The organism is Chloroflexota bacterium (genome assembly GCA_014360825.1).
GTDB lineage: Bacteria > Chloroflexota > Anaerolineae > UBA2200 > JACIWT01 > JACIWT01.
On record JACIWT010000004.1, the window covers coordinates 57,672 to 115,342 of the forward strand.

The window sequence follows — 57,671 nt, forward strand, 5'->3', positions numbered from 1 at the left end:
CTTCTACGAATTGGACAACGGCGAAGTGTTGGCGGTTTTCACGCCGGCGGCGATACACCAGAGTTACCCAGACCGTGTGCATGGCGGCATCGCCACCGCGATCCTCGATGAAACCATCGGCCGCGCCATCATGATTCGACATAATGAAGAAGTGTGGGGCGTGACCATTGAGTTTACCACGCGGTATCGAAAGCCGATCCCCGTGGCTACGCAATTGCGCGCCGTGGGTCGGATCACAGTGGACGCCAGGCGGTTTTTCGAGGGCGCGGGCGAAATACTGCTGCCGGATGGGACTATCGCGGCCGAGGGATGGGGCAAATACCTCAAGTTGCCGCCCGGGAAGATAACGGCTTTCGATGCTCAGGAGCAGGAATGGCGGGTGACTTGCCTGCCCGATGACCCGGCAGAGGTTGATATTTAGCCACCCGTAAGGGCAAGTTGCCAACTTGTCCTACGAGCCAAGCGAGCGGTCCGGTAGGGACTTGACAAGCGTGGCCGTCGAATTTGATTCGACGGCGGGATTCTTGCGAAGGTTCCAAACCTTCGCAAGGTTCCAGGGTGATATAAAGCAGGGTGCAGGAGGCAGGATGCAAGATGCAGGAGGCAGGATGCAAGAGGCAGGAGGCAAGATGCAAGAGTGGATGGAACTTTTGAGTGGCGACCCATTGCCATGGCTGTTGGAGTCGGACCCTGAGAACCCGGGGGTGCGCTATTTCACCCTCACCGAGTTGCTCGACCGACCGGAGGATGACCCCGAGGTGCTGGATGCTCAACGGGCGGTGATGTCCACCGGCCCGGTGCCGCGCATTCTGGAGGCCCAGGAGCCCGAGGGCTACTGGATGAAGCCTGGCTCTGGCTACGGCCCCAAGTACCGCGGCACAGTGTGGTCGGTGATTATGTTGGCGCAACTGGGCGCCGGCGGCGATGACCCCCGCGTGCGCCGGGCCGCCGATTACCTTCTGAATCATGCCATCGCCTCCACCGGCGCGTTCTCCGTCAATGGCACACCCTCCGCTGCCATCCTCTGCCTGGGTGGGAATCTGGGTGCGGCGCTGTTGGACCTGGGCTGGTTGGGGGATGAGCGGCTGGATCGGGCCCTGGACTGGTTGGCCCGCGCCGTTACCGGCCAGGGCATCGCCCCGGCCGAGAAACAGGATGCGCCGCTGCGCTATTACAAATCGGGCACTTCTGGACCGGGCTTCCGTTGCACCGCCAACAACAATCTCCCCTGCGCCTGGGGCGCGGTCAAGGTGATGCTTGCCCTCGGCAAAGTCCCCGAGGCGGCTCGCACCCCAGTTATCCGGGCGGCCATCGAAACCGGCGTCGAATTCCTGTTCAGTCGCGACCCTGCCGTCGCCGACTATCCGATGGGCTGGGCCACTAAACCGAGCGGTAGTTGGTTTCAGTTCGGCTTTCCGGTGTTCTACGTTACCGACGTGTTGCAAAACCTGGAAGCACTGGCGGCACTCGGCCACGGCGCCGATCCGCGCCTGGCCGCAGCCGTGGACCTGGTGCTGAGCAAGCAGGACGAGGACGGCCGCTGGGCGATGAAGTACACCTATAATGGCAAGACCTGGGTGGACATCGAGCGGAAGGGCCAACCTAGCAAGTGGGTGACCCTGCGGGCCCTGCGGGTGCTCAGGCAGCGTGGGGTGGCGAGGGAGTAGGACAAGTTGCCAACTTGCCCCATCGCTGGGGAAGGGGATCAAACAACGATGAAACCCGAATACTGGATTGGGACTATGGCGTTCATCGGTGCTGTTATTGGCTACATCGAAGGAAAAGAGAATAACTTCACATAATACAGGTTCGGATCATGCGTTTGTGGTCTATTCATCCCCAATATCTGGACCGCCAGGGCTTATTGGCGCTTTGGAGGGAGTCGCTTCTGGCGCAGAAGGTATTAGCCGGTGAAACCAGCGGATACAGAAACCATCCCCAGTTGGAGAGATTCAGACGACACCCGGAGCCTATGTCCGCAATCGGCTTCTACCTGTATTGTGTGTACCAAGAGGCTGCCGGCAGGGGGTACCATTTTGCCGCCGACAAAATATCGGTTGTTCAGAGGGAAGTTGCGCCGATAGAAGTTTCTGATGGGCAGATCCGCTTTGAATTCGCGCTCCTAATGGATCGGCTGAGGACGAGGGACCCCGAGCGGTATCAAAAAGTCGCGGGGATCAGGGAGATCGAGCCCCATCCGATTTTCAGGGTGGTGAGTGGTGATGTGGAACTGTGGGAAAGACAAAAACCTCCCGTGGTTTCTGGGCCTGCGGGAGGGGGTCATAAAGATATCTGAGGAGGGACGGAAATGTTGGAGGAGTTCAAAAAGTTCGTTATGCGGGGGAACGTGTTGGATATGGCCGTGGGCATCATCATCGGCGGGGCTTTCGGCAAAATCGTCACTTCACTTGTGAACGACGTTTTGATGCCGCCCATCGGGCTGTTGCTGGGCAAGGTGGATTTCTCCAACCTGTTCATCAATCTGTCGGGCCGGCCCTACACCTCGCTGGCAGATGCGAAAGCGGCTGGAGCAGCCACTATCAACTACGGCGTATTCCTCAACACCGTGATCGATTTCATCGTCGTGGCCTTCGCCGTCTTCCTATTGATCCGACAGGTCAACCGATTGTGGCAGCCCGAGGCACCGCCAGCCGCGCCCACTACCAAAGAGTGCCCCTATTGCCTCTCCACCATCCCCATCCAAGCCACGCGCTGCGCGTATTGCACTTCGGAACTGAAGGCGGCAAAAACATAGTCTTGCGAGGGTTCCAAACCCTCGCAAGACTTAGGGCTCAGAGGATTAGATCAAACATGCACTTAGCAGGCCACTATTACCACGTCTACAACCGAGGCAGCAATCGAGGGCGTATTTTTGCCAACCCAGGCAATTACCTATTCTTGCTAAAACGCACCAAACTATTTCTAGCCGGCTACCCGCTGAGCATGATCGCATACTGTCTCATGCCCAACCATTACCATTTCTTATTGCGCCCAGAAGAAGACAACGTCCTCTCACCATTTATCCAACGCCTTTTCAGTAGCTACACCCAGGCATTTAACAAACAACAGAAACGTAGCGGCACGCTGTTCGAGGGACGCGCAAAAAGCGTCCTGGTGGATACTGAAGAATACATTCTTCACCTCTGTCGCTACATTCACTTGAACCCTGTTCAGGCTGGACTGGTTGCGCATCCAGGGGAGTGGCCCTACAGCAACTATCTTGAATGGGTCGAACGACGCGATGGTACTCTTGTGGACCGTGCATTTGTGCGGCAGTTTTTCCACACCGCAGCCGATTATGAGGCATTCGTGTTGAGCGAGATAAACCCACTACTGGAGCAAAAACTCCGCGCGTATTACCTGGATTGATGGGATAGCCTTGCGAAGGTTGGAAACCTTCTCTCTACAGCCTTGCTCTACAGCCTTGCGAGGGTTCCAAACCCTCGCAAGGCTTGTGTAATACTTCGCCAGGCTGGGGCTTAGGCTTTGACCACTTTCTTTAGAAAGCGGTACAGCGTCCCCGGCAGATCCCGGATCCCTTGCTTGAATTCCTCTCGCTCTTCGGGGCTGCTGCCCCTGCCCATAGCAAAGAGGCCGGACAGAAAGCCTCCGACGCCGAAAATAAGCGCGCCGATTGCTGCGCCAGACCGAAGGCCCGCTGAGCCGCCGAATATGGCCCCGATGAATCGGAATTGCTTGCCATCTACTGTGAAGGTGGTTGAATCTATCTTGACGGGCGCTAATGGAGGTACTGGCGATGGCTTAGAAGTCGCTCCTCCAGGGAGGGGGCCACACGCCATCAATAGCAAAAGGCTCAGGCAAACTACAGCACTATAACGGGAGCGCAGCGTTCTCATAGTTATATTTCCTTTTGCGCTCTGCTGCCTTCAGAACCGCAGCGACAGACAACTCAAGCCGCCATCCATCTTGCGGTACTCGGAGACATCCAGCACGATCACCGGATACCCCAGGTTGCGGATGAGCGTCTCCAACATAGGATAGCCGGCAGCTACCAATACGTGTTCGTTGACCCGCACGCAATTGGCCGCGTACTCCTCGCCTACTGGTACACGCACCAGTTCGTAGCCGTGGAATGCCGCTTGGTCTGCCAGAGTGTCCACGACCACCAGCCGGTTGTCGCCCAAGTACGCTAAGCCGCTTTTCAGGTGAAGTAGGCCCGGCAGCCTGCGGATGTCCACGCTGGTAGATGCATATCCGAGCTGCGCCAGCCACTCCGCCAACTGCTGCGCTCCCTCTTCGTTGGTGCGCTCCGATATGCCAATGAAGAAATGCCCCTCGGCGTCGCAGACGTCACCGCCGTCCAGCGTTCCAGGGGCTTGAATGGAGGCCAAGGTGGGGTAGAACCGGGTGAGGATCTCGCGCATGCCCGCCACTTCTCCCAGCCGGCTGGGTGCGCCTGGGCGGGTGAGCATAGCGCCACGTGGGGTCAGGATGGCGGTATCCTCCACGAAAGTGGAGTCGGGGTGGGATGGGTCGGGTGGCAAGCGAGTGAGGGCGAGACCGCACTGCTGCAAGGCGAAGCAATACCGCTCGTGTTGTTTGAGGGCCAACTCGTAGTCCGGCGGCCCTAGGCCGGCAGTGGTCAGACCGTCGGCAAAGTTAGGGGCGGGTGGGCGGACGATGGCGTGGGTGAAACGCATGGTCAGGCCGCTCGCCTTTCTGCCTCTCTCATCACCCTCTTCAGTCGTGATGCTTGCGAACTCCTCATCTCCGTCATCCTGCTTTCCAGGACCCGGAGGAAATCGTCCCGGTTGCTGGCGTTCACTGCCACAGCGGTGCTTTCCGCATGTTGTGGGACATCCTTGGGACGGCAGGTTTCCAGGTGCTCCAGCAGATAGGGGAATATGGCTTTTCGATATTCGTCCCTCGTGGAGGCGATGGCGGCAAGGATCTTGACCCCGTTGTCTCGCGTGATGACCGAGCCCTGTTCCATCAGGCGCTGGATTTCTCCGACGTGTGGGTATATCTCATCTGCACGGATCGCCGCGATGGTGGACAGAGCGATCATGCTCCCCCAAACCATGCGGTTGTTCTTGCTCTGCAATAGTCGCAGGAAATCGCCCACATAGTCTGCTATTAGCCCGGGTTCGAGATAGCCGATCTCGTACAGGACTTTCAGGCGGTCGCTCTGAATGTTCTGGTTCTCGTTCCACAGGTTACGAGCGATTTCCTGTATGCCCTGCCGATCCCTTTTCTCGGCCAGGTCTCTGGCCAGTTCCTGATTGGGAACTTCGTCGCGTCGGTTTTGAAAGTAGGCGATGCGGTTCAAAACGGACATAAGTACGCGCCTCCTTGGTCGGGCGGTGCTGTGGCCGCTGGCGAGCCGAGCGAGGTGAAGCCTTATGTTCCCCCGCAGTTGCACTGCGGGTTGCCCTGGTCAGCGCGGCAGTACAACTGCCGCTGAACGATGGGCAGTATAACTACCGCTGAACGATGAGGGTTGCCTTTTCACGGCATCTTATGTTCTCCCGCAGTTGCACTGCGGGTCGCCTTGTACCGCGCGGCAGTACAACTGCCGCTGAACGATGAGTACAACGGCTGCTGAACGATGAGCGCGATTTTCGGCATCGTTTGACCAGGGACGGGGCCTGGTGTAAAATGTATGGTACGATCTTGACAGCCCCTGCATTCGCTCATGCCTTAGCCTCTTGGAGGAGCACACATGGCCCTCCTGTGCCTGTCTTTTCTGGGGCCACTGGCGCTGTTCGACGAAGACCAGCTGCTGCCCCTGCCCGCAACGCAGAAATCGCAGTCGTTGCTGGCCTATTTGGTGATGCACTGCCACCGTACCCAACGCCGGGCCCGGCTAGCGGGTATGTTTTGGCCCGATGTGCCGGAGGCACGAGCACGCCGCAACCTCAATACCGCCCTCTGGCAAATCCGCCGCGTGTTGCCCTCTGGCGATTATCTCTTCACCAGCGCTCAGGAGGTGCAATTCAATTCCCGTAGCGCCTACTGGCTGGATGTGGCCGAATTTGAGTCGTTGCTTTCCTCACTGCCGCCGGGCGGAACCGAAAACCCTGCACAGTTGGTGCGCTTGCAGCAGGCTGTATCCCTCTACCGCGGGGATTTTCTCGCCGGATTCTACGACGATTGGGTGATAGAGGAACGCTACCGCCTGGAAGCGGCGTTCCTGGAAGCACTGGCACGCTTGGCGCTGGCCTGTCAGCGAGAGGGCAAATACGCCGACGCTCTGAATTACGCGCAACAATTGTTACATTATGACTCCCTGCGCGAAGACATCCATCGTCTGGTAATCTATCTGCATCTGACTCTGGGTGACACGGTGGCGGCGGTGCGCCAGTGCAATCGCTGCCTGACCCTGCTGAAAGCCGAACTGGGTGTGGAACCCAGCCCCGAGACGTTGGCTCTATGCCGTCCCCTGTTTCATGGCCCTTGGCCCACCGGCGAGGAGATGGACATCGGTCCGACTGTGCGCCCAAGCCCCCGGCAGGCATCGCTCCAAGTGCCACCTTTGGTGGGACGTGACCGCGAATTGGGCCTTCTCTTGGCAGCCTGGCAGGAGGCAGTCGCCGGACACGGTCGGACGATCCTGGTGAGTGGCGAGGCCGGTGTGGGGAAGACCCGTCTGGTCACCGAACTGGCCCAGTCCACCGGCTGGCGCGATAGCCTCGCGCTGTGGGGGTGTTGCTATGAATATCCGGGTTCGCTGCCTTATCAACCTTTGACCGAAGCGCTTGAGGCTGGCCTGCGGTTTGTGCCTCGCCTGCGCCTGGACACGCTATCCCCCTGGATGCTGGCCGAGGTATCCTGGCTCGTGCCCGCCTTACGCCAACGCTGCCCAGACCTTCCTCCACCCGCACCCCTTGCGCCCGCCCACGCCCAGGCCCGCCTATTTATCGCCCTCACCGACTTCCTCGCGGTGATGTCTGCCCAGATGCCCTTACTACTGGTACTGGAGGACCTGCATTGGGCTGGCGAACCGATGCTGGCCTTCTTCCATTACCTGGCCCGGCACCTGGGCGATAAACGCCTGTTGCTGGTGGGCACTTACCGACATGAGTACATAACCGCTGAACACCCTCTGGTCGGCATAGCGCGCGAACTGAGCCGCGAGAGATTGCTCTCCGACATCCGATTGGACCGCCTGTCCGCCGAGGCGGTAACTCATTTCATCGGCGCTCTCACCGACCTGGAGGATCGAGGTGTGTCTCTGGCCCAACATCTCTACCAGGCCACGGGTGGCAATCCCTTTTTCCTCATCGAGACATTGCGTGCCCTGGCGGAAAGTGGGAACCTGGATGCGGGAACGAAAATAGACGCGCTGACGCTACCCATTCCCCCGTCGGTGCGCGCCCTCATCTTGGATCGGGCTGCCCGAATCACCCCAGAGGCACGCGACCTGCTCAATTTGGCAGCCGTGGCCGGACGTGAGTTCGATCTGGACTTGCTGGAGGCAGCCTGGGGCAGGGGCGAGGAAGCAACCTTGCAGGCCCTGGATGACCTCTTGCGCTACCACCTCGTGCGCGAGAACCCAGGGCAACGCGATTATATTTTCGATCACGATCTCATCTGCGAGGTAGTATATCAGGCTTTGCATCACCATCGTCGGCGGCATCTGCACCGTTTGGTGGGTCACGCCCTACAGCAACTGGCCGACAAGTTACCGCGCCCGCCGGTGTCGGCCTTAGCCTATCACTTCTACCATGGCCGTGGCCACGACCCCACATTGGCTGCACGCTACGGCCTGGAGGCTGGCGACCAAGCTCTATCCCACTATGCTCGGCGCGAGGCTCTACACTGGTATCGCCAGAGCCGTACCCTCCTGGACGATGCTGGTCTGACGCCAGCCAGTGCGCCACCATTGGCCGAGATTTATACGCGCCTTTGTCTGGGCAAAGGAAACGTTTTGTTTCTCTTGGGTGAAAGGGAATCAGCGGAGGCCGCCTTGCAAGAGGGCCTGCGTTGGGCCAATGCCCTGGGCGATCGGGCAGCCCGCGCCGATCTCTTGTGCGCGCTGGGGCGCACTGCTCTTGAGGCGGGCGACTTCGTCGTGACCAAAGACTACTTCCGCCAGGCGGCAACACAGTACCAGGCTCTGCAGGATCGCACCGGCCTGGCCGAAGCCCTCCACCGCTTGGCACGCACAGCCTACGATGCCGGCGACGATCCCGCTGAGACCGAGACCCTTTCGCAGCAAGTCCTGGCCCTGAGCCAGGAGATCGACGACCTGAACCAGGGAGGGCTTGCTCGCTGGGCGTTGGGCCGCATCCATTACCGCCGTGCGCAGTTCGCCGCTGCCGACGCCTATTATGGCCGCGCCCTGGACTGTTTCCGCCAGGTGGGCAACCGAGAGGATGAGGGATGGACACATCTCCTATGGGGGCTAGTCTATGGGATGCGCTACGAACTGGCGGAGGCGGCCGCGCATTTCGAAGCCTCTGAGGCCATCTTCCGCGACTTAGAACAGCCCCTGGGCATCGGCGCCAGCCTGACCCAACGCGGGATGGTGTACCTGCGGCGCGGCGAACTGGATCAGGCGCAGGCGCTCTGGGGGCAGGCCCTGGATATCTTCCGGACCCTGGGCAGCCGGTGGGAGCAAGCGGCGGTCCTATGGCGCTTGGGGCTGTCCGCCTATCAGCGCGGCGCTCTGGACGAGGCGCTGACCCATCTGTCTGAAGGCGGGGCACTGGCCCAAGCCATTCGTCATCGCGAACTGTGCCTGTTGATCCACCTGACGGCGGGTGACGTCCACGCTGCAGCCGGAGATTGGCCGGCCGCCGAAGCAGCCTACAGCGATGCCCTGGCGCTCGGGCGTGCTACCGATGACCGGCGCTTCCTACCGCGCATCTGTTGTGGCCTGGCCGGGGTAGCCCTGGCCCGCGGCGATGCAGTAGGAGCCGGCCAATGGTTGCGGGAGGGACGCACCCTGGCCGCATCGGAGGACGTGGAGGCGCAGGGGATGCTGTTCCGGTTGGCAGGCGAAGTCGCCGCCGCCCAGGGATTATTAGAGGACGCCCTGGCTCTGCTGCGACGCAGTGTGGCCATCCTGTCCGGTCCCCCCGTCCCCTTTGAATTGGCCCGTAGCCAGCACGCCTTAGCCTGTCTGGAGACAAGGCATTTGTAGGGCAAGATGCCATCTTGCCCTACGTGCTGACCGGTGCGTGCGAATAAAACCCCAAGCCTTGAGATAGATTTTTGATAGGCCTCTGTTATGCTGCCACCAAACATTGGCAGCATTTTCGTTTCCGCTTACGATCCACGATAAAGGAGCCCATGATGAGCACTGTAGCCCCTTTGCCTGGCAACCACACGTTCGTCGTTCGTCTCTGGCGAGAGACAGGGGGCAACACCCCTCAATGGCGAGGATGGATCGAGCACATACAAAGCGGCCAGCGGCGTGCCTTCACCAAACTGACGGAGATGTTGGAGTTCATGGATAATTTTGTCGCGCTGGGGGAGGGAGAAAACAAGTAAAGCGATGCGTTGGCTAAGACTGGCATTTGAGCGGCGCAAGAAATATCAAATTACAAGAGGAGGTTTCCAGTGGAAGAACAAGAGTTTACAGAAGAAGAGTTCACTGCGGAACTTGTAGCAGCGGCCAAGGATTACATGGCCTTCAGAGAGCAGGAAGCGGCTGGGCTCCGGCCACTCACTGCAGATCAACTGCCCGCAGACCTCAAGGAAGCGATGGGCCTGGATATCTTTCCCGAGGACATCCAGAATGACATTCTGGCGCTCAGCCAGAAACTCGCCGACTATATGTTGAGCCTGGCAGAAGAATCAGGTGAAGAGGCCACACCTTGGGGACGCAGTTTCATCAATTGCGCCGCCGATATGCCGTCCAGGGCGATACACCGTGATGCGATGAGAAATGCCACAACGGTTTGGCGCTACTCCAAGGGCCCCTTGAAACCCGTTAGGCTGCCAGGATCACTTGCCGCCTACGGTGGAACATTGATTGGCGGAGCGGCTGGTCACATGTACGGATGTGTGAAGGGCTCCTTTAGGCGATAGTCTAACAGGGGATTGCTGAAGGGGTGGCTGTGCCAACTGACTCTTGCGCCGCTCAAATGTTGACCTCAGAGCCTCTGAAAATACCAATCGAGTGCTACTCGCACACGTTATAGAGGTGAGGAAATGAGTTCCGATCTGTTGCTTCTACAGGTCGTCGCTGTGGTTTTTGTCGTGGCCGCGAATCTGCTGTCGGAGATTGGACTTCCTTGGCTGCGGCGCTGCGTGTGGCCACGGGTACGCCAGCGGTTGATTTCCGAAGAGGAGCGAATCTCAGAGGAGGAGCAAGAACGGGTCGCGCCGGTGCACCTACCCTGGTACTGGATTGCGCCGGTCGAAACCGGTATTCTGGAGGTGGCGCTGGCCATGACTGCGGCGGCGATGGCATTGCCCGCCTTCGCTCAACCAGGAATCGGGACGCCCCCCTATGTGGTGTGGGGCTTTCAGATCGCCCTCCTGCTATCGGCTTCACTGGCTGCCCTCTCCACAGTATGGCTGTACCGGATCTACGTCAGACAATTGAGGAGCCCAACCACCGTAAGGGGAGCGGCAGATCCCGATGCACAGAATGGGGGCAACCCGTTGTCCGTTCGACAGTCTGGCCCATATTCCCTTTTGGCCTATGCGATGATTCTTCTGTTGATCAGCCTAGCCTTACTGCCTTTGATGGTTACGCTTTGAGACATCAGCAGGAAGCACATTCAAATTAAGGAGGTGGAGGATGGACCGCACCGCAGAATTGATAGCGAAAACAAGGCATCTCTTGCCCGATCTCGATGAGTTGGAAGAGGTCCTGGCAGAAGAGCCGGAGACGATCATCTCTCGCGCTTTTCCTGTCGCTGAGTCCGAATTGCGGGCCCGTGGGATGCTATCGCGCGGTATTGTGCCAATGGAGTTCAATGAACTTGACGTGGCCACGGAACGGGAAAGAATGCGGATCGTCGGTGCGGCTCGGCGTGCGGTGAGCAAAATCCGCGCCAGGGGCGAGGACGCCGTACTCGAACCAGATGAGGCAAACAGTTATGAGGCTATCGTCTGGATGGTGGGTCGGCCCGCGATCTTGATTCAAAACGGCCGCTTCTTCCCGCCGCCTCGCGGATGGGAGACCCTGGAAGAGGTACGGGCCAGCATAGAGAAGACGTGCCAGAGCGTAGGTCGCATCGAGGTGTCTGGGCATCCATTGTTGGATTGGATCGGTACGGGATTCCTCGTCGCCGAAGACGTGGTGATGACCAACCGCCATGTGGCAAAGGAATTCTGCCGTTTGGGGGAGAGCGGACACTGGGTATTTGAACTGGGGATGGAGTCACGCATTGATTACGTCGAAGAACTGGGCGCTCTCGAATCTGCAGAGTACGCTCTCACAGAAGTGATTGGCATCCACGAGGAGTTTGATCTGGCGCTGTTTAGGGCATCCCACCACTCGGTTCAAGGAGAGGGGCCACCGGAGCCGCTTACCATCGCCACAGAAGTGCCGGGCGCGAGGGAGGGCCGCAAAGTCTATGTGGTGGGCTATCCAGAGTGGGACGGCCGCCGGAATGATCCCGAGGTCATGCGCCGCATTTTCAACGACGTCTACGGCGTCAAGCGTCTTCAGCCTGGTGAGATGCGAGAGGTGTTCGGTGATCGCCCTCTGTTTTACCACGATTGTTCTACGCTGGGCGGCAATTCCGGCTCTTGTGTCGTGGATCTGGAGACCAATCAGGTTATCGGGCTTCACTTCAGTGGCCGCTATCTCGAAGCCAACAAGGCCGTGGCCCTGTGGGCGCTCCGCAATGATCCGCTGATCAGGCAGGCTAGTGTGCACTTCGACTGAAAGGGGGCGAGATGTCGCGCTTTGCTGTGGTGATCGGCATAGATGCCTATGCCAATCCGGCCTGGAACCTCACCGCTGCCGTGAGTGACGCCTTGCGTTTCACCGAATGGGCGCTGGGGCCAGGAGGTGTCGCGTTTGAGAACCTGCGTCTTCTCCTGAGCCCAACGCAGGCAAACGCGACCCACTTGCCTTACAAGGAGGCAACTTCGCGCCACATTGTGGAGACCATCCAGGAGTTCCAGGAAGGCTTAGCCCAGGGTGCCGATCGGCTGTATTTTTACTTCGCGGGCCACGGTCTATCGGCCCCCGACGTCAGTTATGGGGGGCCGCTGGAACCCGTCATGATCCCTGCTGACGTGGAATCCATCAGGATGGATTCCCGCCTCCTGATCGGCTTCTCGGATGTTTTCCCCCCTTTCGCCAACGTGGACCCAGCCGAGCAGTTCTTCTTCATTGATGCCTGCCGCGACTTTGAACTGGAGGACTTCAAGCCTGCCGTTGGCAGATCGGTGGGGCCCTGGATTCCCGGGCGCACCGAACCGGGTTCGCGCAGTGCCCAATACATCCTCTACGCGACTTCACCCGGTCACAGCGCGTACGAGGAAACGCGGGGCCGGGGCGTGTTCGCCACCGCCCTCCTCGATGGGCTCAAGGGGAAAGGCCCGGCCATCGTCTGGTCGCAGGCGAACACGTGTTACGAGGTCCGCTTTTCCAGTCTGGTGGCGTGTGTGAAATCACGGGTCCAGCAAGAGGTGGAGCGTCGCCGGCCGAGGGATTGGCAGCGGTATGTGCAAATCCCACAGCAGCAAATCCAAGGAGGTGCAGAGGATCCAGTCCTGGTCGCTTTCTCGGGGGAAGAGGTGAGCCGAGTCCCCATCCGTGTGCGCGTGCGACCGTCCGCCGCGCGGCAGAGTGGCGAGATTCAGGCACTTCAGTATTTCCAGGGACGCCAGCGGTTTGAGGTTATTGACCGGGTGCCGCCGCCCGTGCCTTTGCCCTGCCAATTTCAACTCCTGCCAGGGGACTACTCGCTTTTCGCGCAAGCAGAGGGGTATAAACCCAGGCGAGAGGCTTTCTCTTTCTACGAGCCGCAGGAAGTGGATTGGAAACTGGAGCCTGCGGCAGCGCCTACCTCTGAGCAGACTGTCGAGCCTAAGCCATGGAGTAGGTTGGTGATCTTTGTGCAGGATGAGAACGCGATTGTGGTGATTCGGGATGCGGACCGTCGGTTGATCTGGTCTGGCCCCGGCAGTTGGCACCAAGCCCTCCCCCCTGGCGTATATCAGGTCCAGTTGGTTCTGCCCGAGGGCACTGTCAGGCAAAAGACAGCGGAGGTGCTGCCCGACCAAACTACGATCGTGAGCATGGATTCGCCCCCTCCCCAAATCGGCTCTCACCAGATACGCATGCTGGACGAACTCGGTATCTCCGTCACCCACCCTTCCGAACACCTCGGCGATGTGGCCAAGCCAACTTTGGCCTCACTATTGAGTTTTGCTGCCTTCGCTGCCCTTTGGCCTTGGGAGGGGTTTGAGAGACTGAGAAACCTCGGCATCCAGCGCTTTGAGGGCATACCCGAAAGTGGCTCGGGATGCCTGGTCCTGATCGGTGTCGGAGGGGATCGGCCAGCGCCAGGCGTGAGCACAGCACAATTCCTCAGCGAGGGACAACTTGTGGCCCGTGGCTACCAAGGGCAGGTGATGGATCAGGGTGGTTTTGCGGTTCTCCCGGAGTTCAGCGTGGCAGGTCAGCGTCGCTTCCAGATTCAGCCGGGCCCGTTGACCCTGGAGTTGGATTTGCCTGGCTTCGCACCCACGCGTTATGCACTGGTCGGCTTGCTGGGCCGGATCACCGTGCTCGTCGCTGTGGCCGAAGAGGGTGGCGAGTTTGCAGTCCAACAGTACTTATTACCATTGCCCCAACCAACACCCGTGCCCGAATACCTGCTCGAGATGCCCTCCAATATCCGGCGCCTCGAGATCGCCCAGCGCTACTACGCCAATGGGCAGCAAATCCCTAACTACCAGGACCTAGACATATTGCTCTACGGCAAGTGGTTGGATCCACTTCTGGGCTGTCTTGCTGGCTATTCCCTCATCCGCACTGGTAACCAGCAGCGTTACATCGGCCATCCACTGCCAGGCCCTGGCCCTAACTACCCTGAACCATCTGCGTTGCGCAACATGCTCAGGTTCTTCAGCGGATTACCGGATAGTCATATCCTTGCTGGATTGTGCGAACCGGAGAGAAGGGGCGAACATTACGCTCACGCCCTGGAGCAAGGCTTGCCGGTGTTTGCCGAGGGATTTCGCATCCTGTACGAGTGGTACGCGCAGCAGGATGCTGAACTACCACCCCTCCTGGTCGAGCCTGGCAAGGGTCTGTTGCCTGTCTCTCCCTGGACTGCCTGGGTGTTCCACGAGGGCGGAGGGGAGTAAGGACATGCGCGCGTTAGTGATCCGCGAACCGTGGATAAACCTGATCCTGGAAGGGCGCAAGACCTGGGAGATCCGGGGCAGCAATTGTAACATACGAGAACGCATCGGCCTTGTTCGAAGCGGATCTAGGCTGGTGGTTGGGACGGTGGAGATCGTGAATGCCCGCGGGCCACTAGCGTTCGACGAGTTCAGAGCAAATGTTGCCAAGCACTGCATGCCACCCAGTGCATTCTACAACCTCCCTTACCGCGACAAATACGCTTGGATTCTCGCCGATCCAAAGGCGCTTGCGGAACCGTTTCCGTATGAGCATCCCAGAGGGGCGAGGATATGGGTTGAGATCCCCGATATTTAGTGGCGGGGGTTCCGGATCGTTACAGTGCGGCGTCATCTACAACCGGGTCGAGGGGCGCAGCGATGTCTCCGATCCCAATCCGGGAAACAACGTCGCCATCACGGGGACGTTAATTGGGTCCTGCGTCCGCCGCATCTATCTGCCAATAATGATGCGGCAGTTCACTCGGTAAACCTAAGCAGGGATACCCTCCCGCAGGTTCTGAAACCTGCGGGAGGGTGGGTGTTCTAAGGGCAAGGTGTGCCTCGCGCTTGCTTGTCTTTCGTAAAGATGGGTGTTACAATATAGACGCCCTGGTGACGTGGGGCCGATCACGATAGGCGACGAGCGGCAGGCGTACCCCTACGAATGAGATTTGTGCGTCTTTACAATGGCACAGGAGGTTATCCCATGGATACGCGCCGGGTTCGCATTACGCTCTCGCTCGTCGCCATGATACTGGCCATTGGGAGCGCCTGGCTGGCGGCAATGCCGGGCGCAGAGGCGGTCAGGGATGCGCCCGCTGCCGCTTCAGTCAAGGTGCTGGAGGGCCATGTCTATGAGATAGTCCCCGGCAGATTATATCTCTGCCATGGCCACGTCCATAGGTGGCACGGTGATGACTCTCAACTGGATACGATACACGTACGTTGGCCTCAACGGGACTCTGACCGACAACAACTTCTGGGATAGACGCCGTGCTCCCACCCCCATGCCCACCCATACTCCTGCCCCCACTGGCACACCCATACACCTCTATCTGCCGATCATCATCAAGGAACCGATTCGCTAACGTACGTGGGGTAAGACTTCCGCCTCCTCGACTATCATGCAGTGGGCATGGGGGGGAAATAGCATTTGACATAAATTGTGGGAGCCGTCTCCAGACGGCGACGTGATAATCGCAATCTGGAGATTGCTCCCACAGAGTGGGCTCTACTGCTGGTACTTGCGCCAGTTCTCCAGGTGTTCCTCGTAGGTTGAGGCGAAGGCGTGGGACCCGTCGCCCTTACTGAAGAAGAAGAGGTAGTCGGTGTCGGCAGGCTGGAGGACGGCTTGGATGGCAGCCAGGCCCGGACTGCAGATGGGTCCTGGCGGCAGCCCCGGGTGTAAGAAGGTGTTATACGGCGACTCTATGGTGTTCGCTTCCTCCTGCAGCATCGGTGCCCACCAGCGACCCGTCTTCTCATCGAAACCCTTAGCATACTGCACGGTGGGGTCCGCCTGGAGGTACATACCGGCCTTCAGCCGGTTGAAGTAAATGCTGGCGATGATGGGCCTCTCCTCGTCCAACACGGCCTCCCGCTCCACGATGGAGGCCAGCGTTATCACCTGATAGATGCTCATATTGCGGTCCAGGGCTTGCTGGCGCATCTGCAGGGTAAATCGCCGGTCGAAGTTGCGCAACATTGTCTCGATGATATCCCGCGCGGAAGCGTTGGCTGGGAACTCATAGGTATCGGGGAAGAGGAAACCCTCGAGTCCATCCGGAGCATCGGCGGGCCGGGCCAGGAAATCGTAGTCAAACTGGCCTTGGCGGACCAGGGTGATGAATTCCTCTTGTGAGACCAGCCCCTCGGAGGCTAAGAGATGCGCCACCTCCTCGGCCCGGAGACCCTCCTTGATCGTTACCACTTTGGATCGCAGGCGACCGTGCTGCAACTCCGCAGCCATCTCGGCCATGGTCATATTGGGCCGCAGCCGATAGTCCCCGGCCTCGATCTGGGCATCCACGCCCCAGTAGCGTAGTGCCAGGCGAAACAGTTGCGCGTCTTTGATCAGGCCCTTGCTCTCCAGCCGCTCGGCGATCGAAGTAACGGATTCGCCCGGTTGGATAGTGAACTCCACGGGCGTGGCATCGCTGCTCACGGGCGTCTCGATCTCCTGCTGGTGAAAACTCAGGTAGAGTCCCAGCAGTGTTTTCTCCAGCGAGGTGAGATCTACGGCCTCACCGGAAGCCGATGCGTTCGTGAGTTCGCGCCTCACAAACCACACGATGCCCAAGGCCATGGCCAAGATGAGCACCACGCCCAGGACAAAGGTCAGGATGTGTATGGTGCCTCGATATTCGCTGCTCAAGGGTCTCCTCCTCGCTCGGTAGTGGAACTCAAGCCCTTGGCGCCTCCCGCGTCAAGGAATTCCTGCAAGATCACTGCTGCGGCCACTGCATCCGCCCAATGGCGCACTTTCGGGGGTCTGTGAGCCGCCTCATGCATCAGTTGCTCGGCCCGGCGGGTGGTCAGTCGCTCATCCCAGAAAACGAGCGGCACCGAAACCGCTCTCTCCAGGGCGGCAGCGAAACGGGCCACCGCCTCCGCTTGGGGGCCGGCCGTCCCGTTCATATTACGCGGGTAGCCGACGACGATGACTCCCACGTCGTGCAGCGTCACCAACTCCTGGATGGCGGCGCTATCTTCTCTCTTGCTCCGCCGGTCTATGACCATCAGGGCGTGGGCCAACGTGCCTGTGGGGTCGCTCAGGGCCACGCCGATCCGCCGCTGACCCACGTCCAAAGCCATCACCCGCATGGACATTGCCCTCGCGCCGAGATGCTTCTCATTTCTCGCTCGCCACCTGTTCGATCCGAATGCGGGCATCCCACCAGGGCACCCACTTCCACCCGGTCGGGCTCACCTCAATCTGCGGTTCCGAGGCCAAAGTCAGGGTGCGTTTCAAGGCGGTTACGGCAGCCTCGATCCCTTTGCCCCGGATAGTGGCTTTGACTTTGCCTATGTCCAGCCGCGGTGCAGCCAGGCCGTTGGCCCGCAGGACGAATCTCACTCGCTCAGGTGTAGCATTCAAAATATCACCCCGCTGAAACTGGGTTTCATCCGGCAGGAGTTGATATCCCGACGGCAACTTGGTCTCCAGCAGCCGGGTGATGAGGGCTTCGGCGCTCTGCTGATCCACTGCCAGGCCGGTCACGCGCACCACTGCCCGCATGCCTAACGTTTCCGTAACGGCGTCCACCGCGTTGTCGAATTCCGCCGAGAGAACCGTCACCTGTAGGGATCCCGGCGGAATGAACTCATACCCCTTCAGTTCCGAGACCAGTTTGTTGTAGGCTTCTTCTTGCAGGCGTTTCACCAGTTGGGCTTGGAGCCGGCTTCTATCGTCGTTGGCGACCACGGACACACGTTTGACTGCCCCGCCCGTGGTGGGCGCCTCGTTCAGCACGTCCACCAAGAATTCCAGTTCTCCCTCTACCTTGTTGATGGTCAGTGCCCCCACATTTCCGGATGGGCCTGGCTCCATCGCCACGATTCCGACGCGGGCAGTGCCAAAAGAAGTGCCTTGGGTGGGTGGCAGGCCCACATCGGTGATGGTGTAGAAGCGCACGTTGGTGCCAGCAGTGGTGCAGACGATAGTGCCCTTAGTGACGGTGATAGCCTGGGGAGTCTTGTTGGTGAGGACGACGATGCCCTGGGCGCGGGTGTCTGGCACATCGCGCCGACCTGTCGTGGCGATCCGATCCTGCCCCTCGATCTCCACCGAGACCGTCCGTGCCGGTATCTCGGCGGTGCCGTAATTGATCTCCGAGAGGTCTTTCACTGCCACGATCTCCATCTCGCCTTCCACCGGAGTGGTAGCCGGCGTCAGGCGCACGGTCGCGCTGGGCACGGCGAGGGCGACCGCGGCAAGGAGGATGATGAACAAAGCCCCGCTCAGAGCCAGGCGCTGCCAGTTCGCAGCCTTGCGTCGCGGAGTCAGGACCTCCTCACGCTCCAAAGCCGCCGCTGCTCTTCTCTCCTCCGCGGGCAATTCCACTTTCTTGCGGCGACCGAGCAAGCGGCGCTCGAGGGCGCGGATGTCCAAAGACTGCCCTTTCTCCGGCGAGGGCGCTAACACAATCCCTGCTTCCCGCGCCAAGGTGCGGGTGGTGGCGTCCTCGACCACCAGCGCCAGACTGAGGGCCAGGTTGTCGGCGTAGCGCCGCAGCAGTTTCAGGTAGACCAAATTGCGCAGAGCCTCGTTCTCTGCGGGTACGACCAACAGAACCTCAGATGACTGCGCCTCCTCCAATTTGTTGCGGATGACGGCGATTGTATCGTTAGGTTCGACTTGGATGACTTGCTTCAAGAATGCTACTCCCCACGCGTCGGTACGAAAGTTGTCCTATCGCTTGACGAAGGAGCGTGCTCTCCGATGGATTGAATGCCGCCGACCGGGCCAATGCCCAGAGGATGACGTCCTCAGTCTGATCTGCCCGGTTCAGGACAGCAGGGACGTCCCGCGCCGATAGGATGCGAGGGATGGGGCACGGTTGGCAGATGCCCTTTTGACTCAGGGCATCGCGCAGCGCTGCCACTACCTCGGGGTAAGCCCATCCCCATCCCTGGAGAAAAATGGCCGGGAACGGACCCTCGCTCTCCAACACCTCAATGGTGGCAACGATGTCCTGCACCCAATGGTCGGCACTCGATCGAAACGCTCGCCTCCACACCTTCATCTCTGGTTCTCGCAGTTCGCCCCCCTGATAGGCCCGCAACGCAGCCGCCAGGTCGTTAGACAGTGCTCCTAAAGGCGTGTTCGATCGAACAGCCTCGTCGTAGGTAGACACCAGTGCCCGCTCTCCGCCCGGCCCGGCAGCCATATCCACTGGCCGGCCCCCGTGCACCAAGACGACCTGATGTCCTGCGGCCCCCAGCGCAATCAGGAGGGCGTCCCGCTGTGGCAAACTCTGCCCCAGGGCAAAGGGCCAGGACACGAAGGCTGGCTCATCCAGTTCGAGGGCCGTGGCCAGATTGCGCAGGGTGGCGAGTTCGTCGGCCGGGGCCAGGGTGACGAAGATCTCGGCTGCCAACTCCCGGCCATGTAGGCCAACGGGGCCATTCACCTGCAATCCGTCTACCGTCAGGCTCTCGACCACATCCACCACATCCAAATCCGGCGTCTCCGACGCTGATGGGGTGGTGCGGTTCAGGGGACGGGTCTTTTGCCGGGCCACTTGCCAGGCCCGGGAGAGGAGGCGGCGGGCCTCCTCCTGGTCCACCGGGCGTGACGGGTCGGCGCGGCGGGTTCGCGCGCTGCCGCGCGCCGTATAGAGGTCGTGGGGCAGCACAGCGATGAGGACGGCGTCGGGCACTATCTTGCGCCCGGCAGTCTCGGCCGTCATATCCTCGGCGGCGCAGAGAGCCTCATCGCAGACCGAGACGGCGACGGCGAGTTCGCTGGCAGCCTCGTCCGGCGGCCATGTCCTGTGAGCACTGCCCCACACGACGGCCGTGTCACCACGTCTCTCCACGACCAGGGCGGTCACGCCCTCCGCAGTGAGGTATAGGGCACTGCGGTAGCGCTCTGGTGTGCGATTGTCCCTGAGTTTTGGATGTCTTAGCACGCTATTTGTATCCTATCGCATCCCGCCATTCGTTATGGAATCTGCGGCTACGGGGCGCACGGCTGTGCGCCCCTACGCGCCGGTCGCCCGCCTGCGCGGGCGATGACGATTCCGTCTGCGTATCTACAGACGATCCCATTCCTCAACTGTGATCTCACGGCCCATGATTTCCGCTACTTCCCGAAGCATCATTCGCAATTGCGGTACAGAGAACTCGACATTAGAAGGGAGAGCCAGCCGATGTTGTTCATAAACCATAAACTGATGCCTGGTTCCAGAAAAGGGGCCATCGAAACCCAGTTGACGTAATCTTCGAATGAAATCCCGGCGTTTACATGGTGTCCACCGGTTCACGAATCGGCTCCTTGTTTAGATCAATGCTCCCGATCACCGGCAGCGGATGCCCTAATTTAAGGCCAAGTAGAATCCAGTCCTCCAGCGTGGAACGCAATTCCTCCTCGCATTCCCGCAGCGTGGCCCCGAATGCTACAACACCTTTGCAGGATGGAATTCGGCCCGCAAATGTGCCATCTTCCAGTTTGTCGTAGAGGGCTTGCGCCATCGCCTGATCCACATATTCGCTCAAGATGTAGCGTCTTGTCATTACATACCTCCGAACTAGGGAACAGGCCTCAAATTTGTTCCCTACCATGGACAACAGAGCATGTTATGCCCCTACTGCCTCACCCACAATTTTCTCCACCCTGCCCAGCGCCTCGTCGAGGCGGCTTAGATCGTGGCCGCCAGCCTGGGCCAGTGTGGGCCGGCCTCCACCGCTGCCGCCGACAATCTTCGCCACCTGGCGCACGATGGCCGTCGCATCCAACCCGCGTTGCACCAGGTCGGGCGTAACCACTGCCACCAGCGCGGGCCTATCGTGGATAGCAGCCCCCAGGACGATGACCCCGGAACCCATTTGGTCCCGCAAATAATCGCTCAATTCCCGCAAACCTTCCATGCTCGCTGCCTCCACCCGCGCGGCAAGGACTTGGATTCCGCCGACCTTGTGGACATCCGCGAGCAATGCTCTGGCTTGGAAGCGGGACAACTGGCGGCGCAGGTCCGCGATCTCGCGCTGCGCCTCGCGCCATTGCTGGGCCAGCGCCTCGACTCTCTGGGCCAGGTCGTCGGGCGTGGACTCCAGGGTTGTGGCAGCTTTCTCCAGGATGCCCAAGCGTGCGCGCACGTACTCTTGTGCGCCGCGCCCAGTCACCGCCTCGATGCGCCGCAGCCCAGAGCCAATGCTGGATTCGCTGACGATATAGAATGCGCCGATCTCGCCAGTGGCGCGGAGATGCGTTCCCCCGCACAATTCACGACTGAACCCGCTTGTCTCCACCATGCGCACCACATCCCCATACTTCTCGCCAAATAGGGCTACCGCGCCAGCACGAATGGCCTGGTCGTAGGGCATGGTCTGGGCTATCACCGGCAGGTTGTCTCGAATGGCGGCGTTCACAATGTCTTCCACTGCCCGCAACTGTTCCGGCGTAACCGGACGCAAGTGGGTGAAGTCGAAGCGCAGGCGATCGGGGGCCACCAGGGACCCGGCTTGCCGGGCGTGGTCGCCCAGCACGGTGCGCAGCGCCCGATGCAAGAGATGGGTGGCGGTATGATTGCGGGCGATGTCCAGCCGCCGCTCGCGATCCACCTTGGCTGTTACCTGCTCACCAGTGCGGATAGTGCCATCGGCGACGTGGCCATAGTGAACGGTTACGTCGGGCAGGGGTCGGCGGGTGTCTTCCACCACCACCCGGCCCGATGGGCTCTCCAACACGCCCGTGTCGCCCACCTGACCGCCCGCCTCGGCGTAGAAGGGTGTCTTATCCAAAACGACCTCGACGCGTTGGCCAGCACTAGCCTGCTCCACCGGTCGCCCTTCTACCACCAGGGCCAGCACTACGCCCTGATCCTCCAACGTCTCGTAGCCACTGAAGAGGGTCGGCGGCAGACCCATCCCACGGTAGCGCTCTGCTTCCTCGGCGGCAGCAAATTGTTGTGCTGCCCGGGCACGGGCGCGCTGTTCCTCCAGCGCAGCCTGGTAACCCGCTTCATCCACCGTCAAACCGTGTTCCTTCGCCACATCCCTGGTCAGGTCCAGGGGAAAACCGTATGTGTCATAGAGGCGAAAGGCGGTTGGGCCGGGGATGGTGCGGCCGCCCGCCGCCTTCACCTCGGCGATGGTTTCATCCAATAGAGTCAGACCCACGCTGAGCGTTTGCAGGAAACGCTCCTCCTCTTGGGTAACCGCCTCCAGGATGAACTCACGTGCCTTCACCAGCTCCGTATAATGGCTGCCCATCACCTCGATGACCGGCTCGATGACCTTGGCCATGAACGGGCCCTCGAAGCCGATCATTTTGCCATGACGGGCGGCCCGGCGCAGGATGAGTCGCAGCACGTAATTGCGCCCTTCGTTGCCGGGCAAGACCCCGTCGGCGATGAGGAAGGCAGTGGCCCGGGCGTGGTCGGCGATAACGCGATAGGAGACGTACTTGCGGGCCCGCTCCGCATCACTGTCGCCCAGCAATTCCTGCACCCGGTCCATAATGGGCAGGAAAAGATCGGTGTCATAGTTGCTGTCTGCGCCCTGCAGGATGGCTGTCAGGCGCTCCATACCCATCCCAGTGTCAATGCTGGGCTTGGGTAGATCGCGGGTCGTGCCATCGGGCAGGGTCTCGTATTGCATGAAGACCAGGTTCCAGAGTTCCCACCAACGCTCGCAATCGTGAGCCGGAGAGCAATCGGGGCGGCCACAGGTACAATATTGCTTCCCCCGGTCGTAGATGATCTCGGAGCAAGGGCCGTTCGGGCCGGTATCGCCCATGGCCCAGAAGTTGCTGTCCTTGCCCATTCGCGTGATTCGCTCCGGTGAGAGGTGAGCGACTTCCTGCCATAGTGCTGCCGCCTCGTCGTCCTGCTCGTAGATGGTGGCGTAGAGCCGGTCCGGCGAGAGTCCATACACCTGGGTGAGGCATTCCCAGGCGTAGGCGATGGCCTCGCGCTTGAAATAGTCCCCGAAGGAGAAATTGCCCAACATCTCGAAGAAAGTGTGGTGGCGGGGCGAGGGGCCAACGTTCTCCAGGTCGTTGTGCTTGCCGCTCACGCGCATGCACTTCTGAGCCGTGGTAGCGCGCGAGTACTCCCGCTTTTCCACTCCGGTGAAGATATCCTTGAATTGCACCATCCCCGCGTTGGTGAAAAGGAGGGTGGGATCGTTGGCGGGGACAAGGGAAGAACTGGGGACCACGGTGTGGCCCTTGCTGGCAAAATAATCCAAAAATGCTTTTCGGATCTCGGTGCTGGTCTTCATTGTGGTACTCCCTGCTCAGGGCAGTTAGCAAATGGCTCTGGCTGAGAACATCTATCGAAACCACAGAGAGCGCCGAGACCGCTGAGTTTCATCATTATTAATCTCTGCGAACTCCGCGCCCTCAGCGGTGAACCTTGTTGGGCTTTAGGCGGTCTCCTGCAATGGCCAATCAGTCGCGTCCATAGGCTTCAGGCTGGTCACCTGACGCCGGCGGATGGTCTCGGCGTCAATCACGCATTCCTTCACATCGTGGCGTGACGGGATCTCGTACATCACATCCAACAGGGTCTCCTCGATGATCGTGCGCAGGCCGCGCGCACCCATCTTGTAGGTCATTGCTTCGCGGGCGGCCTCTCGCAGCGCGTCCTCCGTGAACACTAGCTTCACCCCATCGAGGGCGAAGAGGGCCTGGAACTGTCGGACGATGGAGTTCTTCGGCTCAGTGAGGATGCGGATCATCTTCTCTTCATCCAACGGCTCGACGCTCACTACCACAGGCAGACGGCCCACGAATTCGGGGATCAGACCGAACCGGAGCAAATCTTCGGAGGTAACGCGGCGCAAGAGTTCCGTTGCTGTCCACTCGGTTTTCTCTCCCGTGTCACCCCGGAAGCCAAGAGGACGCCGCGTGCCGACGCGCTCGGCCACGATATCCTCCAGACCGTGGAATGCGCCCCCGCACACGAACAGGATGTCGGTGGTATCCAGTTGGATGAACTCCTGGTGCGGGTGCTTCCGCCCACCCTGTGGCGGGACGTTGGCGACCGTGCCCTCCAGGATCTTGAGCAGCGCCTGCTGTACACCCTCACCGGAAACATCGCGGGTGATGGAAGGGCTATCGCCGGACTTGCGGGCGATCTTGTCTATCTCGTCAATGTAAACGATGCCCTTGGCTGCCCGGGCCAGGTTGTAGTCAGCAGCCTGGATGAGTCGCAGGAGGATGTTCTCCACGTCCTCGCCCACATAGCCCGCTTCGGTCAGAGTGGTGGCGTCAGCGATGCAGAATGGCGCGTCTAAGATGCGGGCTAACGTCTGGGCCAGAAGGGTCTTGCCACAGCCGGTGGGGCCGATGAGCAGGATGTTGCTCTTCTGCAGTTCCACGTCACCCAGTCGTCGTCCTGCCACCACCCGCTTGTAGTGGTTGTAGACGGCTACCGAGAGCACCTTCTTGGCTCGCTCCTGCCCCACCACATATTCGTTCAGTTGGTCGTAGATTTCCTTCGGCGGGGGGATGCGGACAAATGGGTCCTCGCCCAGCACCGGCTTTTCCAGGGCATCCTCTTCCAGGATTTCTTTGCACAGGGACACGCACTCCTCGCAGATGAACACGGATTTCGGGCCAACGACGAGGCGTCCCACCTCATATTCCGGGCGGTTGCAAAACGAGCAGTACCGAACGCCGCTGTTTTTCTGCGCCATGTTAGGACTCCTTTTTCTCCGACCTGGTGAGCACAGCATCTACGATGCCGTACTCCACCGCGCTCTCGGCATCCATGTAGTAATCGCGGTCGAAATCGTGGCTGATTTTCTCCACGCTCTGGCCGGTGTGCAGGGCCATGATCTCCTGCAGTTTCTTCTGCATGCGCATGACCTCTTTGGCCTGGATCTCGATGTCTGGGGCATAGCCCTGCATCCCACCGCCGGCGGGGTGCATGTGAATGGTGGCGTTGGGCAGGGCGTAGCGCCGACCCTTGGTGCCCGCCGCCAGGAGCACGGTGCCCATGCTGGCCGTCGCGCCTACGGCGATGGTGGAGATCGGCGGGCGGATGAGTTGCATGGTATCGTAGATGGCCAGGCCGGCGTAGATGATGCCGCCCGGGCAGTGGATGTAGAGGGAGATCTCTTTCTCCGGGTCTTCCCGCTCCAGGAAAAGGAGTTGCGCTACTACCAAGTTCGCCACATTGAAATCAATGGGACTGCCCAGGAAGATGATGCGCTCCTTGAGCAGGAGAGAATAGATGTCATAGGCGCGCTCGCCGCGCCCGGTGGATTCAATCACCATTGGGATCAATTCATACATTTCACTCGCCATTTTACATAGCTCCTATTCAGTCTTTCTCTTTCGTCTCTTCGCTACTGTTGGTCTCTGCCGGGGCTTGGGCCGGCAATTCGGGAGCCTCGCCCTTGGCGATCTGGACCAGCCGTTCGATGGTCTTGCGTGTGAACAGATCGCTGCGGATTAGAGGGAGGAGTGACTCGCTGCGGAGCAACTTGCTCATGCGGTCGGCGTTTTCCCCGAATGGTTCGGCGCGCTGGTTGATTTCGACGTCTACATCCTCGTCGGTTACTTCGATGCCTTCGATTTCGGCGATTTTCCCCAGCACTAGAGCGCGCTGCAGCCGCCGTTCGGCTGTCTCGCGCATGCTCTCCCGCAGGCCCTCCTCGGTCTGCTTGATGAGGCTCAGGTAGTTCTCCCAGGGCAAGCCCTGGCGAGTAACCCGCCTCTTATAGTCCTCGATCATGTGGTCGAGTTCACGCTCTACTGCCAAACCAGGGTATTCCAACTGTGCTTGGTTCACCGCCGCGTCGAGCACGTTCAGTTCGAACTCGCGCTCGGACTCTGCCTCTAACTGCGCTTGGAGCCTCGATCGCAGCGTCTCTCGCAACTGTTCCAGGGTCTCGTGTTCCCCGACTGCTTTGGCGAAGTCATCGTCGAGCGGGGGCAAGCGTTTCTCTTTCACGGCCTGGACTCGGATGTGGAAACGTACCTCCTGTCCCGCCAGGGCCGGGTTGTCAAAATCCTCTGGGTACTGAATGGCGAGGTCCTTCTCATCGCCAGCGGCCAGGCCGATCAATCCTTCCCGAAAAGCGGGCGGCGATAGTTCCTCCGAGAGGATGATCTCCTCACTCTCCTGATTCACCACGGTGCCATCGCTTTTCTGCCCCTGCATGTCTATGACAATCAGGTCGTCATTCGCCGCTCGGCGCTCTACAGGCACCCACTCCGCCTGCTCCTCTTGGAGATTGGCCAGCGCTTGGGCCACCTGCTGAGGCTGCACCACTACTTTCTCCGGTGTCATACGGATGCTGCGATAGTCGCCCAAGGTGACGACTGGTTGGACGGCCACTGTGGCCTTCAGGATCAGCGGCTCGATGCTCTCCAATTCCAGGCGCGGGAGGGCATACGGCTCCAGACCACTCTGCTGGATGGCCTCCTCGTAGAGATCGGGTGCGATGGCATCCAGCGCGGCGTCGTAGATGGCCTCCTTGCCGAAAGTGCGCACCACGATCTCATAGGGGGCCTTGCCGGGGCGGAAGCCGGGTATGGGCCGGCGCTGATTGATCTGGCGTGCGGCCTGGCGGAGTGGTTCCTGGAGTCGCTCGGGTTCCACCTCGATGGTCAAACGATATTCACATGAGCCAACTTTCTCGGATGTAACTTTCAAGAAGCACCTCTTTCGCTAAAGATCTGTCGCCTGCAAATAAATTGGCAGGCCCATCATGTCCAGTCCCGAAGGGACTTTATCGGGTGAGCCGGTGGATTCATCCACCGGCGCGCTTACCTCTTTTCCGTTTTCGTGTAACGCCCAATATACCTGGGAGAAAATTCTCGACGACGTATCCTCTTGACTCCCAATAGGTCCGTTCCTTTGAAAACCTCCCTTTATATTGGTAAAACTTTGTTCTTGTGAAGCCGCCATCAGCAACCTTCTCAGCGAATTCCCCGGTTTCGGGATCAAATCTGATCACGTCTTTGTACTTGAATTTTATGGCAAAGTAGGGGAGGTTGCAGATTTCTCCAATGTCCTCGCTTAATGGCTTCACCCAGACATTCTCGCCATCAAAACATTTATGTTTAAACGGCAACTTCACTTTGATCATGACAGTTCTCCTGGTCCGAGGGAATCCACAATCCTTATTCCTTTGTGTAATTGTAACATGATAACAAACCTGAAACCCGCTGGCGTTAACATCAGATTGTTACCTATCATCGCGATCAGGCCTAACTCTGTAGCGAAATTTGAAAAGGCGTTAGTCCCAAGGAAAGCAGATCGCTCAGTAGACCAGTCGAATCTCTTGCCCACACTCTCCCGAAAGTAAGGTATCAGGTCTTGCATTGTTACTGGGTAGGAGTTTCGTGCCAACACAAAGATCGCCTCTACCAAACTATATATGCCAAACACTATACTCGAGGAGAATGGATCGCGGACGATGCTCTTCCGTAGTAGGTCCATTTGTTCATTAGACAATTGATATGATGTGAGCGACTCATCGCGTAGCCTAACATAAGAAACCCCTAAATCAGTGAGGAAGTACCTCTTGCCATATCTACGAACAAGTCCCAACTGCTCTCCAAACCTAAGATGGTTTCTCACTGTGTTTGAGGCGATACCTATTGTTTGGGATAACTCTTCGATGGTGTTCTGCTCCGGAAGAGTATATAAAACTCTGTTAATTACATGTATGTGCCAAACTCCCAGGTCTACAGGGCGAATAGTTAAGAATCCGGAAACACCTGCCATCTGGCTATAAAAACTCTTTAAAACTGCTTCAGGGTCATAGCGTATCAAACGTATGTCCCTCTCGGTACAGATGCGAGCGTCATCTCGACTATATTTCGTTACCAATAGTATTGCATTTATGTCCCCTTGCACAAGGTTATTAGTATTTTGGAGTTGTATCAGGTCGCTTTTGTATCCAGCAATTTGATCAGCAAATTCCCGTCTAAAGAGATCTACTTTCAACTCAACTAAGAATAGCTGGTTCCGAGACACGAACAATAAATCAAGCCGCCCGGATGGTAACGGTAGTTGCCTTGCTACCAAACTCAATTCGTGATCCCAGGTGAGCAACTGGGCAAGGATGTTGGGATAGATAACAAAAACGTCTTCTATCTCAGATTCGTGTACTTTGATCTCCCTTTCGGTCTCTTTATTAGGCGTCTGATGGGCCTCCATATAACCTTCTCTAATTGGTCTCGATTCGCATGTGAGATCAAAAGGGCAAGCATTCATCTACCACAAAGGCTCAAAGATCCGTGACTTTTCGTTCCACTTAGTGTCTTCGCGGCTTCGTGGTTAGATCTGCGGTCGCTATCTCCCTAACACAGATTGCGCTGGTTCATCCGAACCAGCACCTCTGTGCCTTGCCGGTAGGGCAAATTGCCAATTTGCCCTACAATGGGGAAGGAGAGACTCGAACTCTCACGGATTGCTCCACGTGATCCTAAGTCACGCTCGTCTGCCACTTCCGACACTTCCCCACACCGCGGACTATTGCCGCTCGGCGGTTATTATAAGAACTTCAAGGTGTTTGTCAAAACACCGCCAGACAAAAAGGCCCGTCCGGGAGGGGACGGGCCTCTGCGCCGGTATTCGCTACTTACCGAGCAGGGTGGTGAAGGTGTTGTGGTGATCCTCTTCGTCGGCCAGGATGTCGAGGAACAGTTCGCGGGTGGTGTAGTCCTTCTCTGCCTCAGCCATCTCGACGATGCCGCGATACATCTTGATGGCCCCTTCTTCGGCTGCTACGTCGTTTTGGAGCATCTCCTCCAACGTTTCACCCACCTGGATGGGCGTCGGCTTGGTAGTCGGCACGCCACCCAGGTAATCCAGTCGCTCGGCGATAGCCTCGGCGTGCTTCATCTCCTCGATGGAGATCTTCTCGAACACGTCACTGATGGCGGCACTCTCCTTCCCGATGACCAACACGTGCTGCCACATGTACTGGATGATCGCGCTCAGTTCCGCCGCGATGGCGTCGTTCAATAGACCCATGAGTTTCTCGCTCGCCATTTCAGTCTCCTTTCCTTTTGGCTCAGACTCCTGTTCGATCTAGCCATATTCTACTGCTTCCGTCTCCTTTTGTCAATGACGGGTTTGTTGATACTCACCCGCGCACCTGAATCGCCATACTCGGACACGAACGCACGCACTCCATACAGCGGATGCACTCCGGGGAGTTGGGCATTTCGGTGACATCTATGTCCACCGGGCACACGGCGCGGCACAGTCCGCAATCGCTGCATGCTTCCTGGTGGAACTCCAGCCCCAAGTGGCTGACCTGATTGAAGGGCGAATAGATGGCCCCCAGAGGGCAGACGAAGCGGCAGAAGGGCCGCTTGCTGACAGCGAACCAGATCAAGAACCCGACCAGGATGACCATCTTGAGGGCGAAGAAACCGCCTGCCAGCGCGCGGATGCTGGCGTCCAGGATGACCCAGGGGATACCGGCCTCCAGCGCCCCCGCCGGACAAAGTTTGCAGAACCACGGCTCCGCCGTGGCGAAAGCAATGATGACCGCCACCACGACCAAGAAACCATAGCGCAGCCAGCCGAAGCGCCTGGCCGAAACACGCCACTTGGGCACGGGCAGTTTGTACACCAGTTCCTGGAAAAAGCCCCACGGGCAGGACCAGCCGCACGAGAGCCGGCCCACTGTTGCCCCCACCAAACCAAGCGCTCCCAGGAGGTAAAAGGGGAACTGGCGGATAATCATGAAATGTTGCAGCGAACCGATAGGGCAGGCGAAGACTGCGGCCGGGCAGGCGTAGCAGTTGAACCCGATGCACGGGATGCCTTTCAGACCCTGGAAGAAATAGGAGTTGAAGACAACGAGGGAGATGGACTGCATCAGGGCGCGGGGCCCACGGAGCAGGAACCTGACCAACCGGTTCATTTCACCCTATTCCAGGCCGATGCAACTGAAGCACAACGTAGTGGCGTTGGCGAACACGCGGCCCGGGTCGCCCAGAGCCACGCCAATGGCCAGAAAGGCGAGGGCCACCCAAACCAGGAGTAAAGCCATCCGCTGGTGCTGCTTACTCATCGCATTGCTCCTCTGGAAGTGCTCCAATAGCCTTGTCCAATAGCCTTGCGAAGGTTCTAAAACCTTCGCAAGGCTTGGATCTATTGTTTCCACCTATGCTTCTTCGCCCACGTGATCGGAACCGCGTGTCGCCGGCGGCTCGCTTGGTTCGGGGGCGACGGGAGGCTGTTCGGGCGCAGGCGGCGCTTCTGGCACCGGCGGGACGGGGACCTCGGGCGCAGGCGGCGGAGGCGGCTCCGTTGGCCTGCCCACTTCGCGTGACACCCGACCGTAGGCCAGCAGATTGCGGACCAGCATCCCTGCCCCGAGCAGGATCAGGAGGGCGGGCCAGAAATAGCGCAGCAGTCCCTCTCCCAAGAACATGATCAGCGCCAGGCCGAAGAGAAACATGGGCCCGGCCACCCACAGTGCCCAGTGGGTGGGCACCTCTGGGCTGCGCAGGAGATAGAGGACCACGAACACCAGACCGATGCCGATGAACAATGCCCCAGGCAAGAGGCTCTCCCAACCGGCCGCGGCGAGCAGCGGCAACACCCCGATCACTACCATCACCCCGCCGGGAATGAGTGCCCACCAATTCTGGCGTCGGTTCTGCAGGAAGAGCCACCCGAAGGCTGCTGCGATGGCCCACATCACGAACGCACCGACCCAGACCCCACCGAGCACTCTCTCGAGCGGGGTGATGATCGCCAAGATGAGCATCACTCCACCGGGGATAAGTGCCCACCAGTTCTCTTGCCGGTTGAACAGGTATATGGTGGCGAAGGCTGCACACAGCCCGAGGAACAGAAATTCCGGCAACAACCAGTCCGGCAGGCCAATCCAGGTCAACAGGAGGCCGAGACCCAGCGGGAGAAATGCCCCGGCTGGGATCAGCGGCCACCACTGGCTGCGGTCGCCGAAATATGTGACCATGAATGTGACACCGAGGCCAGCGAGGACCAAGCCCCAGAAAAGGGAACTCAACTCGGCGAGATAGCCCAATGTGACCAGCAGCATTAGGACACCTGCGATGATGAGCAAGAGACCCCACACCACACGTATCCAGTCCTTATGCATGACTCCATTCCTCCTTCCGAATTTGGCAGGTCCGCGATCAGAAGAACTACCAGCGTATTGTAACACCTAAATCACAATGGGGCAATTCCAATGCGAACCGTCAGCGCCCTTGCCACGTCTCCGTTGTTGACAAACTATTACTTGCAGGCTATACTCCACACCAATGGGTGCCTGTGCCATTCGGCCCCGTCACGCGGGATCCCTTTGGCTCTATGCACATTTGACAGAGAGGAGCCTTTTCGATGAAAACCCATTACAGCCTCGCCCTCATCTTGGCAGCCGCTGTGCTGGTCTCCTTGGCTGGCCTGACCCTGGCTGATCACTCACTTGGAGAGGAACCCCTCCTCATCCACCTCCGCGTGACCACGTTCGATCCCTTGGTGGCCCTACCTGATATTCCGGCTCACCTGCAAGCGGGCCCTCTTGGCGAGGGGCGTGCGCCTTACATCGTCCAGTTCACCGCATCGGCCAGGGAGGAATGGAAGCAGAGCATCACCGCCCGCGGCGGCGAAATCATTGGCTACATTCCCGATTACGCCTATCTCGTGCGGATGACCGCCTCCACTGCACGGCAAGTGGAGGCCCTGGAGGCTGTGCGCTGGGTGGGCCCCTTCGCCCCAGCCTACAAGATCGAGCCCAGCCTGCAGAAATTGGCGCTGGGCTCAGCAGACGTTTTCACTCTCCACCTCATGACCTTCCCAGGCGAAGACATAGCCACGCTGGAAGCGACGATCAGCGGTTTGGGCGGCAAGGTGTTGGCTGCCTCTGAAGGTGAGATGGCCTCCTACTTGCGCCTCGAATTACCCGGCGTGCGCATCGCCGATCTGGCGCACCTTCCGGCTGTGGCGTGGATCGAGCCCTTTATCCCCAAAACTCTACATAACAATGTGGCCCGCGGCATCATGAACGTGAACTCCGCCTGGACCGGGGCGGGTGTCGGTCTGTACGGGGAGGGGCAGATCGTGGCCGTGGCCGACACAGGCCTCGACACCGGCAACGCGGCGACCATCCACGAGGATATCCGCGGGCGGTTGCAGGACGCATACGCCTGGGGCCGGCCCGGCGACTGGAGCGACGATGTTACCTACGATGGGGTGCCCCAGGGAAGCCACGGCACTCACGTGGCCGGGTCGGTGCTGGGCAACGGCACTCTTTCCGGCTCCAACCCGGGCGCGCACAACTACACCAATTCCTTCGCTGGGGTAGCGCCCGAAGCCCGCCTGGTGTTCCAGTCTGTGATGGATGCACAAGGCAGCCTGGGGGGCCTCCCCAACGACTTCAATGACCTTTTCCTGCAGGCCTACAACGCTGGCGCACGGATTCACACCAACAGTTGGGGCGGCCCGACCAGCATGGATCCTAGCAATCCCTACGGCGGCTACACTATCGAGGATCAACAGACGGACCAATTCATGTGGAACCACCCCGATTACCTCATTCTCTTCTCCGCCGGCAATGAGGGTGTGGATGCGAACGCGGACGGAGTAATAGACCTGGATAATGTGGGCTCCCCTGGCACAGCAAAGAATGTCGTCACCGTGGGGGCGACGGAGAACAACCGCCCGCCCGGAAGCGGTTTCGGCGGCTACTCGAACTATATGTGGGGCACCGGCAGTTGGGAACCAGACTACCCCGTGAACCCTATTCACGACGATTACATCAGCAACAACCCCAATGGCATGGCTGCTTTCTCCAGCCGCGGCCCGTGCGATGACGGGCGCATCAAGCCCGACGTAGTGGCTCCGGGGACAGACATCATCTCCGTGCGCGCCCGGGTGCCTGGAGCCGACACAGGCTGGGGCGAGTACAATGCCAATTACCTGTATATGGGCGGGACGAGCATGGCCACTCCCCTCACCGCCGGCTCGGCAGCCATCATCCGCCAGTGGCTGCAGCAGGTCAAGGGCATCGCCAACCCACAGGCTTCGCTGGTGAAGGCGGTTCTCCTGAACGGGGCGACCAACATCGCCCCGGGTCAATACGGCACCGGCCAGTATCAGGAAATCCCGTACACCATCCCCAACGGTGTAACGGGCTGGGGACGGGTGAACGTGGCGGAGAGCATCGGCGCGGGCAGCGCGACGGTGCTGGTCGAGCAGAGAACCGATGGGCTAGGCACTGGCGGCTCGCACACGTACCAGTACAACATCGCCGTGGGCGCTGCGCCGGCTTCTGGTGGGCAGAAGGTCTCGAGTCTGCCGCAAAGTCAGGCCCTCCGGCAGGAGGGTGTTACTGCGGTCTTGGACAGCAGTGGCATCACCTGGCCGGAACCGGTGCGCCCCACTTTGGCCGCGACGGGCTGGACGAATATCATGACCGAGGACTTCGAGGGCGCTTTCCCCTCGGCGGGCTGGACTGTGTTCGACAACGACGGATCCAATTATGGCGAGTACTTCTGGGCCAAGCGCAACTGCAAGCCTTACCAGGGCAATTACAGCGCTTGGTGCGTGGGCGGAGGAGCCAATGGGAGTGCCCTGGCCTGCGGCGCTGACTACCCCGACTACGCCGACTCGTGGATGGTGTACGGTCCCTTCGACCTGAGCGACGCCACCAATGCCCAACTGCTATTCTACCACTGGACCAAGACCGAATACAACTGGGATTACCTCGTCGTTATGGCCTCCCTGGATGGTACTAATTTCTATGGCGACGCTTTCCATGGCGACTGGGTGGGTGAGTGTGGAGGATGGTGTGCGGAGACCTTCGATTTGACCGATGTCTATATGTTGGGGAACCTGTGTGGGCAGCCCCGTGTCTGGGTCGCTTTCAACTTTGAGAGCGATTACAGTGTTACCTACCCGGGCGCCTTCGTGGACAACATTGTATTACGGGCTGAGCGTGGCGGGGTTGGACCGACGCCTTCGATTACCATCCCTGCGGGTACCAGCCCCACGCCGTCGCCCACTACTACTGGCGCTGTTAGCGGCGTCCCCTTCAAGGTTACGCTGGCCTGGACGGACTACCCCGGCTCACCGTGGAACAGCGTGCAACTGGTGAACGACCTGGATCTGGAGGTCATCGCCCCCGACGGGACGCACTACTATGGCAACAATGCTTCCGCTGGCAGCCGCGACCGACGCAATCCCGTCGAGAGCGTGATCATCGCCAATCCCCCCTCTGGCAACTACCAGGTGATCGTGCGTGCCCACAACGTGGCTATGGGAGGCTTGCAAGGCTACGCCCTGGCGGTGAGCGGCCCGAATCTTTCCGCCGGACAAGGGCTCACACCGAGTCCCACGGCCACGGCGACGTCAGGCCCATCAGCCACGCCTACCAGCACTGGTACGGCGGAGCCATCGCCCACAGCCACGCGTACTGTTACAGTAGGGCCATCGCTGACGCCCACCAGCACCCGTACTCCGGGGGCAATCCAGATATTTCTGCCCATCATCCTGTACTACTATCCGCCGTTTCCCGCCACGCCTTCGCTGAACCCGATTGACAATGCCGATGGGGACAACGAGTACACGGTCTCATGGACCACTGCCGCCCGCGCGGACACTTACACACTGCAGGAGGACGACAACGCTTCCTTCTCCAGCCCGACGGTGGTGTATGAGGGCAGCGCCACGAGCACGCATCTGACGGGCAAGCCGACGAATAAGACTTTGTACTATCGGGTGCGGAGCAACAATGCCTGGGGCACGAGCGGGTGGAGCAACACCCGTTCGGTGTGGATTCCGCCGGCGATGGGGACTTGGCGGATCATCAACGACACGGGAGGGACACTGACCATCGAACTGTACGGGGTGCAGACGCGCGAGTTCGCGCCTGGGACGCACGATTGGCAACTGGCGCCGGGGACGTACTCCTATCGGGCCAGTGCGAGTTGTGGCTCGTTGACCAGTTCGGTGCGGATTTACGAATACTCAGTGACCACGACGCGGTTCTATTGCGCCTACTACAGCCCGCCGGAGCGAGGACTGCGAGCGCGGTAGACACGTTGTGGGAGCAATCTCCAGATTGCGACTTTTGTATCGCCGCCTGGAGACGGCTCCCACGGGAAATGCTCTCACTCTGTGGGAGCAATCTCCAGATTGCGACTGTTGTATCGCCGTCTGGAGACGGCTCCCACGAGAGATGGCATTTTGCAGAAATGCAATTCTTTGCTATAATCTTCCTCGCAACGGGTGGTCTTTGCTGGCTGTGTGCTCCAAGGACCACCCGTAAATAACGAAAAGTGGTGGTGAGCCATGACAGATTTGTTGGCATCCGTGGAAGCACAAGCGAAGAAACCAGAAATCCCGGACCTGCGCCCGGGCGATACAGTGCGCGTCCATAACCGCATTGTGGAGGGTGACCGCGAACGAGTGCAAGTGTTCCAGGGCACCGTGATGCGCTTGCGCAAGAGCGGGCCTAACGCCAATTTCACCGTGCGGCGTATTGCCAGCCACGGCGTGGGCGTGGAACGCACTTTCTTCTTACACTCGCCGCGCGTCGAGAAGATCGAGATAGTCCGCCACGCGCACGTGCGGCGGGCGCAACTCTACTACCTGCGCGGCAGGCGGGGCAAAACCAGCCGCCTGCGCGAGAAGCGCGCCGCAGTGGTAACGGAAACGGAAGAGGCGACTCCATAGGGCTTGCCTGTGTGGGGGGCGCGGGCCGGGTCTCCGGACCTGCGTCTCTTTTCCTTTGGGGGCCACTGTAATGGAAACCCCTACGCTGGACGAAGAACGGGCGCTGATGCGGGATGGCTATCACCGGATTGCTGGCCTCGATGAGGCGGGACGAGGCGCGCTGGCCGGCCCAGTGGTCGCCGCCGCCCTGATGTTGCCTCTCGAAGATCGGGACCACGAGGACATCCTCTCCGCAATGGCAGGTGTGCGCGACTCGAAAATGCTGACCCCACAGGCTCGCCAAGCGCTTTTCCCCCACATCTTGCGTTTCGCCTGCGCCGTTGGCGTAGGCTTAGTGTGGCAGCAGGAAATTGATGCCTTTGGCATCGTGGCCGCCACCCGGCGGGCGATGACAATGGCTGTCCGCGCCCTGCCGATTCCCCCCGATCACCTGATTGTGGACTCCCTCACTCTGCCCCAGGTCTGTATCCCGCAACGCGTTCTGATCCGCGCCGACAGTTCTGTCCTCTCCGTGGCTTGCGCTTCCATCGTCGCCAAGGTGGTGCGCGATCACTTGATGACGTGCGCCGAGGCCACCTACAGCGGTTACGGTTTCAGCCAGCACAAGGGCTACGGCACTCCTCAGCACCTCCGCGCTCTGGCAGAACTGGGGCCCTGCGCCTTGCACCGTTTATCCTTCGCCCCCTTGAGAGGTGTATCACCCACCTGCGCAGAAAACGCCACGCTTGCATGACGGCTGCAATTATGATAGAATGAGCCCGTACATTTGCGGTCGGGCGGGTGAGGGAGGTGCGGTGCCAAAAGCCAATCGTCGCCAGAGAACTGGCCGGCGGGGAGAAGAGCTCGCCGTCGCGAAACTCGCTGCGCTGGGGTGTCAAATCGTGACCCGGAACTACCGCTGCCCTTACGGAGAGGTAGACATAATATGCCAGGACGGCTCGGCTCTGGCCTTCGTGGAGGTGCGCGCCAGGACGGGTGACGACTACGGTTCGCCGGAGGAATCGGTGACCCCGGCCAAACAGGCACGGTTGGCGAATGTGGCGGCGCACTACCTGCAAGAAAACGAGATGGAAGCGTCCGACTGGCGCATAGACTTGGTGGCAATTGAGTTGGACTCGGATGGCAGCGTGCGGCGCGTGGAATGGATAAAGAACGCCGTGACCGAATGAACGCAGACTCGATCCCCTTGGTGGTGTTGGTCGGTCCGACGGGGGTGGGCAAGACTGCCCTGGCCTTGTCTCTGGCCGAGCGCATCCACCTGGAGGTGATTTCCGCCGATTCCCGGCAAGTGTACCGCTATATGGACATCGGCACCGCCAAGCCGAGCACCGAAGAGCAGCGCCGGGTGCGCCACCATCTGATAGACATCGTGGACCCGGATGAAGAGTTCACCCTGGCGCAATACCAAGCGCTGGCCTACGAGGCCATAGAGGAAATATGGTCACGCGGGGCATTGCCGCTCCTGGTGGGTGGAACTGGCTTATACGTCAAGGCAGTGGTGGAGGGATGGACGATCCCGCGGGTGCCGCCGGATAGTGCCTTGCGTCGTCGCCTGGAGGACCTGGCGGAGGCGGAGGGGGCGGCGGCACTACACCAGAGGCTGCGAACATTGGACCCGGTGGCGGCAGCGCGTATTGACCCGCGCAACGTGCGCCGGGTGATACGCGCCCTGGAAGTATGCGAACGAATGGATCAACCCATCTCGGATTTGCAGAGGAAAGAGCCCCCACCATACCGTATCCTGCAATTAGGGCTGACTATGCCCCGCCCACTGCTGTACGAGCGCATTGACCGACGGGTGGATGAGATGATCGCTCGCGGGCTGGTGGCAGAGGTGGAAGGGTTGGTGGCCCGCGGATACCACTACGATCTGCCTTCGATGTCGGGTCTGGGATACCGCCAGATCGGGGCGTATCTGCAAGGCAAAATGAGCCTGGCGGAGGCAATCGCCGACATCAAGCGACAGACACGACGCTTTGTGCGCCAGCAATACAACTGGTTCCGCCTATCGGATCCGCGCATTCGCTGGTTGGATGGCACGACGTTGCCCACCGACGCGGCTGAACAGGCCATTCGAGCCCACGTAGGCGCAGGAGAGAGAGTGAGGGTGACTGCACCATGAGCAAGAAATTTGAAAGTCTGGGATGTGGTTCAGAACAATATCCCAACTCTCATAACTCTCATCGAACCCCTGGTCCCAGCCGACGAAGAGGAGGGGCATGGTTGAGAAAGAAACAGAGGTGCTTCCGCCACCTGTGGAATGGATTGACATCGCGAGTATGAGGAGCGTAGTATGACATTGCACGCGGGCGACATCCTGGCAGGCAAATACGAGATCATCGCCGAGATCGGGAAGGGCGGGTTCGGGAAGATTTACCTGGGCCACGACAAGGGCATGGATCGCCCCGTCGCCATCAAAGAGTTGTCCCATGACCGCGCCGAACTGAGCCCCGAAGAGTACGAAGACTACGCACGGCGTTTTCACAAAGAGGCACAGATCGTCAGCCGGCTCCTGCATCCCAACGTAGCGGCTGCCTACGCCTTGGAAACCGACGCCGACGGCACCATCTACCTGATCATGGAATACGTGGATGGGGGCAGCCTCAAGACTATCCTGGAGGAGCGAGGACCTCTGGAGCCAGAGAAAGTCGTCCGCATCGGGGTAGATATATGCAATGCCATCGAAGCCATCTGGCGACACGACATCGTCCACCGCGACATCAAGCCCAGCAACATCCTGGTGACCAAGGATTGGCAGGCCAAACTCACCGATTTCGGTGTGGCGCAATTGGGTCACGAAACCCGTCGCACCCAGGAGGCCAAGAGCCACCCCGGCACACCGGCCTACAAATCGCCGGAGCAGGCCACTACCACTGGATACCTCGACCAACGCTCTGACATCTATGCCCTCGGCCTCGTTCTCTATGAACTGCTGACCGGCAAACTCTACCTGCGCAACCGCGTGACGCCGCGCCAGCAGAATCCCAAAGTGCCGGCCGCCCTGAGCATGGTCATCATGAAAGCCCTGGCCGAGAACCCGAACGATCGCTATCAATCGGCGGAAGCGTTTCGCGCCGCCCTCGAGCGTTCGCTGAAGAGCAATGTGCTCGCCGATGTGCAGGCAGCCATGTCCAGCCTGAACGTGAACCCTTCGCTGGTGATCGGGGTACTGGCATTGATTGCGGCGGTGGCTCTCTTTTTGGCGGGCAGGTCCTTCACCAATGCTCGCCAGCGCGCTGCGATGGCCACGAGCGCGGCGCTCAGCCTCACCCAGACCCGAGCCGCGGAGTTGACCTATACCGAGACGCCAACTCCCACGAACCCGGCGTTAGCAGGCGACCCTTATGAGCCAGATGATGAGGACCCACGCCCCATCGCTTTGGGCGAGACACAGCAGCACTCCTTCAACCCGCACGGCGATGTGGATCGAGTATCGTTTCTGGTGAAAGCGGGGCACTGGTATGCGGCGATCACGTCGCAATTGTCTCTGGGCGTGGACACAAAGTTGGTGGTGAATGTGGCCGGGCGCACCTACGAGAATGACGACGTGGTGCCCGGTGCTCTGGCTTCCGAGGTGCGCTTCCAGGCTCCGGCCGATGCCCAAGCGGTGGTAGCGATCTACAACCTCAACCAGTTTGGCCCCGACAGAACCTATGAGATCACGGTGGTCGAATTGCCGCCGACACCCACCCCCACGAGCACAGGGACTCCGCTGCCCACTGGGACGCCCACTTTCACTCCCACGCGCACGGATACGCCCACCAGCACGCCCACTCGCACGGCTACCAATACTCCGACGGTGACGAATACGCCCACTGAAACGCGCACTCCAACGCAGACTCGCACGCCAACGGAAACACGCACACCGACCCAGACGCGCACTCGCACGCCCACCGCCACCTACACGGTGACGAAGACGCCCACCGAGACGCGCACGCCTACTGAAACTCACACGCCAACGGTGACGCTCACGCCCACTGAGACCTCTACGCCGACAGAGACGGCCACTCCCACCGATACGGCTACCCCTACAGAGACATCCACGCCGACGGAAACGCCCACGGAGACGCCTACGGAGACACCGACGGAAACGCCTACTACACCATCCCCCGGCTCCATAAGGTAAGGGCTGCGGGGCGGGGTGCAAAGGGCCATGCTCCCGGCTTGGCAACGGTTCGCTCGTAACGGTTGGCTGCCTTTGCTCCTGTTGGTCGGCGTGATCTTCTGGCGGGCGACCACACTGCAGGGCATCTTCTACTTCGGCGACATCTATCAACTGCACTATCCCCTGCGCGTGGCTTATGCCAATGCCCTCCGCTCCGGCACGCTGCCCTTCTGGAGCCCCGATATTGCCGCCGGCTACCCGTTGCTCGCCGAAGGGCAGTTGGGCGCACTGTACCCGCCCAATCTCCTTTTTCACCTGCTCCTGGATGTCCCCTGGACCATCAATGCCACGGTGCTATTTCATTTCGTGTTGGCGTCCTGGGGGATGTACGCCTTTGCTCGGGCCCTGGGCCTGCGCCGGGCTGGGGCCTATCTGGCGGGCATCGTTTACGCGTTGAGTGGCTTTCTCATCGCCCACCTGAATCACCTGAACATCCTGTCCTGTGCGGCTTGGCTGCCCTGGCTGTTCCTGCTCACGCGGCGCTGCATCCGAGGGGAGCGATGGACGGATGTCTTGGCTCTGGCAGTGCTGTGGGCACTGGAATTCTTGGCTGGACACCCTCAGATCGCGCTCCTGAGCGCTTTGGCGGTGGGGAGTTATGCCCTGGCGCTACCTGCCGTAGAAAGGATTGGGAAGCCGAGACGTGGCGTCTTGGCCAGTGCCAGCGCCCTGGTGCTGGGCTTGCTGCTGGCCGCGCCCCAACTCCTGCCCACCTATGAATTGACGACCCTTTCCTCGCGCGCTGGCGGCCTGGACCCTAAATTCTTCACCTCTTTCTCCCTCCATCCCGCTTACCTGGCCACATTGCTCTCGCCGTTCCTACGCGGCAACCCGTATCCGAACATCTCGGTGGAACTGGTGGGCTATCTGGGCATATTGCCGCTGGCTCTGGCGTCCCTGGCCTTGCCCCTGCGACGGGATCGGATCACGAGATATTTTGTGGGGCTGGCCCTGGTCTCGCTGTTGCTGGCCTTCGGGCGCTGGAATCCTTTATATGCATATTTCCTGCGCCTGCCGCCCCTCAATCTCTTCCGCGTCCCGGCGCGATATCTCTACACATTCACCTTCGCCGGGGCAGTGCTGGCTGGTCTGGCCGCCGACCGCCTGTTGGCACGGGCGCGCGGAACGGAGCGTCATCGGCTGGCAGCGGGAGTGGCTTTGTCTTGCGCGTTGGCGGGGATAGCGGCACTCGCCTTGCCACTCGAGGCTTTGCTGACTGCCTGGCGGCTGCTGCCGCTGGTGTGGATGGTGGCGGGTGGAGCGGTGCTATTCATGGCCTGGCGGGGCGCGCTGGGTCGTCGGACATTGGCTATCCTTTTCCTGTCCCTGGCGCTCTTGGACCTCATCGCCTTCACTGCGGTGTACAACCGCACCTACAACGACGTGATGCCATACCAAGACTTCATCGCCCCGCCGCGCTCCCTGGGCTTCTTCGCCGGTCAGGATCCGTCTGCCTACCGCATCCTGACCCACGAGGGTATCGTGCCCGTCCTGTCTGTGATGCGCGAGTCCTTCTACCCGAATATCTCCATCGCTCACGGTGTCCCCAGCGCCAACGCCCTGTTCCCCCTCCTCCCCCGCGCCTACCAGGACTATATGGCTCACCTCACCTCGCGGATGGCGGATGCCCTCGGTATCCGCTATTTCCTGATCCCACAACTCCTGCCGGTAGATGAGGATACGGAATTCTACGATCTGGAGAACCCGCTCGCGCCCAGTCTGGTGGGTCGGGCGCTGGATTTCGAGCCCATCACGGTAACACAAGTGGAGATCGAGTCCTACGTCAGCCATTCGGCCAGCGTGGGGGATGGCGTGCTGGCGGCGGAGGTGGTGCTGCGCCTGGTGGATGGGCGGGAGCGGCGTTTGCCCCTGCGCGTGGGGTTGGAGACCGCCGAGTGGGCCTACGACCGCGACGACGTGTGGGAGAACGTGGCCCACGACCGCCCGACGGTGGCGCGGACCTGGCCCGCTCGCTCGGGCTTCCCGCCCCGCGACCACCCAGGGCACTCTTATTTGGCAGCCATCACGTTCCAGGAGCCACTTGTCATAACCGGCGTGCGCATTGAGCCTGCCCTGCCGCGGGCATTCGTCCGCGTGGAGCGAGTGCGTTTCACCACGGTGAACGGCGATACCGTGCTCCTCTCGCATCTGGTGGGGGAGAGCGATTTCGCCCTGGTGTATCGCAGCGAGGACGTGGCCATCTACGAGAACCGCGACGCCATGCCGCGCGCCTATCTGGTGCACCGCGCCGAAGTGGTGGCTTCGGACGAGGAGGCGCTGGCACGGCTCCAGGCCCGGGATTTCTCGCCCCGGGAGGTGGTCTATCTGTTGGATGGGGAGGGGCGACCCACCGGGCCGCCCGGCTCAGACGACGTGGTGATCGTGGAGGAATATGCTCCCATGCGGGTCTCCCTCACGACCATCTCCGATGCCGATGGCTACTTGGTCCTGGCCGACAGTTACTATCCCGGCTGGCGTGCTTATGTGGATGGCGTCGAGACCCCAGTGTGCCGGGCCAATCTGATGATGCGCGCCGTCTATGTCCCGGCCGGGCGGCACGCTGTTACGTTCGTTTACAAGCCGCGGATGTTCCGGTTGGGATTCGTCTTGGCGGGCCTGGCGGTGGTGGGGATGGGGGGAGTGAGAGGAGTGAAAAAGTTGACAAAACGCGAAAGTTGTGCTATATTAATTTTGTAATCCCCTCTACACCTTCGGGTGTAGGGCGCGAGGCCGCCATAACAGGCGGCCTTTGCTTTTGCGGAGGTTTCGATGAGAACCAACGTTTATGTGGATGGTTTTAATCTATATTACCGTGTGAAAGGCACCCCGTACAAATGGCTTGATCTGTCGACTCTTTGTCGACTGGTTCTACCTAAACATCTTATCGTTAATCGTATTAGATATTTCACAGCCATAGTTCGGGCAACACCAAATGATCCCCGTAAGCCTCAACGCCAGGCTATTTTCATTCGCGCTTTGCAGACCATACCTAATCTCACTGTACACTATGGGCAATTTCTTTCACATTGTAAGCGAATGGCACTTGCTAATCCACCACTTGGCGGACCTCAGACGGTGGAAGTTATTAAGACGGAGGAAAAGGGGTCTGATGTCAATTTGGCCACTTGGTTACTATTTGACTGCTTTCGCAACGAATATGACGTGGCTGTGGTGATCTCTAATGATTCTGATTTGGTAGAGCCAATCAAAATCGTGAGATATGAGTTCGGACGCGAAGTTGGAGTGGTGAACCCACAAAAATACAGAACCAGTTTCGAGTTGGCAAAGATAGCATCATTCTGCCGCAAGATTCGAGATAATGCGCTCAAATCAAGCCAGTTTCCGCCCGTTCTTACTGATGCACACGGGTCGTTTTCGAAACCAGCTGAGTGGTAGACTAAGATAACGGGTCATTCAAGGATGAGGATATAGCGTCTTGCAGTACTGTTACTCTGGTGCAGACATTTTACTTGCCGACCTCTCCCAGTTTCGATGCGGTCTCAGTTTTCTTCTATCACCGTTTGGATGACGAACGTCTGGGCTGTGTAGAATACCATCCCTATCTTTTGCAACCTCGACGCTCTAGCAGTAGAATTCGGGGTGATCGTTGAATCGAATGAACAAGTAGCATACTTCAAGATATTCTGCGGTCAATAGGACAAACCCTAACCGAGATTGCGCAAATGTTTAAGCACATCAAGAAGAACCATCCTAATCTCTACGCCGTCCTCTTCGGCGTCTCCATCATTATGTTCTGGAGAGGACTGTGGGGTCTGATGGACCTGTACCTTTTCCCAGGCCATCCGGTTGTGAGTTACGCGGCATCGGCTCTGCTGGGGTTGCTGTTACTGTTGCTGATCACGGATTTCAGACTGGAGGGGTTGGGATGAGTCCGGTTCTGGGCGAGTCCCACCGCAAAAATGTGGAATGGCTATCATCATCGTTGCGTCCCCGCAGGGGGAACGCCGGATCGAAGGCCCGTGAGGAGCGGTTTCAACCGCCAGTTCAGGGCTGAAGGTAGCCCGGAAATTCCATTTCCGGGCGGGTCTCTGCAGTCTTGGATAATGGATGTTCCGAAGAAAGAGGAGGTCGGCGATGAATCTGTTCAATCGCATTGTGGTTGTGCTTTTGTTGCTCCTAATGATGGCTTTTCTGGTGCTCACCGTTGTGCTCCCCGATCCCGTGCTCACCACCATCGCGCAGGGCATCAGCCAGATCCGGGGGAATCTCTACGTGTACTATCGTAGTTATCTCTTGGGAGCAGTGCCGCTTTTCTTCATCTGCCTGGTACTTTTGTACTTGGAGGTGCGGCGCACAGGCCGCGACACCGTGCGCATCACCCAGGTCTCGGGGGCTCAAGTGGAAATGACCACCAGTTCCATCGCCCGCAGCCTGGACTACGAGATAGGGAAGTTGCCCGACGTGCTGAAAGTGAGGCCCATTGTGATCAGCAAGGGCAAAGGCGTTGTCGTGCGCTTGGACTTGGAGACGACGCCCGACATCCACGTGCCGGCGAAAATGCAGGAAGTCGCGCAGGTGGCGCGGGAGGCCATTGAGGATAAAATGGGTGTCAAACTCCTGCGCATTGCGGTGAACATCACCCAGGCCCCCTACGCCCGGGTGGAGGAGGCCGTCGCCAAGGCACGTATCGAGATGCCACCGCCGCCCATCCCGCCCGCTGGGGAACAACCGCCCTTCATGGATGCTCCATGACGCAGGGGCATCTCTTGTGATCTCTAGGGGAGTGGGATGCCGTGGCTGACGTGGAGAATGCGGAGACCGAAGAGAATATCTTGCCACCGCCAACGCCAGAGCAAATACCGGCTTTGTTGGAGGCCCTCCTCTTCGTGGCCGATGAGCCAGTAGAGGTGAGGTCCCTGGCCTCTGTGCTCGGGGTGGATGTGGCGGCAGTCGAGCAGGGGCTTGAGCAATTGACCGGGGATCACGCCGGGCGGGGCCTGGCCCTCCAGCGCAAGGGTGACAAGGTGCAATTGACCACTGCTCCGGAGGCGGCCCCGTATATCGAGCGCTTCCTGGGACTGGGGTACTCGGGGAGGCTTTCCCAAGCCGCCCTGGAGACGCTGGCGATCATCGCCTACCAGCAGCCCATCACCAGAGCCGACATCGAGGCCATTCGCGGGGTGAACTGCGACGCAGTATTGCGGACGCTCCTATCCCGAGGCTTGATCGCCGAGGTGGGTCGCCTGGAACAGGTCGGTCGTCCCATTCTCTACGGTACCACCTTCGCCTTCCTGCAATACTTCGGTTTGCAGAGCCTGGAACAATTGCCTCCCCTAGACACCAAAAGGGAACGGATATCCTCCCGCTGGTTCTGAGCCTGCGGGAGGATACCTCCCCCAAGGGAGGGAACCAAGGTGAGGGCCATCCGCTAATCCGCTACCCATCCCCTGGTAGGCTGGCAATCGCCGTCTGGAGACGGCTCCCACGTCCTTCGCCAGGTTATCGTCTCTCCTCCAGTGTCTCCGGCGTGACTTGATCCAACCGTAGCGACACCGTCTGCGAGATCCCGTCCGCGCCCATCGAAATACCGTAGATGGTATTAGCAGCCTCGATGGTATAGCGGTTGTGGGTGATGACGACGAATTGGGTTTTCTCGCTCAGGCTCTTGAGGATATCGCGGAAGCGCACCACATTGACCTCGTCGAGCATGGCGTCAACTTCGTCCAGGAAGCAGAACGGGGTCGAACTGGCCTTGACCAGGGCGAAGATCAGGGCGGCTGCCGTCAGTGCTCTTTCGCCGCCGGAGAGGAGAGCCAGGCTCTGCTGCCGTTTGCCTGGTGGCCGCGCGATGATGTCCACCCCAGTGTTGCCCAGGTCGTCGGGATCGGTGAGGGTGAGCCGCGCCGACCCGCCCCCGAATAGGCTCTGGAAATAGCGGCTGAATTCCTCCGCCACCACCGTGAACACCGTCCGGAACTTCTCCTGCATGATGCGATCCAGTTCGGCGATGACCTCGCGCAAGGATTGCGCAGCCCGCTCCAAATCGGCGGCCTGTTCGGTCAGAAAGGTGTGACGATGGAGGACTTCCTGGTATTCCTGCGGTGCTTCGGGGTTGACGGTGCCCAGCCGGCGCAGCCGGGCTCGCGTCTCGCTGATCTCGTGGGAAAGCCCTTCGGGCAGTACCGTTACGGCCTCCAGGGTAACGATGTGGTCGTTCACCCACAGGCGCAATTGTTGAGGGCGTTCATCTTGCAACTCCACAGGGCCCAGTTCGCTTTCGATCTGGTGCACCAAATTGTCTATGGCATCCTTGCGCCGCTCCGTTTCCAGGATGGCTTGGTTGCGCGTTGCTTCCAGTCCGGAGAGGCGGGCCCGGGCATCGTTGAGCCGGGTTTCCAGGGCCTTCTCCTGGGTCTCGAGCGCGGATAGGCGCGATTGGTGTGGGGCAATGCGTTCGCTGAGAGATGTGGCTTCCATCTCCAGATCCGCTATCGCCTGTTGGAGAGCAGCAACGCGAGCATCGAGTTCCGCCTCCTCACGAGATAGTGTCTCGGCGCGGGCGAGTTTCTCTTCCAGCCGAGCGTGAATGGCATCCCGCTCGCTCTGCAATCGCTCGAGCAGGGCCTGCCACTTCTTGACGTTCTCGGCGTGTACGGTCTGCTGTATCTCTGCCTCTCCACGCTCGTGGCGCAGTTCAACGAGTGGCAAATCTGAGAGTTGCTCCTGCAGGGTGGCCAATTCGGCGCTCGCGGCTCCGTGTTCCGCCTCGAGACGACCGCGCTCCTGTTCTATGTCTCGGATTTTCTGTTCGAGGGCCTGGCGCTCACCTTCCAGTTGGGTGAGGATCAACTCGCGCCATTCTATCTCCTGGCGGGCTCGCTGGAGCCGGCTCTCGGCTTCGGCAATGGCTTTTTCCTCCGTCCTCTGGGCAGAGAGGAGTTGGTCCCGCTGCGCCTCCAATTCGCCGAGATGGGTCTGTAGAGACGCATGCCGTTCCACCAGTTTTTGTAAGTCCTGCTCCAGCGCGTTTGTCTTTTCCCGCGAACGTTCGATGCGCGTTCCTAGGTCACGCCATTCCCGGTCCTGGCCCAAGAGCCCGGGCATCTCCGGGGTCCCGCCACTGAGGGGCCCGCGTGATAAAAGCACTTCCCCAGAGAGGGTTACCGCCTTGCTCAGCCCGGGTGTGGCGCGCAGCACACGGAGGGCGGTGGCCAGATCGTTCACGATGGCGGTGCGTCCCAGGAGCAGTTGGAAAACAGGAGCATATCGCCCATCGTATTCGATCAGGTCGGCGGCCAGGCCCATGACATCGGCTGAACCGGCCGGTTTGACGGGCGGCTCGGGGGAGAGTGAGTCTAAGGGCAGGAAGGTGGCCGAGCCGGCGGCAGACTGTTTGAGCCGGGCGATGCAGGCGTTGGCGACGTCCCAACTCTCGACCACAATGCCTTGTAGATATGGCCCCAATGCCGATTCGATAGCGCGCTCGAGATGTACTGGCACACGGCACAGTGAGCTCACCAGGCCGATGACGCCCTCTGGTGGAGTGGAAAGGATGGCTCTCACCCCGCCTGGGTAGTCCGCCAGGTCCCGTTGCAGCCGCGCCAGCACACTGTGGCGCTCCTGGAGCCGCTCCAGTTCGCGGCGGGAGGCTTCCAGTTCGCTGCGCAATGCCTCGCGCCGCTCTGATGCTTCGGACATCTCGCGCCCCTTTGCCTGGCGTTCCTCCTCCAGGGCACGCAGTTCTTTCTCCCTCTTCTCGCTGTTGGCGCGGTATCCTGTTAGTTGCGCTTCGATCTGTTCGGCGATGGGGCGCTGTTCTTCGATAATCTGGCGATGTCCTTGTGCCTCTCGGTCTATCTCCGCTATGCGCTCGCGAGCCTGAGTCTGGCGATTGTTTTGGTCCGCGAGAGTGGTGGCCAGATGGAAGACCCGTTGTCGGGCGGCTTCGATTGCCGCTTCGATCGCGGCACTTTGGGACTGGGCTGCTTTCAGTCCCTCGTCAGCGGCTCGCAACCTTTCCGTGCTCTTTGCCCAGGCTTCCTCGGCGGCACAGAGTTCAGCGGTGACCCCTTCGATTTCGCTGTCTTGCCTGGCTGCTTCTTCGCGCAGGGATTGGATCTCGGCAGTCAGTGTCTCACGGATTGCGGCCAGGTTTCGCCGCCGCTCTTCGCTCACGGCGAGTTCCCGCCGCTTCCCCTCTGTCTGGGCTTGCAACAAGGCAGCCTGCTCACGCCACAGTGTCAGGTCATCGCCGAGGTGCGTCTGCTCCTGGCGACAGGCGGCCAGTTGCTGTTCCAGGGCTTGCATGACTTGACGATGGACCCGGATGTCCTCCTCACATCGGGCTAGGGCCGCACGAGCCTCCGCCAAGTGTTCTGCCTCTTGATGCCAGCGATAGCCATACCAGATACGCAGCAGTCGCTCCAGGTCGCGGCTGACAAGGGCGTATTCCTCGGCCCGGCCCGCCTGACGCTGGAGGCTCTCCAGTCGTGGGGTGATCTCGTTGATGATGTCGTTCACGCGCAGGATATTCTGGCGGGTCTCTTCGAGTTTGTTTAGCGCATCCTGGCGCTTGGCCTGATAGATGGTGATGCCCGCCGCCTCCTCGAAGAGGCTGCGGCGCTCTTGGGGGCGCAGGCTGAGGGCGGCGTCCACTAAGCCCTGCCCGATCACCACGTAGGCGTTGTTTCCCAGACCGCCCTTGCCCAGCAGTTCCACGATGTCCTTGAGCCGCACGCGATTGTTATTGAGATAATACTCGTTCTCGCCGGTGCGATAGGCGCGGCGGGTGATGGTGAGTTCACTGTACTCAATGGGCAGCCACTGGTCGGAGTTGTCCAGCGTCATGCTTACCTCGGCCATGCCCAGACGCGCCCGTTGCTGGCTGCCGGCGAAGATCATGTCCTCACTGCGCTTGGCACGCAAGTAGCGGTAACTCTGCTCGCCCAGAACCCAGCGGACGGCGTCGGCGATGTTGCTCTTGCCGCTGCCGTTGGGGCCAACGATGGCTGTGATGCCGCTGTCGAAATGGAATTCGGTGGGCGTGGCGAAACTCTTGTATCCTTGTAGGCGTAGGCTTCTCAGATGCATGATGGTTGGCGGCGTTCCTTCCGTCCGAATTCTGTGGCGCGTGCAAGGGCAACCCGGGCCGCGGCCTGCTCGGCTGCTGCCTTGCTGGAGCCCAGTCCTACGCCCCACTGTTCATCGCCCACATAAACGGCCACGGTGAATTGCTTTGCATGGTCTGGACCTACCTCGTGGAGGGTGCGATAGGTGGGCGTGAGGTGTAGGGTTGCCTGCACGAGTTCCTGCAATTGTGTTTTGGCATCTTTATAGGCTTCGGCACTCAACAGGTCGCCAATCAAAGAGTGCAGATGCGGCCAGAGGACATGGCGCGTCATTTCCAGCCCTTGGTCTAGGTAGATAGCGCCGACAATGGCCTCGAAAGCGGCGCAAAGGATGGTAGGTCGTTCTCGCCCGCCAGTAGCCTCCTCGCCGTGACCGAGGTGCAGGTATTCGCCCACCCCCAACTGCACTGCCAAATTCGCCAGGGTGGAAGTCTGCACCAGCGAGGAGCGCAGGGCGGTGAGTTCTCCCTCGCCGTATTCTGGGAAGCGCTGCCAGAGGTAATCGGCGGTGAGGAAGTTGAGCAGCGCATCGCCCAAGTATTCCAACCGCTCGTTGTCGGGGTAGGGCCAGTCAGGATTCTCATTGACATAAGAACGATGGGTCAGGGCCTGCTCCAATAGACCTTTGTCTTTGAATTCGAGTCCCAGGTGGCGTTCAAGTTGGTTCATAGGCTCTCGGTGCTTGCGGTTGGATGGAGGAAAGTACCAGTGCTGCTGCGCCTAACGTCCCCACGTGCTCACCCAGGGCAGCGGGGACGATGCGCACCTGGCCAAAGGAGGGCATCACCCGCTCGGCGACGGTGGCCCGGATGGGCGCGAACAGGAGTTCCCCGGCCCTAGTTACTCCTCCTCCCAGGATGATGAGTTCCGGGTCAAAGCAGTGCACCAGGTTGACGAGGTGCACCCCGATGTAGAAGCCGGCACGGTGCAGCGCTTGCCGACAGAGTTCGTCGCCCTCCTGCGCGGCCTGGCTTACTATTTCGGCAGTGATAGTTGATGGATCTCGGACCATATCCAAAACTGCGGAGTGCGCCCCTTTCTGGATTTCACCCCGCACCCAGGCCGCAATCGCAGGGCCCGCTGCCAATGCCTCCAGACAGCCGATGTTCCCACAGGCACAGCGCGGGCCATTGGGCTCGACGGTCATATGCCCGATTTCCCCGGCCAGGCCATGGATGCCGAGCAGTAATTGGTCGTCTATGATGATGCCGCCGCCGATGCCGGTGCTAATGGTCATATAGATCAGGTGATGCACACCCCGCCCCGCGCCGAAGCGGTGCTCTCCTAGAGCGGCGACATTGGCGTCATTGTTCACGAAGGTCGGCCGGCCGAAGGCGTCTGCAATCATATCGCGCAGGGGCACATTGTGCCAGCCAGGCAGGTTCACCGGCGCTATGGCCACGCCGCGCCAGGGGTCGAGGGGCCCTGGCGCGCCTACGCCGATGCCCAGCACGGCCTCCGGGTTCTGCGCCGGGAATACTTCCGCGATGGCAGCGCGGATGCGCCCCCAAACGGCCTCCGGCCCCTCTTGAGCCAACGTCAGCCGCGAGGCGGTCTGGCGGATTTCGCCCTCTGGTGTTACCAGGGCGGCGCGGATGCGCGTGGCTCCCAGGTCCACGCCGATAATGAGTGATTCCATGGAAACCCCTCCGGTTGTGAAATAAAGTATACTCTCGTTGGCGAGGGGAGACAAATCAGATGGTAGGGGGTAGACTTCCCGCCTGCCGGGGCTACAAATCGCGCTTCTCGAAAACGCGCAGGGCGAGGACCAGGGCGACCAGCGTGTAACCTACCACATAGATCATCATCGCGGTGCTGGGCGGAGAGGTAACGCTGAAGGGGGTCATACTGAACTCCCGGAAAATCGGGGGTTGCATCAGATAAGCGGCCCGTTTCCACACCGCCTCGGAGGGCATGATGAGGCTGGCGACGATGCCGATGTTCACTGCCGTTTCGTTGTGCAAGATGCTCCCGAATTGCTCCACCCAGCCGCCGATGAAGGCCACGCTGAAGAGCCCGAAGACCAATACGCCGTTGGCCAGCGTGGAGAGGAAAGTGCCACCGAGGAGGGAGAGGGTGAGGAGCACCAGTCCTTCCAGGATCATGAAGAGACTGCCTTCCAAGGGATGAGGGGGAAGGTGTCCTGATTCCAAGTAGGTGGCAAGGAGGACGCCGCCAATCATGAATGCCGTGTAGAGGACGAGCATTCCGGCGAAGCCCAGCCATTTGCCCAGGAGGATTTCCGCTCGGCGAATGGGCTTCACAGCGATGGCCTGTATCGTGTTGGAGGCGATCTCCCCGGAGATGGTATCCACCGAAGTGAGCACCGTCATCACCACGATGAGGAAATTGACGGCATAGAGGGCCATCATGAGCAGAAGATTGACCCAATCGGGGAGGAACTGGGGCCTACTGGCAAGTTCCCTCTTTAATTCCCGGTAGATGAAGTGGAACCCAAGACCGTAAAGCAACAAGAAGGCTGCTCCCAGCAGCAAGGCCGCCCACATAATCTTGCGTCGGCGGACCTCGTGAAAGGTGAGTTCGGCGATCAAGAGGATGTTGGTCATCCTGGCTCTCCAGTCGTGCCGACGATTTCCAGAAAAAGATCTTCCAGCGAAAGCCGCTTTGGTTCCAGCGTGTACAATCGGGCACCCTGCTCGATGACCCAAGCGGCAATGGCGGGCAGAACCTCTTCGTCGTCCACTACCAAGTGCACGTGTGCCCCATCGGCTCGTATCTCTGTGCCCCACTGCTTCAATCCCTCCAGCAGGGTAGGGGTGACGCCGCCCACGCGCATCTCCACAGTAGTTTGACCCTCTACCAGGCGCTGGAGTTCAGCCGTGCGCACGACCACACCTTCTTTTATAAACGCCACACGGTCGCACGTGATTTCCACTTCGCTCAGAAGGTGGGAGTTCAGGAACACGGTAGTCCCTTGAGAGCGCAGGTCGCGGATGATGTCGCGCACCAGTCGGCGCCCCAGCGGGTCCAGGCCAGAGGTGGGCTCATCGAGGAAGACCAGTTCTGGCTCGTTGAGGAGCGCTTGCGCCAGCCCAATCCGCTGCAGCATCCCCTTGGAGAAGGTCCGGAGGCGCGCATCGCTGTAGCGGCTCAAGCCGACTAGATCAAGGAGTGCAGGCGCTTGGCGCTCGCATTCGTCCTGCCCCATTCCCAGGAGCCTGCCGTGATAGATGAGCAGTTCGCGGGCGGTGAGCCAATCGTAGAAGCGGAAGTGCTCGGGGAGAAAGCCGATCTTTCGCTGGATGGAGCGGTCAGTGAACGGACAGCCCAGAATCCGCGCGGTGCCGGAGGTGGGCGCCGTGAGCCCAAGGAGCATTTTGATGGAAGTGGTCTTGCCCGCGCCGTTGGGGCCGAGAAAACCGAAGATCTCGCCCCGCTCGACGCGCACGGTCAGGTCCGCGACGGCGACTTTTGTGCCGTATTCCTTCCGCAGACTACTGGTCTCAATGGCTGATGTCGAAGTCATCGTGTTTGAGAGTTTTCCTGTTTCACCGCGGAGAGCGCGGAGCACACAGAGGAGAACATGTTTGATTTCTCCGCGCTCTCGGCGGTGGAGAATTGTTAGAACATAGACTCGGCGACGGCGACCAATTGCTCCGGTGTGGCCATGCCCTGTAGCCCGTATACGATATTGTCTTTCTCGAAAACCAGCATCCAGTGGCCCTCGGCTTCGTCTGTGCCAGCCTCGCCGATGATAAGCCCTGTGGAGCCTGCCACCGAGACTTCTTGATACGAGGCATAATTCATCGGCACGGGGATGACGAGGGTGTTAGCCCAGTCAATGGATTCCGCCAGTTGCGAAGCCTCGTCTTCAGACATCCCCGCCATGCGCAAGGCGAACTTACCCAACTCCTCCAAGTTCAGGTCAGGGGGGAGTTGGATTTCTGGCGAGGGTGCTTCGACAAGTTCTATGGTGCCGCGTGACGATGAATACCAGGCGCTAAATACCTTGGGGATGTTCGCGTCCACACGGGCTCCGTCCAAATTCGAGGGTATAGGAACATCGGTCCTGCCTAGCGCTTCCTGAATGGCGCGCACGTGATCTACCTTGACCGTAACCCGGAAAGATACCTCGTCTTGCACTCGCATGGTGGATGGCCCGCTATACCCTTCTGGGAGCCAGGCTGGAAGACGGACTTGAAACCCCGCCAGGCTGCTGGCCTGATGAACGGAATTCACCGCCGTGGAAGAGTCGGGATCGCCGGTGAACTGCACTTGGTCAGATAAGGCTGTCTCCAGAACATCTGCGAAGGTTGGGTTCCCCTCTAAGGCGGAGATGTTGATGGGGATGGCGGCGAACTTGCGGACTCGGAAGATGCCTAGGAAGTCAGATGCGGCTGTCCGCAAGGGCGGATAGAAGACGAACAGGGCGAGAACAGCGATCAAAGTGATGCTGACCCACGCCGTTCGCCAATGACGAGACGTAAGGTGGTTTAACATAACGCGCACACTCCTTTCCGAACCCCGTGATTGGGAATTCTGAACGCGACTCCGAAAACGAGCCAGTGCTTGGTATGGAGACGCTTGAACCCCCTGGTTGGGTTCCATCAAATTGGCTATGGCCGACGCACTCACCGCCGAAAGAGAAAATGTGACATCTTGTGGACGTGATCTGGCGATGGCAAGAAAACGCCAAATGCCAATGTATAAACCTGACCAGAGTATACCTTGCTTGGCAACAGGAGCCAAAATGGAACTTTGGCACTTGACAAATGGCCCAAAGTATGGTATGATATTCACAAATGTCAATTAACATTCGTGAATCACCGAACGCAAAGCGCGACCATATCCGATTGCTGGTCGAAGTTGCCCAAGCCTACTACGAGCAGGGACGCACCCAAGAGGAGATTGCCCGGGGCCTGAGCGTTTCCCGATCCCAGGTCTCCCATTATCTTGCCGAAGCACGCGAGATGGGGATCGTCCAGGTCCGGGTGGTGGATCCGCGGGAGCGGGCTGCCGGCGTGGAGGGTCGGCTGAAAGAACGTTTTCCTCATCTCAAAGAAGTGCGGGTGGCACCGCTTTTTGGAGGTGGGGTGGATGTGATCCGCCGGGTGATCGGGCGCACCGCGGCGGAACTTCTGCGCGAAGCAGTGCTGCCAGGGCACCGGGTCTGTATCGGCTGTGGGCGCACTCTGCGCGAGATGGTGCAGGCACTACGTCCCGGCCCTGTGGAAAACGTGGCCTTGGTTCAAGCGATGGGCAGCATCGGCCACGAGGCGCTGGACATTGACTTCAGCGAACTGGCCCGCGAGGCTGGCAAGGCCTTCGGCGCTCGAGTTTACATCATCCATGCTCCGGCTATCTTGGGTGGTGGTACTGCGGCGGAATTGGTGGGTGCCAACTCGCCCATCGCCCAAGCCCTGAAACTGGCCCGTTCTGCCGACATCTATATGGTTGGCCTTGGCTCTATGGAGAGCGACCTCCTCTATGCGCGAACTGGCCTTATCCCGGACCCCGAAATGCAAATCCTGCAGAAAATGCCCGTGGTGGGTGACATCTGTGGCCGCTTCTTTGATCTGGCAGGCCAACCTCATCCGTCACCTTTCGAGGAGCGCGTCGTTGGGATCGAACTGGACGATTTGAAACGGGCGCTTTTGGCCGTCGGGGTTGCTGGCGGACCAGACAAAGTCGCACCGCTTCTCGGAGCACTGCGGGGCCGTTACATCAGCGGGATTGTCACGGATGAGCAAACCGCATGGGCGCTGCTGCGCCTGGACGAACAGACATCCTGAGCCAACGGCGGTTGAGCGCAGACACAGATCGGCGTGAAAAACACACGTTTGAAAAAGAGGGAAGGGAGGTGGTACTCGCGGAGGCGAATTTCCTGACTCACGGTGAGATGATCTTCACAAATTGAAAGGAGGATGTGAGATGAAGAAACTGCTTTTGGTACTGACCCTGATTGCCACTGTCTTGGCTCTGGGCGCTTGCGCACCAACACCGACTCCGGTTCCCCCGACACCGACGCCCGTTCCGCCCCCACCGACTCCGGTGCCGCCCACAGCCACACCGATCACCTGGAAAGAGCCAACGATCCTGACCGACCGGATGGGCACCGCCGATGATCTGGTGGTTACTCCGGAGGAGATCGCTGCTGCCAAAGCGCACTTGGGGGATAGTTTCGTCGGCATCATCCCCTGCACTATGGCTACGGAGTATCACTTCACGGTTGCCGACGCGGCCCGCAAGGCGTTGGAGGGGTACGGCCTCAAGGTCCAGCTCGTAGACCCCGAGGCCAAGTCCGAGAAACAAATCACCGCCATCGAGAACTTTGCCGCCGCTGGGGCCAAAGTGATCGTGATCTGCGTCCTCGACCCCAAGGTCATCGAATCTGCCCTCAAGGAGGCCGCCGCCAAGGGCATTTTCACCGTCCAGTATGCTGGGCGCGAGTCGGCCTATAATGGCATCGGCATCTCCATTGAGGACTCTGACCTGGGCTACGCCGCAGGAGAGTACGCCGGGAAACTCATCAAAGAGGAGATGGGGGGCAAAGCCATCGTGGCCATCCTAGATTACCCAGACCTGCCCAACGTGGTTATCCGGGCCGACAACATCGAGAAGGCGCTCTTCGAACAAGCTCCTGAGGCCACGATTGTGGGGCGCTACCTGGGCGGAATCCAGGAGTATGGTCTGAAGTCCATGGAAACCGCTCTGCAGGCGCATCCGGATATCAATGTAGTGGTCAGCATTAACGATGCTGGTGCCTATGGTGCTCTGCAAGCCCTGGAAGCGGCAGGCAAGGATCCACAGAAGACCATCATTGTGGGCATTGACGCGGAGAAGATGGCCTTGGACTTGATCAAGCAAGGCGGGATGTACCGGGGCACGGTAGACACCCAACCGGCTCGGACCGGCGAGATGGTGGCTCAGGGAGTGGTGAAACTGCTGGCCGGTGGTACTGTTCCACGCGACATCAAGGTGCCGGTCAAAGTCATCACCCGGGCTGATTTGCAGTAAATGCACTGCGCAGGGGGCCCGGGCCTCTGGCAGGGCCCCCTGATCCGTTCCTTTACCCGACTGAAGTGAGGCGAAAGATGCCATGAACTTAACTCGCGAGCGCGTCTTAGACTTCCTGAGCGAAAACGGCTTCATCGTCATTTTTCTCTTGTGGTGCGTGTTTCTCTCGTTCACTACGCCGGCCTTCCTCACCGTCTCCAACTTGATGATCGTGCTACGGCAAGCCTCCATCGTAGGGATCGTGGCCATCGGCGAGGCCCTCATTGTCTTGTCCGGATCGGGGATGGATGTCTCGCTGGCATCTATCTTAGGGCTATCGGGAGTGTTGGTGGCCAGCGGGATGGTGGATCGGGGTATGTCACCTTGGGTGGCCGGCTGCATCGGGCTGGTTGTGGGAAGCGCGGTGGGCTTATTCAACGGTCTGCTCGTCACCCGTATGCGCATCAGCGGGATTGTGGTGACTTTGGGCATGATGTACGGCCTCGAAGGGGTGGCTTTTGTGTACACCAAGGGGCAGACCATCTTCGGGCCAGCGATGCAGGCGCTGGCACCTCTTTCTCGGGGATATCTGGGGCCGATCCCAGTGCCGGTGCTGCTGCTTTTCTTATTCTATGCGGTAGCCTATTATATTCTCAACTATACTGTCTTCGGTGCCCATATCTATGCGATGGGCAACAACGAGCGGGCGAGTTGGTTGGCGGGTCTCAACGTGGATCGGCTGCGACTTATGGGCTATGTTGGGGCCGGGCTTCTGGCCGGTTTCGGCGGGGTAATGCAGGCTGCTCGTATGGGTTCGGCCACCGGTGGTATGGGAGCCGAGTTCCTCTTCCCCATTTTAACCGCCGTCATCCTGGGGGGCGTGAGTCTGGGCGGCGGCCGGGGAAAGATCGAACGCGTCCTCATCGCTGCGGTGTTCCTTACCACGATCAACAACGGATTCATCCTTTTGGGCGTCTCTATCTACGCCCAAAAGATTATCTCTGGCGTGATCCTGATCCTTGCACTTTCTCTAGATCGGTTGCGGATGGTGATCCGATGAACCACGGAGCGGGCAAGCGATGAGCACCAAACTGGAATTCCAGGAGATCAGCCGAGCCTTTCCTGGAGTACAGGCATTGGATCGCGTTTCCTTTGCCATCGAGGCCGGCCAGGTTCACGCCTTGGTTGGTGAAAACGGTGCTGGGAAGTCCACCCTGATCAAAATCGTTTCTGGTGCGCTGCCGGCCGACGCTGGGGAAATGTTCCTGGACGGTCGGCCTTACCGGCCCCAGAGCCCGAAGGACGCTTTTGCTGCCGGCATCTCCACCATCCACCAGGAATTGAATTGGCTTCCAGGGCGCAATGCAATGTTCAATATTTTGATTGGCAGAGAGCCGGCTTCGGTTGGCGGACGGCTGGATTTCGACGAGATGCGTCGCCGTTCGCAGGACATTCTTCGCACTCTGCACGCGGAGACCATTCCCCTTGATACCCCGGCAGAAAACCTCAAGGCCGGTGAAAAACAGATTCTGGAGATTGCCCGCGCTCTCCTGCGCGATAGTACGCTCCTGGTGATGGACGAACCCACTGCTGCCTTGAACCGTGAAGAGCAAGAGGCCCTCTTCAAGGTCATTGAGACTCTCAAGGCACAGGGTTTGACGGTCCTCTACGTCACGCATCGCTTGGAGGAAGTATTTCGCCTAGCCGACCGAGTGACGGTGTTGCGGGATGGCCGATGCGTTCGCACGGTGAACATCGCTGAGATCACTCGTGACGGCCTCATCAGCGATATGATCGGGCGGCAATGGACGGGCGTATTCC

General features: G+C 59.8%; 53 protein-coding genes and 1 tRNA gene (2 of these 54 cut by a window edge). 28 read left to right on the top strand and 26 right to left on the bottom strand.

All coding sequences use genetic code 11. The features are described from left to right. The 5 genes from H5T64_03685 to H5T64_03705 all read left to right on the top strand — a co-directional run. Positions 1–421 carry the 3' portion of a PaaI family thioesterase gene (locus tag H5T64_03685; protein ID MBC7263443.1) on the top strand. It extends 86 nt beyond the left edge of the window, so 421 of the gene's 507 nt are visible here — the last part of the coding sequence; its start codon lies beyond the left edge, outside the window; the stop codon is at positions 419–421. 208 nt (positions 422–629) lie between these two features. Further along, positions 630–1,667 (top strand): nitrogen fixation protein NifH, encoded by a 1,038-nt coding sequence (locus H5T64_03690; GenBank protein ID MBC7263444.1) that lies wholly within the window; start codon positions 630–632, stop codon positions 1,665–1,667. Positions 1,668–1,816: 149 nt separating this feature from the next. Next, positions 1,817–2,296: a hypothetical protein gene (locus H5T64_03695; GenBank protein MBC7263445.1), complete on the top strand. Its 480-nt coding sequence runs from the start codon at positions 1,817–1,819 to the stop codon at positions 2,294–2,296. A gap of 12 nt (positions 2,297–2,308) precedes the next feature. Further along, positions 2,309–2,755, top strand: coding sequence for a large conductance mechanosensitive channel protein MscL (mscL, locus tag H5T64_03700; protein ID MBC7263446.1), 447 nt, complete (start codon positions 2,309–2,311; stop codon positions 2,753–2,755). A gap of 56 nt (positions 2,756–2,811) precedes the next feature. After that, on the top strand, positions 2,812–3,369 hold the full coding sequence (locus tag H5T64_03705) for a transposase (protein ID MBC7263447.1): 558 nt from the start codon (positions 2,812–2,814) through the stop codon (positions 3,367–3,369). Positions 3,370–3,479: 110 nt separating this feature from the next. Here the strand turns inward: H5T64_03705 and H5T64_03710 are convergent, their stop codons facing one another. Genes H5T64_03710 through H5T64_03720 form a run of 3 tightly spaced genes read right to left on the bottom strand, consistent with a single transcriptional unit; the run spans position 3,480 to position 5,299 of the window. Further along, positions 3,480–3,857 (bottom strand): hypothetical protein, encoded by a 378-nt coding sequence (locus tag H5T64_03710; GenBank protein ID MBC7263448.1) that lies wholly within the window; start codon positions 3,855–3,857, stop codon positions 3,480–3,482. Positions 3,858–3,887: 30 nt separating this feature from the next. Beyond that, complete coding sequence (locus H5T64_03715) at positions 3,888–4,661, bottom strand: N(G),N(G)-dimethylarginine dimethylaminohydrolase (protein ID MBC7263449.1); 774 nt, start codon at positions 4,659–4,661, stop codon at positions 3,888–3,890. Positions 4,662–4,663: 2 nt separating this feature from the next. Then, on the bottom strand, positions 4,664–5,299 hold the full coding sequence (locus tag H5T64_03720) for a hypothetical protein (GenBank protein ID MBC7263450.1): 636 nt from the start codon (positions 5,297–5,299) through the stop codon (positions 4,664–4,666). A 384-nt stretch (positions 5,300–5,683) separates the two neighbouring features. On the opposite strand from H5T64_03720, the gene H5T64_03725 reads away from it, so the two are divergent. The 8 genes from H5T64_03725 to H5T64_03760 all read left to right on the top strand — a co-directional run bounded on the left by H5T64_03725 (position 5,684) and on the right by H5T64_03760 (position 15,277). Then, complete coding sequence (locus H5T64_03725) at positions 5,684–9,109, top strand: AAA family ATPase (protein MBC7263451.1); 3,426 nt, start codon at positions 5,684–5,686, stop codon at positions 9,107–9,109. A 152-nt stretch (positions 9,110–9,261) separates the two neighbouring features. Next, the gene (locus H5T64_03730) at positions 9,262–9,459 is read left to right on the top strand and encodes a hypothetical protein (GenBank protein MBC7263452.1); all 198 of its coding nucleotides are present in this window, start codon (positions 9,262–9,264) and stop codon (positions 9,457–9,459) included. Positions 9,460–9,528: 69 nt separating this feature from the next. Beyond that, positions 9,529–9,999, top strand: a complete 471-nt coding sequence (locus H5T64_03735) for a hypothetical protein (GenBank protein MBC7263453.1) — start codon at positions 9,529–9,531, stop codon at positions 9,997–9,999. A gap of 123 nt (positions 10,000–10,122) precedes the next feature. Then, on the top strand, positions 10,123–10,677 hold the full coding sequence (locus H5T64_03740) for a hypothetical protein (protein ID MBC7263454.1): 555 nt from the start codon (positions 10,123–10,125) through the stop codon (positions 10,675–10,677). A gap of 40 nt (positions 10,678–10,717) precedes the next feature. Next, positions 10,718–11,812, top strand: a complete 1,095-nt coding sequence (locus H5T64_03745; protein MBC7263455.1) for a trypsin-like peptidase domain-containing protein — start codon at positions 10,718–10,720, stop codon at positions 11,810–11,812. 11 nt (positions 11,813–11,823) lie between these two features. Beyond that, positions 11,824–14,250, top strand: coding sequence for a caspase family protein (locus H5T64_03750; GenBank protein MBC7263456.1), 2,427 nt, complete (start codon positions 11,824–11,826; stop codon positions 14,248–14,250). Between the two features lie 4 nt (positions 14,251–14,254). Further along, entirely contained in the window at positions 14,255–14,605 is a 351-nt protein-coding gene (locus tag H5T64_03755) for an ASCH domain-containing protein (protein ID MBC7263457.1), read from the top strand. Positions 14,606–14,995: 390 nt separating this feature from the next. Further along, on the top strand, positions 14,996–15,277 hold the full coding sequence (locus tag H5T64_03760) for a hypothetical protein (protein ID MBC7263458.1): 282 nt from the start codon (positions 14,996–14,998) through the stop codon (positions 15,275–15,277). Positions 15,278–15,520: 243 nt separating this feature from the next. Here the strand turns inward: H5T64_03760 and mltG are convergent, their stop codons facing one another. From mltG to H5T64_03845, 17 genes are all read right to left on the bottom strand, one after another. Next, complete coding sequence (mltG, locus tag H5T64_03765) at positions 15,521–16,663, bottom strand: endolytic transglycosylase MltG (GenBank protein MBC7263459.1); 1,143 nt, start codon at positions 16,661–16,663, stop codon at positions 15,521–15,523. Continuing rightward, the gene (gene ruvX, locus H5T64_03770; GenBank protein ID MBC7263460.1) at positions 16,660–17,112 is read right to left on the bottom strand and encodes a Holliday junction resolvase RuvX; all 453 of its coding nucleotides are present in this window, start codon (positions 17,110–17,112) and stop codon (positions 16,660–16,662) included. The genes mltG and ruvX overlap by 4 nt, the downstream gene beginning before the upstream one ends. Before the next feature lie 28 nt (positions 17,113–17,140). Continuing rightward, positions 17,141–18,664 (bottom strand): baseplate J/gp47 family protein, encoded by a 1,524-nt coding sequence (locus H5T64_03775; GenBank protein ID MBC7263461.1) that lies wholly within the window; start codon positions 18,662–18,664, stop codon positions 17,141–17,143. Next, positions 18,636–19,922, bottom strand: coding sequence for a hypothetical protein (locus tag H5T64_03780; protein ID MBC7263462.1), 1,287 nt, complete (start codon positions 19,920–19,922; stop codon positions 18,636–18,638). The genes H5T64_03775 and H5T64_03780 overlap by 29 nt, the downstream gene beginning before the upstream one ends. Before the next feature lie 123 nt (positions 19,923–20,045). Then, a complete protein-coding gene (locus H5T64_03785) occupies positions 20,046–20,276 on the bottom strand; it encodes a type II toxin-antitoxin system HicA family toxin (GenBank protein MBC7263463.1) in 231 nt (76 codons plus the stop codon). After that, positions 20,254–20,526 carry a type II toxin-antitoxin system HicB family antitoxin gene (locus tag H5T64_03790; GenBank protein MBC7263464.1) on the bottom strand — a complete coding sequence of 91 codons (273 nt, stop codon included), beginning with the start codon at positions 20,524–20,526 and terminating at the stop codon, positions 20,254–20,256. The genes H5T64_03785 and H5T64_03790 overlap by 23 nt, the downstream gene beginning before the upstream one ends. Positions 20,527–20,589: 63 nt before the next feature. Then, positions 20,590–23,235 carry an alanine--tRNA ligase gene (gene alaS, locus H5T64_03795; GenBank protein MBC7263465.1) on the bottom strand — a complete coding sequence of 882 codons (2,646 nt, stop codon included), beginning with the start codon at positions 23,233–23,235 and terminating at the stop codon, positions 20,590–20,592. 144 nt (positions 23,236–23,379) lie between these two features. Beyond that, positions 23,380–24,654 carry an ATP-dependent Clp protease ATP-binding subunit ClpX gene (gene clpX / locus H5T64_03800; protein ID MBC7263466.1) on the bottom strand — a complete coding sequence of 425 codons (1,275 nt, stop codon included), beginning with the start codon at positions 24,652–24,654 and terminating at the stop codon, positions 23,380–23,382. A gap of 1 nt (position 24,655) precedes the next feature. Then, a complete protein-coding gene (locus H5T64_03805; GenBank protein ID MBC7263467.1) occupies positions 24,656–25,255 on the bottom strand; it encodes an ATP-dependent Clp protease proteolytic subunit in 600 nt (199 codons plus the stop codon). A 28-nt stretch (positions 25,256–25,283) separates the two neighbouring features. Next, on the bottom strand, positions 25,284–26,621 hold the full coding sequence (locus H5T64_03810; GenBank protein MBC7263468.1) for a trigger factor: 1,338 nt from the start codon (positions 26,619–26,621) through the stop codon (positions 25,284–25,286). Between the two features lie 97 nt (positions 26,622–26,718). After that, the gene (locus H5T64_03815; protein ID MBC7263469.1) at positions 26,719–27,057 is read right to left on the bottom strand and encodes a hypothetical protein; all 339 of its coding nucleotides are present in this window, start codon (positions 27,055–27,057) and stop codon (positions 26,719–26,721) included. After that, a complete protein-coding gene (locus H5T64_03820) occupies positions 27,054–28,133 on the bottom strand; it encodes a hypothetical protein (protein ID MBC7263470.1) in 1,080 nt (359 codons plus the stop codon). The genes H5T64_03815 and H5T64_03820 overlap by 4 nt, the downstream gene beginning before the upstream one ends. 223 nt (positions 28,134–28,356) lie before the next feature. After that, positions 28,357–28,438 (bottom strand) — tRNA-Leu (locus H5T64_03825). A 115-nt stretch (positions 28,439–28,553) separates the two neighbouring features. After that, positions 28,554–28,970, bottom strand: a complete 417-nt coding sequence (locus H5T64_03830; GenBank protein ID MBC7263471.1) for a demethoxyubiquinone hydroxylase family protein — start codon at positions 28,968–28,970, stop codon at positions 28,554–28,556. 94 nt (positions 28,971–29,064) lie between these two features. Beyond that, positions 29,065–29,853, bottom strand: a complete 789-nt coding sequence (locus H5T64_03835; GenBank protein MBC7263472.1) for a 4Fe-4S binding protein — start codon at positions 29,851–29,853, stop codon at positions 29,065–29,067. 6 nt (positions 29,854–29,859) lie between these two features. Then, positions 29,860–30,003, bottom strand: a complete 144-nt coding sequence (locus H5T64_03840; GenBank protein ID MBC7263473.1) for a thioredoxin — start codon at positions 30,001–30,003, stop codon at positions 29,860–29,862. 93 nt (positions 30,004–30,096) lie between these two features. Further along, the gene (locus H5T64_03845; GenBank protein ID MBC7263474.1) at positions 30,097–31,062 is read right to left on the bottom strand and encodes a hypothetical protein; all 966 of its coding nucleotides are present in this window, start codon (positions 31,060–31,062) and stop codon (positions 30,097–30,099) included. Positions 31,063–31,304: 242 nt separating this feature from the next. Here H5T64_03845 and H5T64_03850 point away from each other — a divergent pair, with 242 nt between their 5' ends. The 11 genes from H5T64_03850 (at position 31,305) to scpB (ending at position 45,140) form a co-directional block, all read left to right on the top strand. After that, on the top strand, positions 31,305–35,000 hold the full coding sequence (locus tag H5T64_03850) for a S8 family serine peptidase (GenBank protein ID MBC7263475.1): 3,696 nt from the start codon (positions 31,305–31,307) through the stop codon (positions 34,998–35,000). 255 nt (positions 35,001–35,255) lie between these two features. Continuing rightward, entirely contained in the window at positions 35,256–35,639 is a 384-nt protein-coding gene (gene rplS, locus H5T64_03855; protein MBC7263476.1) for a 50S ribosomal protein L19, read from the top strand. A 70-nt stretch (positions 35,640–35,709) separates the two neighbouring features. Next, positions 35,710–36,372: a ribonuclease HII gene (locus tag H5T64_03860; GenBank protein ID MBC7263477.1), complete on the top strand. Its 663-nt coding sequence runs from the start codon at positions 35,710–35,712 to the stop codon at positions 36,370–36,372. Between the two features lie 61 nt (positions 36,373–36,433). After that, complete coding sequence (locus H5T64_03865; GenBank protein MBC7263478.1) at positions 36,434–36,808, top strand: YraN family protein; 375 nt, start codon at positions 36,434–36,436, stop codon at positions 36,806–36,808. Then, positions 36,805–37,761 (top strand): tRNA (adenosine(37)-N6)-dimethylallyltransferase MiaA, encoded by a 957-nt coding sequence (gene miaA, locus H5T64_03870; protein MBC7263479.1) that lies wholly within the window; start codon positions 36,805–36,807, stop codon positions 37,759–37,761. The genes H5T64_03865 and miaA overlap by 4 nt, the downstream gene beginning before the upstream one ends. A gap of 171 nt (positions 37,762–37,932) precedes the next feature. After that, positions 37,933–39,765: a serine/threonine protein kinase gene (locus H5T64_03875; GenBank protein MBC7263480.1), complete on the top strand. Its 1,833-nt coding sequence runs from the start codon at positions 37,933–37,935 to the stop codon at positions 39,763–39,765. Positions 39,766–39,792: 27 nt separating this feature from the next. Beyond that, positions 39,793–42,501 carry a YfhO family protein gene (locus H5T64_03880; protein MBC7263481.1) on the top strand — a complete coding sequence of 903 codons (2,709 nt, stop codon included), beginning with the start codon at positions 39,793–39,795 and terminating at the stop codon, positions 42,499–42,501. Positions 42,502–42,573: 72 nt separating this feature from the next. Next, complete coding sequence (locus H5T64_03885; protein ID MBC7263482.1) at positions 42,574–43,200, top strand: NYN domain-containing protein; 627 nt, start codon at positions 42,574–42,576, stop codon at positions 43,198–43,200. A 287-nt stretch (positions 43,201–43,487) separates the two neighbouring features. Beyond that, positions 43,488–43,694 carry a hypothetical protein gene (locus H5T64_03890; GenBank protein ID MBC7263483.1) on the top strand — a complete coding sequence of 69 codons (207 nt, stop codon included), beginning with the start codon at positions 43,488–43,490 and terminating at the stop codon, positions 43,692–43,694. A gap of 205 nt (positions 43,695–43,899) precedes the next feature. Beyond that, entirely contained in the window at positions 43,900–44,517 is a 618-nt protein-coding gene (locus H5T64_03895; GenBank protein MBC7263484.1) for a hypothetical protein, read from the top strand. A gap of 41 nt (positions 44,518–44,558) precedes the next feature. Next, positions 44,559–45,140: an SMC-Scp complex subunit ScpB gene (gene scpB, locus H5T64_03900; protein ID MBC7263485.1), complete on the top strand. Its 582-nt coding sequence runs from the start codon at positions 44,559–44,561 to the stop codon at positions 45,138–45,140. 124 nt (positions 45,141–45,264) lie between these two features. On the opposite strand, the gene smc is transcribed toward scpB, so the two are convergent. From smc to H5T64_03930, 6 genes are all read right to left on the bottom strand, one after another. After that, a complete protein-coding gene (smc, locus tag H5T64_03905) occupies positions 45,265–48,855 on the bottom strand; it encodes a chromosome segregation protein SMC (protein MBC7263486.1) in 3,591 nt (1,196 codons plus the stop codon). Further along, entirely contained in the window at positions 48,846–49,562 is a 717-nt protein-coding gene (rnc, locus tag H5T64_03910; protein ID MBC7263487.1) for a ribonuclease III, read from the bottom strand. Before rnc ends, smc begins: the two co-directional genes overlap by 10 nt. Next, positions 49,549–50,532, bottom strand: a complete 984-nt coding sequence (locus H5T64_03915) for an ROK family protein (GenBank protein ID MBC7263488.1) — start codon at positions 50,530–50,532, stop codon at positions 49,549–49,551. The genes rnc and H5T64_03915 overlap by 14 nt, the downstream gene beginning before the upstream one ends. Before the next feature lie 91 nt (positions 50,533–50,623). Further along, the gene (locus H5T64_03920) at positions 50,624–51,460 is read right to left on the bottom strand and encodes an ABC transporter permease (protein ID MBC7263489.1); all 837 of its coding nucleotides are present in this window, start codon (positions 51,458–51,460) and stop codon (positions 50,624–50,626) included. Next, the gene (locus H5T64_03925; protein ID MBC7263490.1) at positions 51,457–52,380 is read right to left on the bottom strand and encodes an ABC transporter ATP-binding protein; all 924 of its coding nucleotides are present in this window, start codon (positions 52,378–52,380) and stop codon (positions 51,457–51,459) included. The genes H5T64_03920 and H5T64_03925 overlap by 4 nt, the downstream gene beginning before the upstream one ends. Before the next feature lie 95 nt (positions 52,381–52,475). Further along, on the bottom strand, positions 52,476–53,354 hold the full coding sequence (locus tag H5T64_03930; GenBank protein ID MBC7263491.1) for a hypothetical protein: 879 nt from the start codon (positions 53,352–53,354) through the stop codon (positions 52,476–52,478). A 302-nt stretch (positions 53,355–53,656) separates the two neighbouring features. Between H5T64_03930 and H5T64_03935 the strand changes: the two genes are divergently transcribed. The 4 genes from H5T64_03935 to H5T64_03950 all read left to right on the top strand — a co-directional run. Then, the gene (locus H5T64_03935; GenBank protein MBC7263492.1) at positions 53,657–54,646 is read left to right on the top strand and encodes a sugar-binding transcriptional regulator; all 990 of its coding nucleotides are present in this window, start codon (positions 53,657–53,659) and stop codon (positions 54,644–54,646) included. Between the two features lie 139 nt (positions 54,647–54,785). After that, complete coding sequence (locus tag H5T64_03940; protein MBC7263493.1) at positions 54,786–55,871, top strand: sugar ABC transporter substrate-binding protein; 1,086 nt, start codon at positions 54,786–54,788, stop codon at positions 55,869–55,871. 82 nt (positions 55,872–55,953) lie between these two features. Beyond that, the gene (locus H5T64_03945) at positions 55,954–56,910 is read left to right on the top strand and encodes an ABC transporter permease (GenBank protein ID MBC7263494.1); all 957 of its coding nucleotides are present in this window, start codon (positions 55,954–55,956) and stop codon (positions 56,908–56,910) included. Positions 56,911–56,929: 19 nt separating this feature from the next. Then, positions 56,930–57,671, top strand: the beginning of a protein-coding gene (locus H5T64_03950) for a sugar ABC transporter ATP-binding protein (GenBank protein MBC7263495.1). 761 nt of this gene lie beyond the right edge of the window; only the first 742 of its 1,503 coding nucleotides appear in the window; it begins with the start codon at positions 56,930–56,932; its stop codon lies beyond the right edge, outside the window.

Bases quoted from the DNA above. Each gene is read 5' to 3' on its own strand.
- H5T64_03690 (MBC7263444.1), top strand. From the start codon at position 630: ATGCAAGAGTGGATGGAACTTTTGAGTGGCGACCCATTGCCATGGCTG.
- H5T64_03695 (MBC7263445.1), top strand. From the start codon at position 1,817: ATGCGTTTGTGGTCTATTCATCCCCAATATCTGGACCGCCAGGGCTTA.
- mscL (MBC7263446.1), top strand. From the start codon at position 2,309: ATGTTGGAGGAGTTCAAAAAGTTCGTTATGCGGGGGAACGTGTTGGAT.
- H5T64_03705 (MBC7263447.1), top strand. From the start codon at position 2,812: ATGCACTTAGCAGGCCACTATTACCACGTCTACAACCGAGGCAGCAAT.
- H5T64_03710 (MBC7263448.1), bottom strand. From the start codon at position 3,857: ATGAGAACGCTGCGCTCCCGTTATAGTGCTGTAGTTTGCCTGAGCCTT.
- H5T64_03715 (MBC7263449.1), bottom strand. From the start codon at position 4,661: ATGCGTTTCACCCACGCCATCGTCCGCCCACCCGCCCCTAACTTTGCC.
- H5T64_03720 (MBC7263450.1), bottom strand. From the start codon at position 5,299: ATGTCCGTTTTGAACCGCATCGCCTACTTTCAAAACCGACGCGACGAA.
- H5T64_03725 (MBC7263451.1), top strand. From the start codon at position 5,684: ATGGCCCTCCTGTGCCTGTCTTTTCTGGGGCCACTGGCGCTGTTCGAC.
- H5T64_03730 (MBC7263452.1), top strand. From the start codon at position 9,262: ATGAGCACTGTAGCCCCTTTGCCTGGCAACCACACGTTCGTCGTTCGT.
- H5T64_03740 (MBC7263454.1), top strand. From the start codon at position 10,123: ATGAGTTCCGATCTGTTGCTTCTACAGGTCGTCGCTGTGGTTTTTGTC.
- H5T64_03745 (MBC7263455.1), top strand. From the start codon at position 10,718: ATGGACCGCACCGCAGAATTGATAGCGAAAACAAGGCATCTCTTGCCC.
- H5T64_03750 (MBC7263456.1), top strand. From the start codon at position 11,824: ATGTCGCGCTTTGCTGTGGTGATCGGCATAGATGCCTATGCCAATCCG.
- H5T64_03755 (MBC7263457.1), top strand. From the start codon at position 14,255: ATGCGCGCGTTAGTGATCCGCGAACCGTGGATAAACCTGATCCTGGAA.
- H5T64_03760 (MBC7263458.1), top strand. From the start codon at position 14,996: ATGGATACGCGCCGGGTTCGCATTACGCTCTCGCTCGTCGCCATGATA.
- ruvX (MBC7263460.1), bottom strand. From the start codon at position 17,112: ATGCGGGTGATGGCTTTGGACGTGGGTCAGCGGCGGATCGGCGTGGCC.
- H5T64_03790 (MBC7263464.1), bottom strand. From the start codon at position 20,526: ATGACAAGACGCTACATCTTGAGCGAATATGTGGATCAGGCGATGGCG.
- alaS (MBC7263465.1), bottom strand. From the start codon at position 23,235: ATGAAGACCAGCACCGAGATCCGAAAAGCATTTTTGGATTATTTTGCC.
- clpX (MBC7263466.1), bottom strand. From the start codon at position 24,654: ATGGCGCAGAAAAACAGCGGCGTTCGGTACTGCTCGTTTTGCAACCGC.
- H5T64_03805 (MBC7263467.1), bottom strand. From the start codon at position 25,255: ATGTATGAATTGATCCCAATGGTGATTGAATCCACCGGGCGCGGCGAG.
- H5T64_03815 (MBC7263469.1), bottom strand. From the start codon at position 27,057: ATGATCAAAGTGAAGTTGCCGTTTAAACATAAATGTTTTGATGGCGAG.
- H5T64_03820 (MBC7263470.1), bottom strand. From the start codon at position 28,133: ATGGAGGCCCATCAGACGCCTAATAAAGAGACCGAAAGGGAGATCAAA.
- H5T64_03830 (MBC7263471.1), bottom strand. From the start codon at position 28,970: ATGGCGAGCGAGAAACTCATGGGTCTATTGAACGACGCCATCGCGGCG.
- H5T64_03835 (MBC7263472.1), bottom strand. From the start codon at position 29,853: ATGAACCGGTTGGTCAGGTTCCTGCTCCGTGGGCCCCGCGCCCTGATG.
- H5T64_03840 (MBC7263473.1), bottom strand. From the start codon at position 30,003: ATGAGTAAGCAGCACCAGCGGATGGCTTTACTCCTGGTTTGGGTGGCC.
- H5T64_03845 (MBC7263474.1), bottom strand. From the start codon at position 31,062: ATGCATAAGGACTGGATACGTGTGGTGTGGGGTCTCTTGCTCATCATC.
- H5T64_03850 (MBC7263475.1), top strand. From the start codon at position 31,305: ATGAAAACCCATTACAGCCTCGCCCTCATCTTGGCAGCCGCTGTGCTG.
- rplS (MBC7263476.1), top strand. From the start codon at position 35,256: ATGACAGATTTGTTGGCATCCGTGGAAGCACAAGCGAAGAAACCAGAA.
- H5T64_03860 (MBC7263477.1), top strand. From the start codon at position 35,710: ATGGAAACCCCTACGCTGGACGAAGAACGGGCGCTGATGCGGGATGGC.
- miaA (MBC7263479.1), top strand. From the start codon at position 36,805: ATGAACGCAGACTCGATCCCCTTGGTGGTGTTGGTCGGTCCGACGGGG.
- H5T64_03875 (MBC7263480.1), top strand. From the start codon at position 37,933: ATGACATTGCACGCGGGCGACATCCTGGCAGGCAAATACGAGATCATC.
- H5T64_03880 (MBC7263481.1), top strand. From the start codon at position 39,793: ATGCTCCCGGCTTGGCAACGGTTCGCTCGTAACGGTTGGCTGCCTTTG.
- H5T64_03885 (MBC7263482.1), top strand. From the start codon at position 42,574: ATGAGAACCAACGTTTATGTGGATGGTTTTAATCTATATTACCGTGTG.
- H5T64_03890 (MBC7263483.1), top strand. From the start codon at position 43,488: ATGTTTAAGCACATCAAGAAGAACCATCCTAATCTCTACGCCGTCCTC.
- H5T64_03895 (MBC7263484.1), top strand. From the start codon at position 43,900: ATGAATCTGTTCAATCGCATTGTGGTTGTGCTTTTGTTGCTCCTAATG.
- smc (MBC7263486.1), bottom strand. From the start codon at position 48,855: ATGCATCTGAGAAGCCTACGCCTACAAGGATACAAGAGTTTCGCCACG.
- rnc (MBC7263487.1), bottom strand. From the start codon at position 49,562: ATGAACCAACTTGAACGCCACCTGGGACTCGAATTCAAAGACAAAGGT.
- H5T64_03915 (MBC7263488.1), bottom strand. From the start codon at position 50,532: ATGGAATCACTCATTATCGGCGTGGACCTGGGAGCCACGCGCATCCGC.
- H5T64_03920 (MBC7263489.1), bottom strand. From the start codon at position 51,460: ATGACCAACATCCTCTTGATCGCCGAACTCACCTTTCACGAGGTCCGC.
- H5T64_03925 (MBC7263490.1), bottom strand. From the start codon at position 52,380: ATGACTTCGACATCAGCCATTGAGACCAGTAGTCTGCGGAAGGAATAC.
- H5T64_03930 (MBC7263491.1), bottom strand. From the start codon at position 53,354: ATGTTAAACCACCTTACGTCTCGTCATTGGCGAACGGCGTGGGTCAGC.
- H5T64_03935 (MBC7263492.1), top strand. From the start codon at position 53,657: ATGTCAATTAACATTCGTGAATCACCGAACGCAAAGCGCGACCATATC.
- H5T64_03940 (MBC7263493.1), top strand. From the start codon at position 54,786: ATGAAGAAACTGCTTTTGGTACTGACCCTGATTGCCACTGTCTTGGCT.
- H5T64_03945 (MBC7263494.1), top strand. From the start codon at position 55,954: ATGAACTTAACTCGCGAGCGCGTCTTAGACTTCCTGAGCGAAAACGGC.